Annotated in this window: 51 protein-coding genes (2 of these 51 only partly in view); 21 read left to right on the top strand and 30 right to left on the bottom strand. The window is 63.6% G+C overall.

What is annotated here, in order from left to right; genetic code table 11:
- Positions 1–1,118, top strand: partial view of a HAMP domain-containing sensor histidine kinase gene (locus AB5Y81_RS14865; RefSeq protein ID WP_124250484.1) — the 3' portion only. It extends 118 nt beyond the left edge of the window; 1,118 of the gene's 1,236 nt are visible here — the last part of the coding sequence; its start codon lies beyond the left edge, outside the window; it ends in the stop codon at positions 1,116–1,118.
- Between the two features lie 229 nt (positions 1,119–1,347).
- Here the strand turns inward: AB5Y81_RS14865 and rimK are convergent, their stop codons facing one another.
- Both rimK and metH read right to left on the bottom strand, forming a co-directional pair.
- Positions 1,348–2,244, bottom strand: a complete 897-nt coding sequence (rimK, locus tag AB5Y81_RS14860) for a 30S ribosomal protein S6--L-glutamate ligase (protein WP_005308166.1) — start codon at positions 2,242–2,244, stop codon at positions 1,348–1,350.
- A 225-nt stretch (positions 2,245–2,469) separates the two neighbouring features.
- A complete protein-coding gene (gene metH / locus AB5Y81_RS14855) occupies positions 2,470–6,153 on the bottom strand; it encodes a methionine synthase (protein ID WP_124250483.1) in 3,684 nt (1,227 codons plus the stop codon).
- A gap of 203 nt (positions 6,154–6,356) precedes the next feature.
- Between metH and AB5Y81_RS14850 the strand changes: the two genes are divergently transcribed.
- The 5 genes from AB5Y81_RS14850 (at position 6,357) to AB5Y81_RS14830 (ending at position 12,257) form a co-directional block, all read left to right on the top strand.
- The gene (locus tag AB5Y81_RS14850; protein ID WP_005308162.1) at positions 6,357–7,634 is read left to right on the top strand and encodes a sodium:proton antiporter; all 1,278 of its coding nucleotides are present in this window, start codon (positions 6,357–6,359) and stop codon (positions 7,632–7,634) included.
- A 476-nt stretch (positions 7,635–8,110) separates the two neighbouring features.
- Positions 8,111–8,284: a hypothetical protein gene (locus tag AB5Y81_RS14845; RefSeq protein ID WP_162518816.1), complete on the top strand. Its 174-nt coding sequence runs from the start codon at positions 8,111–8,113 to the stop codon at positions 8,282–8,284.
- Positions 8,285–8,465: 181 nt separating this feature from the next.
- Positions 8,466–9,500 carry a LacI family DNA-binding transcriptional regulator gene (locus AB5Y81_RS14840; RefSeq protein WP_279484970.1) on the top strand — a complete coding sequence of 345 codons (1,035 nt, stop codon included), beginning with the start codon at positions 8,466–8,468 and terminating at the stop codon, positions 9,498–9,500.
- Between the two features lie 101 nt (positions 9,501–9,601).
- Positions 9,602–11,065 carry a Na+/H+ antiporter NhaC gene (gene nhaC / locus AB5Y81_RS14835; RefSeq protein ID WP_213344092.1) on the top strand — a complete coding sequence of 488 codons (1,464 nt, stop codon included), beginning with the start codon at positions 9,602–9,604 and terminating at the stop codon, positions 11,063–11,065.
- 1 nt (position 11,066) lies between these two features.
- On the top strand, positions 11,067–12,257 hold the full coding sequence (locus tag AB5Y81_RS14830) for a MalY/PatB family protein (RefSeq protein WP_216973719.1): 1,191 nt from the start codon (positions 11,067–11,069) through the stop codon (positions 12,255–12,257).
- Between the two features lie 166 nt (positions 12,258–12,423).
- On the opposite strand, the gene AB5Y81_RS14825 is transcribed toward AB5Y81_RS14830, so the two are convergent.
- Together AB5Y81_RS14825 and AB5Y81_RS14820 are read right to left on the bottom strand one after the other, a co-directional pair.
- Positions 12,424–12,930, bottom strand: coding sequence for a GNAT family N-acetyltransferase (locus AB5Y81_RS14825; RefSeq protein WP_268027614.1), 507 nt, complete (start codon positions 12,928–12,930; stop codon positions 12,424–12,426).
- 117 nt (positions 12,931–13,047) lie between these two features.
- Positions 13,048–13,869: an HDOD domain-containing protein gene (locus AB5Y81_RS14820; RefSeq protein ID WP_162513074.1), complete on the bottom strand. Its 822-nt coding sequence runs from the start codon at positions 13,867–13,869 to the stop codon at positions 13,048–13,050.
- 173 nt (positions 13,870–14,042) lie between these two features.
- Between AB5Y81_RS14820 and AB5Y81_RS14815 the strand changes: the two genes are divergently transcribed.
- A complete protein-coding gene (locus AB5Y81_RS14815) occupies positions 14,043–14,306 on the top strand; it encodes a hypothetical protein (RefSeq protein WP_005308154.1) in 264 nt (87 codons plus the stop codon).
- A gap of 107 nt (positions 14,307–14,413) precedes the next feature.
- The gene (locus tag AB5Y81_RS14810; RefSeq protein WP_279484971.1) at positions 14,414–15,259 is read left to right on the top strand and encodes a zinc metallopeptidase; all 846 of its coding nucleotides are present in this window, start codon (positions 14,414–14,416) and stop codon (positions 15,257–15,259) included.
- Between the two features lie 63 nt (positions 15,260–15,322).
- On the opposite strand, the gene aphA is transcribed toward AB5Y81_RS14810, so the two are convergent.
- Positions 15,323–16,033 (bottom strand): acid phosphatase AphA, encoded by a 711-nt coding sequence (gene aphA / locus AB5Y81_RS14805; protein WP_024942699.1) that lies wholly within the window; start codon positions 16,031–16,033, stop codon positions 15,323–15,325.
- A gap of 215 nt (positions 16,034–16,248) precedes the next feature.
- Between aphA and AB5Y81_RS14800 the strand changes: the two genes are divergently transcribed.
- Entirely contained in the window at positions 16,249–16,668 is a 420-nt protein-coding gene (locus tag AB5Y81_RS14800; RefSeq protein WP_005308147.1) for a nuclear transport factor 2 family protein, read from the top strand.
- Here AB5Y81_RS14800 and AB5Y81_RS14795 read toward each other — a convergent pair.
- Entirely contained in the window at positions 16,634–17,326 is a 693-nt protein-coding gene (locus AB5Y81_RS14795; RefSeq protein WP_279484973.1) for an AraC family transcriptional regulator, read from the bottom strand. The genes AB5Y81_RS14800 and AB5Y81_RS14795 overlap by 35 nt on opposite strands.
- A gap of 139 nt (positions 17,327–17,465) precedes the next feature.
- Between AB5Y81_RS14795 and AB5Y81_RS14790 the strand changes: the two genes are divergently transcribed.
- From AB5Y81_RS14790 to AB5Y81_RS14770, 5 genes are read left to right on the top strand one after another with little or no spacing between them, the layout of a single operon-like run.
- A complete protein-coding gene (locus tag AB5Y81_RS14790) occupies positions 17,466–18,686 on the top strand; it encodes a PAS domain-containing protein (protein ID WP_126880974.1) in 1,221 nt (406 codons plus the stop codon).
- 11 nt (positions 18,687–18,697) lie between these two features.
- A complete protein-coding gene (locus tag AB5Y81_RS14785) occupies positions 18,698–19,069 on the top strand; it encodes an anti-anti-sigma factor (protein ID WP_206219312.1) in 372 nt (123 codons plus the stop codon).
- Between the two features lie 5 nt (positions 19,070–19,074).
- Entirely contained in the window at positions 19,075–20,145 is a 1,071-nt protein-coding gene (locus AB5Y81_RS14780; protein ID WP_279484974.1) for an ATP-binding protein/SpoIIE family protein phosphatase, read from the top strand.
- Complete coding sequence (locus AB5Y81_RS14775) at positions 20,146–22,806, top strand: response regulator (protein WP_279484975.1); 2,661 nt, start codon at positions 20,146–20,148, stop codon at positions 22,804–22,806. It abuts the gene before it with no gap.
- Positions 22,745–23,947: an HD-GYP domain-containing protein gene (locus AB5Y81_RS14770; RefSeq protein WP_017764660.1), complete on the top strand. Its 1,203-nt coding sequence runs from the start codon at positions 22,745–22,747 to the stop codon at positions 23,945–23,947. Before AB5Y81_RS14775 ends, AB5Y81_RS14770 begins: the two co-directional genes overlap by 62 nt.
- Here the strand turns inward: AB5Y81_RS14770 and AB5Y81_RS14765 are convergent.
- Positions 23,944–24,618, bottom strand: a complete 675-nt coding sequence (locus AB5Y81_RS14765) for an adenine nucleotide alpha hydrolase (protein WP_279484977.1) — start codon at positions 24,616–24,618, stop codon at positions 23,944–23,946. The two genes, AB5Y81_RS14770 and AB5Y81_RS14765, sit on opposite strands and share 4 nt — an antisense overlap.
- 232 nt (positions 24,619–24,850) lie before the next feature.
- Between AB5Y81_RS14765 and AB5Y81_RS14760 the strand changes: the two genes are divergently transcribed.
- The 7 genes from AB5Y81_RS14760 (at position 24,851) to AB5Y81_RS14730 (ending at position 31,929) form a co-directional block, all read left to right on the top strand.
- Positions 24,851–26,167: an MFS transporter gene (locus AB5Y81_RS14760; protein ID WP_010635359.1), complete on the top strand. Its 1,317-nt coding sequence runs from the start codon at positions 24,851–24,853 to the stop codon at positions 26,165–26,167.
- Between the two features lie 135 nt (positions 26,168–26,302).
- Positions 26,303–27,019: a MarC family NAAT transporter gene (locus AB5Y81_RS14755; RefSeq protein ID WP_043170668.1), complete on the top strand. Its 717-nt coding sequence runs from the start codon at positions 26,303–26,305 to the stop codon at positions 27,017–27,019.
- A 160-nt stretch (positions 27,020–27,179) separates the two neighbouring features.
- On the top strand, positions 27,180–27,383 hold the full coding sequence (locus AB5Y81_RS14750) for a hypothetical protein (protein ID WP_005308127.1): 204 nt from the start codon (positions 27,180–27,182) through the stop codon (positions 27,381–27,383).
- Positions 27,384–27,648: 265 nt separating this feature from the next.
- Entirely contained in the window at positions 27,649–28,545 is an 897-nt protein-coding gene (gene murQ / locus AB5Y81_RS14745; protein ID WP_011704387.1) for an N-acetylmuramic acid 6-phosphate etherase, read from the top strand.
- A 99-nt stretch (positions 28,546–28,644) separates the two neighbouring features.
- Entirely contained in the window at positions 28,645–30,099 is a 1,455-nt protein-coding gene (murP, locus tag AB5Y81_RS14740) for a PTS N-acetylmuramic acid transporter subunit IIBC (protein ID WP_279484978.1), read from the top strand.
- Between the two features lie 101 nt (positions 30,100–30,200).
- The gene (locus AB5Y81_RS14735; protein ID WP_011704385.1) at positions 30,201–31,274 is read left to right on the top strand and encodes a porin; all 1,074 of its coding nucleotides are present in this window, start codon (positions 30,201–30,203) and stop codon (positions 31,272–31,274) included.
- Between the two features lie 49 nt (positions 31,275–31,323).
- Positions 31,324–31,929, top strand: coding sequence for a DUF2057 domain-containing protein (locus AB5Y81_RS14730; RefSeq protein WP_279484979.1), 606 nt, complete (start codon positions 31,324–31,326; stop codon positions 31,927–31,929).
- 87 nt (positions 31,930–32,016) lie between these two features.
- Here the strand turns inward: AB5Y81_RS14730 and AB5Y81_RS14725 are convergent, their stop codons facing one another.
- The 23 genes from AB5Y81_RS14725 to mshM form a co-directional block, all read right to left on the bottom strand.
- Entirely contained in the window at positions 32,017–32,877 is an 861-nt protein-coding gene (locus tag AB5Y81_RS14725; RefSeq protein ID WP_011704383.1) for an SIS domain-containing protein, read from the bottom strand.
- 32 nt (positions 32,878–32,909) lie between these two features.
- Positions 32,910–34,358 carry a metalloprotease TldD gene (gene tldD / locus AB5Y81_RS14720; RefSeq protein WP_279484980.1) on the bottom strand — a complete coding sequence of 483 codons (1,449 nt, stop codon included), beginning with the start codon at positions 34,356–34,358 and terminating at the stop codon, positions 32,910–32,912.
- Between the two features lie 149 nt (positions 34,359–34,507).
- Positions 34,508–35,329: a carbon-nitrogen hydrolase family protein gene (locus AB5Y81_RS14715; RefSeq protein ID WP_279484981.1), complete on the bottom strand. Its 822-nt coding sequence runs from the start codon at positions 35,327–35,329 to the stop codon at positions 34,508–34,510.
- A gap of 19 nt (positions 35,330–35,348) precedes the next feature.
- Complete coding sequence (locus AB5Y81_RS14710; protein WP_279484982.1) at positions 35,349–35,936, bottom strand: nucleotidyltransferase domain-containing protein; 588 nt, start codon at positions 35,934–35,936, stop codon at positions 35,349–35,351.
- A complete protein-coding gene (locus tag AB5Y81_RS14705) occupies positions 35,933–36,265 on the bottom strand; it encodes a Dabb family protein (protein ID WP_279484983.1) in 333 nt (110 codons plus the stop codon). The genes AB5Y81_RS14710 and AB5Y81_RS14705 overlap by 4 nt, the downstream gene beginning before the upstream one ends.
- Positions 36,266–36,299: 34 nt before the next feature.
- Positions 36,300–40,202 (bottom strand): YhdP family protein, encoded by a 3,903-nt coding sequence (locus AB5Y81_RS14700; RefSeq protein ID WP_279484984.1) that lies wholly within the window; start codon positions 40,200–40,202, stop codon positions 36,300–36,302.
- Complete coding sequence (gene rng / locus AB5Y81_RS14695) at positions 40,203–41,672, bottom strand: ribonuclease G (RefSeq protein ID WP_139432798.1); 1,470 nt, start codon at positions 41,670–41,672, stop codon at positions 40,203–40,205.
- Positions 41,673–41,865: 193 nt separating this feature from the next.
- Complete coding sequence (locus tag AB5Y81_RS14690) at positions 41,866–42,453, bottom strand: nucleoside triphosphate pyrophosphatase (protein ID WP_010635366.1); 588 nt, start codon at positions 42,451–42,453, stop codon at positions 41,866–41,868.
- Positions 42,454–42,504: 51 nt separating this feature from the next.
- Entirely contained in the window at positions 42,505–42,990 is a 486-nt protein-coding gene (mreD, locus tag AB5Y81_RS14685; RefSeq protein WP_005308115.1) for a rod shape-determining protein MreD, read from the bottom strand.
- Entirely contained in the window at positions 42,990–43,883 is an 894-nt protein-coding gene (mreC, locus tag AB5Y81_RS14680; protein WP_005308113.1) for a rod shape-determining protein MreC, read from the bottom strand. The genes mreD and mreC overlap by 1 nt, the downstream gene beginning before the upstream one ends.
- A 42-nt stretch (positions 43,884–43,925) precedes the next feature.
- On the bottom strand, positions 43,926–44,966 hold the full coding sequence (locus tag AB5Y81_RS14675; protein WP_005308111.1) for a rod shape-determining protein: 1,041 nt from the start codon (positions 44,964–44,966) through the stop codon (positions 43,926–43,928).
- Between the two features lie 204 nt (positions 44,967–45,170).
- Complete coding sequence (locus AB5Y81_RS14670) at positions 45,171–48,812, bottom strand: DUF6701 domain-containing protein (protein ID WP_368146715.1); 3,642 nt, start codon at positions 48,810–48,812, stop codon at positions 45,171–45,173.
- Positions 48,812–49,282: a hypothetical protein gene (locus AB5Y81_RS14665; RefSeq protein ID WP_010635369.1), complete on the bottom strand. Its 471-nt coding sequence runs from the start codon at positions 49,280–49,282 to the stop codon at positions 48,812–48,814. The genes AB5Y81_RS14670 and AB5Y81_RS14665 overlap by 1 nt, the downstream gene beginning before the upstream one ends.
- Positions 49,272–50,102 (bottom strand): PilW family protein, encoded by an 831-nt coding sequence (locus tag AB5Y81_RS14660; RefSeq protein ID WP_017778499.1) that lies wholly within the window; start codon positions 50,100–50,102, stop codon positions 49,272–49,274. Before AB5Y81_RS14660 ends, AB5Y81_RS14665 begins: the two co-directional genes overlap by 11 nt.
- Positions 50,102–50,662, bottom strand: a complete 561-nt coding sequence (locus tag AB5Y81_RS14655; protein WP_017778498.1) for a prepilin-type N-terminal cleavage/methylation domain-containing protein — start codon at positions 50,660–50,662, stop codon at positions 50,102–50,104. The genes AB5Y81_RS14660 and AB5Y81_RS14655 overlap by 1 nt, the downstream gene beginning before the upstream one ends.
- On the bottom strand, positions 50,649–51,140 hold the full coding sequence (locus tag AB5Y81_RS14650; RefSeq protein ID WP_195877841.1) for a type II secretion system protein: 492 nt from the start codon (positions 51,138–51,140) through the stop codon (positions 50,649–50,651). Before AB5Y81_RS14650 ends, AB5Y81_RS14655 begins: the two co-directional genes overlap by 14 nt.
- A 66-nt stretch (positions 51,141–51,206) precedes the next feature.
- Entirely contained in the window at positions 51,207–51,638 is a 432-nt protein-coding gene (locus AB5Y81_RS14645) for a prepilin-type N-terminal cleavage/methylation domain-containing protein (protein ID WP_139398747.1), read from the bottom strand.
- Positions 51,639–51,652: 14 nt separating this feature from the next.
- The gene (gene mshB / locus AB5Y81_RS14640) at positions 51,653–52,324 is read right to left on the bottom strand and encodes an MSHA fimbrial major subunit MshB (RefSeq protein WP_043170659.1); all 672 of its coding nucleotides are present in this window, start codon (positions 52,322–52,324) and stop codon (positions 51,653–51,655) included.
- A 77-nt stretch (positions 52,325–52,401) separates the two neighbouring features.
- A complete protein-coding gene (locus AB5Y81_RS14635; protein WP_017778495.1) occupies positions 52,402–52,863 on the bottom strand; it encodes a hypothetical protein in 462 nt (153 codons plus the stop codon).
- Positions 52,864–52,982: 119 nt separating this feature from the next.
- Positions 52,983–54,203 (bottom strand): MSHA fimbrial biogenesis protein MshG, encoded by a 1,221-nt coding sequence (gene mshG, locus AB5Y81_RS14630; protein ID WP_368146713.1) that lies wholly within the window; start codon positions 54,201–54,203, stop codon positions 52,983–52,985.
- A 53-nt stretch (positions 54,204–54,256) separates the two neighbouring features.
- On the bottom strand, positions 54,257–55,966 hold the full coding sequence (gene mshE, locus AB5Y81_RS14625) for an MSHA fimbrial ATPase MshE (RefSeq protein ID WP_017764683.1): 1,710 nt from the start codon (positions 55,964–55,966) through the stop codon (positions 54,257–54,259).
- A 32-nt stretch (positions 55,967–55,998) separates the two neighbouring features.
- A complete protein-coding gene (locus tag AB5Y81_RS14620; RefSeq protein WP_279484986.1) occupies positions 55,999–57,108 on the bottom strand; it encodes a tetratricopeptide repeat protein in 1,110 nt (369 codons plus the stop codon).
- On the bottom strand, positions 57,105–57,348 hold the 3' portion of the coding sequence (mshM, locus tag AB5Y81_RS14615; RefSeq protein WP_279484987.1) for an MSHA fimbrial biogenesis protein MshM. The gene runs 647 nt beyond the window's last position; 244 of the gene's 891 nt are visible here — the last part of the coding sequence; its start codon lies beyond the right edge, outside the window — the gene reads right to left on this strand; the stop codon is at positions 57,105–57,107. The genes AB5Y81_RS14620 and mshM overlap by 4 nt, the downstream gene beginning before the upstream one ends.

Genomic DNA, 57,348 nt, shown 5'->3' with positions numbered 1-57,348 from the left:
GCCTGCGTCACTGGCTGGAGGCGGAGGTGACCCGCTACAGCGACGACTGGTTGCGGCTCGGCATGGCGGCCCCCGCCCCCAGTCCGCGCCAGTTCTCCAGCTACTGGACCGAGGCCGGCCGCCTGCCGGTCTGGCTCAAACCCTACCGGAGTCCTGGCTTCTACGAACACGTGCTGGGGGACGAGGACAAGCACTTCCTGGTGCGGCCCCACCCGTCCGGTGAGGGGCTGCTCTACCTGGTGTTCAACGACGACGCCGACGACTACCTGGATCCTTACGAGGATCAGCTGCACCTGGCGACCCGGCTGATCGGGCTGGCCCTGCTGCTCGGTTGCATCGGCTTCGGCATCTGGCTGGTACGCCACATCACCCGACCGCTGCAGCGGCTGCAGCAGCGGGTTGCCCACCTCACCCCGGATCAGGCGGACTTCGTGCCCGATGCCCCCTGGCAGGAGCTCAGGGACATTGAGCTGGCGCTGCTGGCCGGCAAACAGGAGGTGGCCGCGGTATTTGCCCGCGAGCAGGAGTTCAGCCGCTTCGCCAGCCACGAGCTGCGCACCCCCAACATGGTGATCCAGGGCTCGGCCGCCCTGCTCGGCAAGGTGAGCGATCTGCCCGCCCCCGCCGCCCGCGCCACCACCCGCATTCGCGCCGCCGCCGACGAGATGGCGCTGCTCACCGAAACCTTTCTGCTGCTGGGCCGCAAGGAAGAGGTGGAGCGCCCACCCCAGCAGGTGGCACCGCTCATACGCCGGGAGCTGGCCCGCCTCGCCCCGCTGCTGCAGCGGGAGGAGCTGGATATTCGGCTACAGCTGGACGATGAGAGCGAGGCACTGGCCCCCCTCTCCTTGCTCGCCATTGCGCTCGGCAACCTTTTGAAGAATGCCCTCAGCTACGCCGAGGGGCACATCGACATCGAGCTGACCGGCCCCCTGCTCACCATCAGCAACCCCACCGCTGCCGCGCCGGATCAGATCCTCGGCTACGGCTGCGGCCTCACCATCATCCAGCGCATCTGCGAGAAGCTGGGCTGGCAGATAGAGACCCGGCTGGAAGAGGGCATCTTCAGCGCCCGATTGGCGATGATCACCAACGACCCCGCGCAAGGTAAGGCATAGCGCTCCTCATCCCCAGCCCTTCTCCCCGTCTATTCAAAATGGTGGGAGAAGGGAGGCTCCCCCTGGCAAGCCATCGCAGCTCGCGGTGACAACCGCGGGCCAGCGACGATGACCCAGCACCACCGAACTGTTCCCTCTCCCTTAGGATGAGGGCGCTGTGGCACCCGCCAGATAACAACAGGGCGCCCGAAGGCGCCCTGTTTGCAATGCGTTGGCGGCAGGCTTGGCGTCACTCCGCCGGCTTGTGCTTGCGACTCGCCTTGAGCTCGAGAAACTCGATGATCTTGCCGGCCACGTCCTTGCCGGAGGCAGCCTCCACCCCTTGCAGGCCGGGGGAGGAATTGACCTCCAGCACCAGCGGGCCGCGGGCACTGCGCAGGATATCCACCCCGGCCACGTCCAGCCCCATGATCTTGGCGGCCTGCACCGCGGTGGCCCGCTCTTCCGGGCTTATCTTGATCGCCTCGGCGGTGCCGCCCCGATGCAGGTTGGAGCGAAACTCCCCCGGCTGGGCCTGGCGACGCATGGCCGCCACCACCTTGCCGTTGACCACCAGACAGCGGATGTCGGCGCCGTTGGCCTCGCGGATGTACTCCTGCACCAGGATGTTGTTGTTGGTCTGGATGAAGGCCTCGATCACGCTCTCGGCAGCCTTCTGGGTTTCGCACAGAACCACGCCGATCCCCTGGGTTCCCTCCAGCAGCTTCACCACCAGGGGCGCACCGCCCACCATGGTGATGAGGTCGGGCACGTCGTGGGTGCTGTGGGCATAGCCGGTCACCGGCAGGCCGATGCCGTGGCGGGAGAGCAGTTGCATGGCCCGCAGCTTGTCGCGGGAGCGGGAGATGGCCACCGAGCTGTTGAGCGCCATGGTGTTCATCATCTCGAACTGGCGCAGCACGGCGGTGCCGTAGAAGGTGATGCTGGCCCCGATGCGCGGGATCACCGCATCATAGCTCTCCAGCTCCCGTCCTTCGTAATGGATGGAGGGGTTGTGGGAGGCGATGTTCATGTAACAGCGCAGGGTGTCGAGCACCTCGACCTGATGACCGCGCGCCTGCGCCACCTCGACCAGACGGCGGGTGGAGTAGTTTTTCGGCTCACGGGATAAAATGGCGATCTTCATGACAATTCCGCTAGGAGGCAGTGCCTGGGCAGGATGGGGCGGGAGAGTATAAAGTGCCACAGCGCCAAGACAACGCCAATTGTTTCTCCTGACAACAAGACAAACCACACAGAAACGTGCGCTGCCATCCCGCTGTCACCCGCTTGTCAAACGACGGCACCAGACTGGTCTGTCTCCCGGGTCTGGATGCCACCTCCTTCAGCGAGGATCAATCGGGCCGACGCCTCAGTGCAGGTTCGGCCCCAGCCAGCGTTCGGCCTCTGCCAGGGTCATCCCTTTGCGTACGGCGTAGTCCTCCACCTGATCCCGCTGGATCTGGGCCACCGCGAAGTACTTGCTGTCGGGGTGGGAGAAGTACCAGCCGGACACCGCCGCCCCCGGCCACATGGCATAGGACTCGGTGAGCTGCATGCCGATGGCCTGCTCCACATCCAGCAACTCCCAGATGCTGCCCTTCTCCGTGTGCTCCGGGCAGGCCGGGTAGCCGGGTGCCGGGCGTATGCCGCGATAGTTCTCGCGGATCAGCTCCTCGTTGCTGAGCGCCTCGTCCGGGGCATAACCCCAGTGCACTTTGCGCACCTGCTCGTGCAGGTATTCGGCAAACGCCTCTGCCAGACGATCGCACACCGCCTGAATGAGGATGGCGTTGTAGTCGTCGTGATCCGCCTTGTAGGCCTTGGCGATGGCCTCCTCGCCGATGCCGCCGGTCACCGCGAAGGCGCCGATCCAGTCGGGCTTGCCGCTCTCCTTCGGCGCCACATAGTCCGCCAGACAGTAGTTGGGGAAACCCTGCTTCTCGCTCTGCTGGCGCAGGTGGTGCAGCACTTTTTTCACTTCAGTGCGCGACTCGTCGGTGTAGACCTCGATGCTGTCCCCCACGGCGTTGGCGGGGAACAGGCCAATGATGCCGGCGCAGCGCACACTCTGATCTTTCTCCAGCTGATCCAGCATGGCGTTGGCGTCGGCAAAGAGGCGCGTTGCCTCCTCCCCCACTACCTCGTCCTCCAGAATGCGGGGGAACTTGCCCGCCAGCTCCCAGCTGAGGAAAAACGGCGTCCAGTCGATGTAGGGGCGCAGCACCGAGATAGGCACGTTTTCGAACTTCTGCACACCCGGCTCCTGGGGCGCCGGCGGCTCATACCCCACCCAGTCCAGCTGATGGCGGTTGGCACGGGCCTCCGCCAGCGTGATGGGGCGCGAGCGCGGCTGTTTGCGGGCGTGCTGCTCGCGGGCAATCTCGTACTCCTTGTCGATGCGGGCGACGAAGGCAGGTTTGAGATCCTCGCTCAACAGGCTCTGGGCCACCCCCACGGCGCGGGAGGCGTTGGAGACATAGACCACGGGCTCGGAGTAGTTCTGCTCTATCTTCACCGCGGTGTGCGCCTTGGAGGTGGTGGCGCCGCCGATCAGCAGCGGCAGCTTGAAGCCCTGGCGCTCCATCTCTTTCGCCACATGCACCATCTCGTCCAGCGACGGGGTGATGAGGCCCGACAGGCCTATAATGTCAGCCCCCACCTCCCGCGCCGTCTTGAGGATGGTCTCGCAAGGCACCATGACCCCGAGGTCGATGATCTCGAAGTTGTTGCACTGCAGCACCACGCCGACGATGTTCTTGCCGATGTCGTGCACGTCGCCCTTGACGGTGGCCAGCACGATTTTGCCGTTGCTGGAGCCGCCGGACTTCTCCGCCTCGATGTAGGGTTGCAGGTAGGCCACCGCCCGCTTCATCACCCGGGCCGACTTCACCACCTGGGGCAGGAACATCTTGCCGGCGCCGAACAGATCGCCCACCACGTTCATGCCGTCCATCAGCGGCCCCTCGATGACGTGCAGCGGCCGCTCGGCCTGGGCGCGCGCCTCTTCGGTGTCCTCCTCGATGAAGTCGGTGATGCCCTTGACCAGGGCGTGTTCCAGCCGCTTGCCCACCGGCCAGCTGCGCCACTCCTGCTCCCGCGGATCTTCGGCCTGGGCGCCGGCACCGCGGTACTTCTCGGCGATGGCCAGCAGCTCCTCGGTGGCGTTGTCGTTGAGGTTGAGCACCACCGCCTCGACCTTCTCTTTCAGCTCGGCCGGGATGTCTTCATAGATGGCGAGCTGGCCGGCGTTGACGATCCCCATGTCCATCCCGTTCTTGATGGCGTGGTAGAGGAAGACGGCGTGGATCGCCTCGCGCACCGGCTCGTTGCCCCTAAACGAGAAGGAGACGTTGGAGACGCCGCCGGAGATCATGGCGTGGGGCAGGTTATCCTTGATGTCCTTCACCGCGTCGATGAAGTCCACCGCGTAGTTGTTGTGCTCGTCGATGCCGGTCGCCACCGCGAAGATGTTGGGGTCGAAGATGATGTCTTCCGGCGGGAAGCCCACCTGATCCACCAGGATGCGGTAGGCGCGCTGACAGATTTCGAACTTGCGGGCGCGGGTATCCGCCTGGCCCACCTCGTCGAACGCCATCACGATGACGGCGGCGCCATAACGACGCAGCAATTTCGCCTGCTCGATGAACTTGTCCACCCCCTCCTTCATGGAGATGGAGTTGACCACCGGCTTGCCCTGCACGCACTTGAGACCGGCCTCCAGCACTTCCCACTTGGAGGAGTCGATCATCACCGGCACCCGGGCGATGTCCGGCTCGCCGGCGATGAGGTTCAAGAAGCGCACCATGGCCGCCTCGGCATCCAGCATCCCCTCGTCCATGTTGATGTCGATGATCTGGGCGCCGTTTTCCACCTGCTGCTTGGCGACGTCCAGGGCCTCGTCGTAGAGCCCCTCCTTGATGAGCCGCTTGAACTTGGCCGAGCCGGTGACGTTGGTGCGCTCACCCACGTTCACGAACATGGATTCGGGGGTGATGATGAGGGGCTCCAGGCCCGACAGACGGCAAGCCACCGGCAGATCCGGCAGGGCGCGGGGCTTGATGCCCGCCACGGCGTCGCTCATGGCGCGGATGTGGGCCGGGGTGGTGCCACAGCAGCCGCCCACCAGGTTGAGAAAGCCGCTTTGGGCCCACTCGCGGATGTGCTCCGCCATCTCGGCGGCGTCGAGGTCGTACTCGCCGAAGGCGTTCGGCAGGCCGGCGTTCGGGTGGGCGCTGACGCAGGATTCGCTGATGCGGGAGAGCTCCTCCACGTATTGGCGCAGCTCGTCCGGGCCCAGCGCGCAGTTGAGACCGAAGGAGACGGGTTTGACGTGGCGCAGCGAATGGTAGAAGGCCTCGGTGGTCTGACCGGAGAGGGTGCGGCCGGAGGCGTCCGTGATGGTGCCGGAGATCATCACCGGCAGGCTATAGCCCAGCTCCTCGAACACCAGGTCCACCGCGAAGGCGGCCGCCTTGGCGTTGAGGGTATCGAAGATGGTCTCGATCAGGATGATGTCGGCGCCGCCCTCGATCAGGGCATGGGTCGATTCGGTGTAGGCGGCCACCAGCTGGTCATAGGTGACGTTGCGCTTGCCGGGGTCGTTCACGTCCGGCGAGATGGAGGCGGTGCGGTTGGTGGGCCCCAGCACCCCTGCCACGAAGCGCGGCTTGTGGGGCTCTTTCGCCGTCCACTCGTCAGCCACGGCGCGGGCCAGCCGGGCCGCCTCGCGGTTGATCTCGGCCGAGAGATCTTCCATCTCGTAGTCGGCCATGGCGATGCGGGTGGCGTTGAAGGTATTGGTCTCGAGGATGTCGGCGCCGGCGGCACAGTACTGATCGTGGATCTCGTGAATGACAGAGGGGCGACTCAGCACCAGCAGATCGTTGTTGCCCTTGATGTCGGTATGCCAGTCGGCAAACCGCTCCCCCCGGTAGTCCGCCTCACCGAGCTTGTAGCCCTGGATCATGGTGCCCATGGCCCCGTCGATGATCAGGATCCGCTCCTTGAGGCAGGCTTCCAGCTTGTTTGTCACATCCGACTTTTTGTTCGACACCGCTCGTTCCTCTTACATCCATGCAACTGCGTAACCAGCATCCTAACAGCAAACAAATCAAATGGAAATCTAGCCGTCTATCTGTCTATATTGGCGCTCTATATACTCACAAATGGGTAATGAGTAACATGTGACCCAAGAGTACCCTATGCCCGTCCTCAATAGGGATACGTGCTTGCTGTTTACTAAAGAGAAAAATAACTATGAGCGTCTACTACACACTCTGCTTCCTGGCAGCGTTGGCGATCTTTATCGCCTTTGCCAATCAGTATGTTGTGAAGATCCAGACCACCATCGCCATCACTGCGGGCTCCATGCTGATCTCCGCGCTGATGGTGCTGTTCGGTAAGCTGGGCTGGTTCAATCTGGAACCCCTGGCCGTCAAGACCATGGAGAGCATCGACTTCCAGAATTTCCTGCTGAAGGGGATCCTGGGCTTCCTGCTGTTCGCCGGTGGTCTCGGGATCAACCTGAAAGCCCTGCGCAGCCAGAAGTGGGAAATCACCATTCTGGCCATATTGGCGACCCTGCTCTCCACCTTCCTCATCGGCTATGGCTTCTGGTTCATCGCCAAGCTGCTGGGTTGGGACGTGCCGCTGGTCTACTGCATGTTGTTCGGTGCCCTGATCTCCCCCACCGACCCCATCGCCGTGCTGGCCATCGTCAAGAAGATGAAGGCACCACCCCAGATCGCCATCCAGATCGAGGGGGAGTCGCTGTTCAACGACGGTGTCGGTCTGGTGATCTTCGCCACCGTGTTTGCCGTGGCCTTTGGCGGCGTCGAGCCCACCTTCGGCAGCGTTGCCGGCCTGTTCCTGCATGAGGCCCTCGGCGGCATCCTGTTCGGTGCCGTGCTGGGTCTCATCGCTCACGTGATGATCAGCGCCACCGATGACGGCTCGCTGGAGCTGCTGCTGACCCTCTGCATCCCGACCGCCGGTTTCGCCTTCGCGAACATGATCGGCGTCTCCGGCGCCTTGGCCATGGTGGTGACCGGCATCATGATCGGCAACTGGACCCGTCACAGCGGCTTCTCCGAACAGAGCAGCCATCACCTGGATCACTTCTGGGAGTTGATGGACCAGTTCCTCAACGCCCTGCTGTTCCTGCTGATCGGTCTGGCGCTGGTGCTGCTGGATCTGGCCTGGCAAGACTGGATCCTGCTGGTCATCGCGGTGCCGCTCTGCCTGGCCGCCCGCTTCATCAGCGTGTCGCTGCCCTATGTGGCCTTCCGCAAGTTCCGCAGCTACAACAAGTTCTCGGTGCGGATCCTCACCTGGGGCGGTCTGCGCGGCGGTCTTGCCATGGCCATGGCGCTGGCACTGCCGTCCGGCGTCATGATGCTGCCGGAGCACGGCGTCGACCTGCGCCAGGTGATCCTGGTGATGACCTACTCGGTGGTGATGTTCTCCATCGTGGTACAGGGCATGACCATCACCCCCATGATCACCGCAGCCAAGAAGGCCTGCGGCGACTACTGAGCCATCGGCTGATGGTCACCTGATGATGAAAAAAGGGCTCCTTAAGGAGCCCTTTTTGTGGCCGACAGACGGCATTGAAGGAAAAACTGCAAATAATTGTTTGCTTTTTACCCATGTCGAGGAGAGAATGCGCGCCGGCTAGTTAATCAGCCCTGTTTATGTTTGCCCTGCAATGCTTCACCTCACGATGAATCCTGTCAGTACCCGCATAACCTTCTTCTGATTTACTCGCCCTGAGAACCGTTCAGGCTGTCCGCCTGCGTTGCCCGGCTCTCACGGTGCAGACCCGATCTGCCCACTCCCAAGTAGCATCATGCATCCGCGTGGTCCTTGGCGCATTCCTTGAAAGTGCAGACGCCCCTGAACCGGGCTGGGTATTCCTGCGCGCTCGTCCGCTATCTTGCTGACCGCGCCCATCGACCTGACATTTGCCAATACAAGGAGCAAAAACTTAATTTATATAGAGAAATACCATGATGAAAAGCGTACAAACTCGCAAACCCCTGCGTCGCAGCAAACCCATCAACCTGCCCGTGCAAGAGCACGACTATGATGCGTTTCTGATCCAGTTCAGCACCCGTTTCAGCGGCGGCTTCGCCGTCTCCTGTGACGGCATTGCCGGCGAGTTCTCCATCGAAGAGCTCAACTGATCCTGCCTGCCCACCGGCAGCGCCCGATGCAGACAGGCCGCAACTCACGGCGGCCTCTTTGCCTCATTCCCCGGCACTGCCAAGTCGATCACATATCTCCCCTTCTCTCTTCACTGTCGATAGCCGGCACCAAGAGATGCCGTTATAACTAGCCCCTCCTTCACGACCAGGAAGCGAGTGGATGGCCACGATCAAGCAGGTCGCAGCACTAGCCAACGTCTCGACAGCAACCGTATCACGGGTAATAAACAACTCGGCCTACGTTGAACCCGCGACCCGGGAGCGGGTCGACAAGGCGATGCGCACACTGGATTATCGACGGGACATGGCTGCCGTTGCGCTGGCCAAGCGAAGCGGCAATATGCTTGGCCTGTTGACCGGCAATCTCGCCGACCCCTTCTTTGCCAGACTGGCTCGCGGAGTGGAAGCCATCAGCCGCCACCACGGCTTTCGCTTGATGGTGTGCAGCGGTTCCCATCAGCACGAACAGGAACGATATGGGCTTGAGTTTCTGATCAACCAGGGCTGCGAAGCGATCGTTGCCCATACCACCCGCCTCTCCGACGAAGTGCTTCTGCGCTATGCGGCCCACATGCCGGCACTCATTCCTATCAATCGCTATCTGCCCGAGCTGGCTCACCGCAGCATCTGGCTGGACAACCGGGCGGGTACCAGAGCCGCCGTCGATCATCTGGTGGCACAAGGCCATCGCCATATCGGCTTCATAACCTGCGATCTGCCCATCGCCGATCGGCAGTTGCGCCTGGAGGGATATCAGCAAGGGATGGCCAGCTACCATCTGGCCATCAAGCCACACTGGATTATCAGCCAGCCTTTCACCGAAGAGGGCGGTGAGCAAGCAGCAGCACACCTGCTGGCTGAGTGCCCGGAAGTCACCGCCGTGCTCACCTTCAACGACGTGATGGCGGCAGGCATGATGGCGCACCTGAGAAAATGCGGGCACCGGCTCCCCGACGCTCTGTCGATTATCGGGTTTGATGACATCCTGCTGGCTCGCTATCTCTACCCGACTCTCACTACCCTTCACTACCCCATAGAGACGATGGCCAAACGGGCTGCCGAGCTGGCCATTGCCAGACTGCAACAAAAGGATACGGGACCTGGTTGTCATGAATTCAGCCCTTCACTGATCATTCGAGAGTCCGTTTCAACACTGATGCCAGCCCCGCGCTGCGACCATGATCACGTTTCATGACACCATGTAACCGGTTACATAGCCGGGAGCCAAGGCTCACACTTCCGCCAGACTGCTCGCCACACAATGGCGGCATGTTCTGAAACCATGGATCAACCGTGATGAAACAAGAGAGAAAACACCTGACCCTGGGGCTGGCCGCTCTGCCCCTGCTGGTGATGCTGGGACTCCTGATCGTTGGCTATGTCTTGATGGGGTTGCGCATCGAACCACTGCTGCTGCTGTCCGCCGTCTTCACCGCACTGCTTGCCTGCTGGCAAGGTTATAGCTGGGACGAGATCATTCACTCCATCGTCCAGAAGCTGGCCAAGGCGATGCCTGTCATCCTTATTCTGGTCTGTGTCGGCGGTCTGATTGGCAGCTGGATGTTCAGCGGTACCATCCCCTACATGGTCTATTGGGGACTCAAGCTGATCAGCCCGCAGTACATTCTTATCGCGGCTTTCTTCATCACCAGTCTGGTCTCGGTCTGTACCGGTACATCCTGGGGGTCGGCAGGCACTGTCGGGGTGGCACTGATGGGAGTGGCACACGGTCTGGATGTCTCGCTAGCCGCCGCAGCCGGGGCCGTGGTATCCGGCGCCTATTTCGGTGACAAGATCTCCCCTCTCTCCGACTCCACCAACTTTGCCGCCATTGTGGCCGATACCACGCTCTACGCTCATATCCAGCATCTGCTCTGGACTACGCTACCCAGCTTCGTGCTGGCTGCCGGCGTCTTCTTCTTCGCCGGTTTTTCTGCCATCGGGGCAGAGGTAGCCACACCGGAGAAGGTACTCACCATCCTGTCCACATTGGAGCAGCTTTACCAGTTCCATCCTCTGCTGTTGCTACCTCCGCTGATCGTGCTGTGGGGCGCGATCGTCAAGAAACCCACCATCCCCTTGATGCTGCTGGCCAGCGCCATCGCTATCGGCCTCGGGGTCACCATGCAGGGATTGCCACTCCAGTCCGGCTTCAATGCCCTGATCGACGGCTTCGACCTCACCATGTTTACTCCGCTGGGTCATGACGTCAGCCAGCTGATCCCCGATATTCCCCGTCTGCTCAATCGCGGTGGCATGTTCTCGATGATGAGCACCATTCTGCTGGTTTTCTGCGCTTTTTCCTTCGCGGGAGTACTCACTCTGACAGGAGCGCTTGACCTCATCATCAATCGCCTGCTAACCCTGATTCACTCAACTGGCCAATTGATCGCCTCGACCATCGCCACCACTCTGCTGGTCACCGGAGCCACCAGTGACGGCAAGCTTGCCCTGCTTATCCCGGGCGAGCTGTTTCAGGATGCCTACCGCCGAATGGGGCTGGACACCAAGAACCTCTCCCGCACCATTGAGGATGCGGGCACCGTGATTGAACCCCTGATCCCCTGGACTGCCGCTGGCGTCTATATGGCGGGTACTCTTGGTGTCTCTACACTCGATTATCTGCCCTGGGCCATTCAGTGCTACGCCGCCATCTTCTTCGCCCTTGCCTACGGCTTTACCGGCATCGGGATTGCGCGTACGGAGCAGCAAGCGGTGGCCATCGAGCCACAGACAATGACCACTGCTGAGGAGCGCTAAAATGGCAGACCATCACTTCGACGGCGTGATTGATCGCCGCAATACCAACTCCATCAAGTGGGACTGCATGCCCCAGTACCTCGGCATTGATGGCACCGACCTGCTGCCCATGTGGGTATCCGATTTCGACTTTGCCTGTCCGCCAGCAGTACAACAGACTTTGCAACAGCGGGTAGCCCACGGCGTTTTTGGTTACAGCGAACGGCGGGATGACTACTTCACGGCCATGCAACAGTGGTTTGACCGGCGCCATCGGCTAACCATCGAACGGGAGTGGATCCATTCCATCGAGGGGGTGATACCTGGCATCTCGTTGCTGCTGCAAATGCTGACCCGCCCCGGGAAAGGGGTGGTTATCCAGGGTCCCTGCTATGGATCCTTTGCCAAGATCATCGGTCTGAATGAGCGACGTCTGCTTGACAATCCACTGCAGCGCACAGGGAGCAGCTACCAGATGGACCTGCCACAGCTGGCGCGCCTCTTCATGGTGGAGCGCCCCGCCATGATGATCCTCTGCAATCCCCACAACCCGACTGGCAGAGGCTGGACGCTCACCGAGCTCCATGAGTTGGCAACGCTCTGTCAGCAACACGGCGTGACCCTGGTATCAGACGAGATCTGGGCAGACCTGCAACTGGATGGCCACAGGCACACCTCGGTTCTCTCCTTGCCTGCCCATCTGTTGCCAAACATGGTGGTGGCGACCTCCGCCAGCAAGAGCTTCGGTCTCTCCTCGCTGCGCATCTCCAACTTCATCATCCCGGACCCTGCGCTGCGCCAGCGCTTTAAACAGCGTCTCGACGCCCATGGTCTGGATGTGTTCAATGCACTCTCCATGGAGGCGGCGACCGCGGCCTATCTGCATGGCGAGAACTGGCTGAACAGCTTGCTTGCCTATTTGGCAGAGAATCGGCGCTGGTTTGCCCACCAGCTGGCAACCCGATTGCCAGAGCTGCAACTGATGGACGCCGATGCCACCTATCTGGCCTGGATCGATTGCAACCAGCTGGGGATAGCGGACGATGAGCTGAAACTGCGGCTCATCGAAGAAGCGAGGATCGTTCCCTCCATGGGGATCGGCTTCGGTGAAGGGGGACGGGGCTTTATTCGCCTCAATCTCGGCTGCCCGCGCAGTTATCTGGAGCAGGCACTCGATGGCCTGGAGGCGCTGATCGCCAAGACCAGAGGCTGAGTGATACTAGCCGGGAGCGACATAGCCCCGGCCTTTATCCCACGAACTATCGCTTACGGAGCAGAGACGCCCCAAAACGCATATTTGATGGGCTGGCGGGCAAGATCTCAGGAAACGGGGCACTTGCCCCCGAAAACGTGAGCCTCCTCCTGCTGTTTCATCAGTGTCATGCCGTTACTGCCTCCAGCAACAGACACTCATCCGCATCCTCGGCCAGTTTGACCAACCGGCTTTGCACCAGCCCCAGCTTGGCCAGCAGCGCCACCGAACGCGCGTTGCCCGGGGTGACGATGGCTACCACTCGCTCGATGCCAAGCCGCTCCCGACCATCCTGCAGCGCCGCCTGCGCCGCTTCGATGCCATAACCCTGACCGCGCCAGGCGGGCAGGAAGGCGTAGCCAATGTCTTCACAAGGCAGGGTATCACGCTTGATCAGGCCGCAGATGCCGAGCTTGGCGCCGTCGCTGCGCCTTGCCACCAGATAGAGACCGTGACCATGACGGGCATAGCTGACCGCCGGCCCTTGCTGGATGTAGTTTTCGGCATCCTGCAGGGTGCGGATGCCCCGATCGCCGATGTAGCGGTGAAAGTCGGGATCGTTGAGCAGTTCGAGAATGAAGGGGGCATCGGCAACCGTCAGTTCACGCAGTTCCAGGCGCTCGGAGAGGATCATGACAAGGGCTCGCTTAGAAGAGACAGGCCCCAAGACTGCCCCCGCAACCGCTCATTGGCAAGGCCGTCACCATGAAAAAGGGCCGCGGTGCGGCCCTGGTCGATGAAATGGGTGGCGTCAGGCCGCCAGCAAGCCGGCATAACCGTTGCCCTGCTCGCGCAGCGCCACGAACACGGCGGCGCAATCGGGCCAGGCGAGGCCGAGTCGCTCGGCCACCTGGGTTGGCCACTCGGGCGGCGGCGCTTCCCCCACATCCGACTGCGCCGCCAGTGCGATGGCCAGATGGATGAGCGCAGCCTCGGCAGAGAACTCCTTGGCCAGCAAGGGGTTGTAGTGGTACTCCACCGCATGGCAGATGCTCAGGGGGAATTGCCAGCGCCTGGCCATCTCGGCCCCGGTCTGGGCATAGTTGAAGCCGACCACCAGCTCCTCGGCCTTGGCGCGTCCCTTGCTGGGTTCCAGATCCTTGATGTGGTTCACCATGTTCTCCGGCAGCCCCACGTGCATGATGAGCCGCCCCATGTCGTAGAGCAGGGCGCAGGTGAACACCTCTTCCCCCTTCATGCCCTTCAGCTTGGCCAGCCGCCTGGCCAGTTCGGCCACGTCGAACACCTTGCCCCAGAAATGCTTGAGCTCGATGCCGGGCACGGCACCGATGGAGCCGGTCAGACCGCAGGCGAACACCATGTTGCGCACCACGTCGACCCCGAGCCGCACCACGGCCTCGTTGACGGTGGCGACCTGGCGACTGCCACCAAACTTGGCGGAGTTGGCCAGCCGCAGCAGCTTGGCGGAGATCACCGGATCCTTGTTGATCTTCTTGGCAATCAACAGGATATCCGGTTCTTTCTCATTGAAGGTCTGCACCAGTTCGCGCATGACTTCGGGCACGTTGGGCAGGTTCTGGGGCTTGGATAACAGCGAGTCTATGGTGGGCATATTGGTATCCGTCCATGCGATTTCATGATGGTTGTCGTTTGCAGACCGCAAACCCACATTAATTATGAGTAACAAAAACAGCCCATACCGAAATGTTTTTATCGAAATATTTCAATGTGTTAATAGCTATATCGCTATACTGGCATCCCTTATGACATGACGAGGCACAGCACATGAGCGAACCCACCGAGTTCTTCGACGAGCAAACCCTGCTGGAGATGGTCGACAACCAGCTGAGCGACGGCCACCCGCTGCAGGTCAAGGCGACCCTGATGCGGCTGGTGATGAAGGGCACCCCACGCGAGGAGGCGCTGCAGTATATCGCCTGCGCCCTGGGGGCCGAGCTGATGGCGATGGAAGCGGATCAGGGCCCCTTCAACCTCGAGCGCTACGGCCAGTTTCTGGACTCCCTGCCCGAGATGCCCTGGGCCGAATAAACCTTCTTGCCCGCCGGCGGCAACCCGACCGCCGGCCTGCTCCCGTTAGGCAAGCCGTCCCGCCAGCCATTATCATTACTGCCACCGGACAGCAGGGGAGCAAGCATATGCGCTGGCAAGATCGCCGCGAGAGCAACAATGTGGAAGACAGACGCCAGCAGGGGGGCGGTGGCGGGCTCCCCATCGGCGGCAAGGGGCGTCTGATCCTGCTGGTGGTGGTCATGGTGGCCGGCTATTACGGGGTGGATCTCTCCCCCCTGCTCAACGAGCCGGCATCCCAGACCCTGCCCCAGCGTCAGGAGATGTCTCAGCCGGCCAAGGATCCCCTCGCCAGGTTCACTTCGGTGATGCTCGCCTCCACCGAGGATGCCTGGGGCGAGATCTTCCAGCAGAGCGGCAACCGCTATCAGGCCCCCAAACTGGTGCTCTATCGCGGTGCAACCCGTACCGGCTGCGGCCAGGGTCAGTCGGTGATGGGGCCTTTCTACTGCCCGGCCGATCGCACCGTCTACATCGATCTCTCCTTCTATCAGGAGATGCGCGACAAGCTGGGAGCCGACGGCGACTTCGCCCAGGGCTACGTGGTGGCGCACGAGGTGGGCCACCACGTGCAGAACCTGCTCGGCATCGAGCGCAAGATGCGTGAACAGCAGCAGGGGCTGAGCCGGGCCGAGCAGAACAAGCTGTCGGTCAAACTCGAGTTGCAGGCCGACTGTTTTGCCGGTGTCTGGGGCCACTACATGGAGCGGGAACAGGTGCTGGAAACCGGTGATCTGGAGGAGGCGCTCAAGGCCGCCCAGGCCATCGGCGACGATCGTCTGCAGCAGCAGAGCCAGGGCCGGGTGATCCCGGACAGCTTCACCCACGGCAGCTCGGCCCAGCGCTACGCCTGGTTCAAGCGCGGCTTTGACAGCGGCAAGCCCGCCAGCTGCAACACCTTCGCCGCCCGCTAGACGCCCAAAAAAGGGGCCGGATCCTGACAGGATCCGGCCCCTTTTCTCATGCAGGGATGAACATCAGTACTGGGAGTTGACGATCACCTCCTCCCCTAACGCGCCAGCCAGCGGCAGCGGCCGGTAGGTGGAGTTGGCCGCGCGCAGCAGCCGGATGCCGCGAATACCGATCTCCTGCGCGGCCTTGATGTCGCCATCGGCATCGCCGTAGAAGACCTTCATCTGCTTCTCCTTGAGCCACTGCACTTTGGTGTTCTGGCCCGGCTGGTCACCGGCGAAGATCACCGGGTTGAGCTGGTCGGCCGGAATGTTCATGGTCTGCTGCAGGGTCTGGCTGACGGTCTCGGTCCTGGTGGCCGAACGGCCGGTAACGAAATAGATGTGATCGCCGCGCTGGAGGTGCATGGCGATGAGCGCCTTGCCCACCTCTTTCGGCACGCTGAAGGCGTCCCAACCGTTGTTCATCTTCTCCCAGAAGGCGGGGTTCTTCAGGTAGCTCTCGTCGTTGGGGGAGAACTCCTGCTTGCCGCGATAAAACCCCGGGCTGGAGAAGAGCAGGGTGTCGTCGATGTCAAAACCGACCGCCATCGGCGGCAACCCATCCAGGCTCCTGGCAATCTGCGCCACCGACACCCAGTGAATGGGCGCCTGCTGGGACAGGGTCACCGCAGTGACACCGACAGGGCTGGCCGGAGCTTCGACGGCCACGGCAGGCAGGGTCAGGCTGGCGGCAACCAGGGAGGCAAGCAGGGCAAAACGGGGCAATGCGGACATGATACGACTCGTCACATGAAGGAAACAGGGGGCCGATCCTGCCCCATGCCGCCACCGAAAACCGTGAAACCAGCCACAAAACAGGGCCAGGTGGCACGCATCACTACCGCAAGCCCCCATCTTGGCGCAATCGCCAAACAGGATGGCGTAGACGCCAAGGCCGAAGCAGACCACAGGCCCCATACTGGCCGCTCCCATCCACTCAGGAGCCCATCATGGATTACAAGCAACGGCTGCAAGCCTGCCTCAACCGGGTCATCTGCGACCCCGATTTCACCCCGGCCGAACTCGATCACTGGTTCTGCCCGGACTATGTCCAGCTGGTGGATGACCAGCGGCTGGATCGCGCCGCCTTCGAACAACACCTGCTGGCCCTGCGCCAGAGCCTGGCCCGCTGCGAGATCCGTTTTGTTTCGCTGCTGGCAGAGGGAAACCGGGTGCACTCCCTGCATCGGGTGCGGGCCTGGCGTCACGACGGCGCACGGATCGAGTGCAAGGTGAGCGCCCTGTTTACCTTTCAGGGCGAGCGCCTGAGTCACACCGATGAGCTGACCTGCCTGCTGGCGGGGGAGCCAGCCGACCGGGATCTCGGCTCCCGTCTCACGGCCCCGTCGATTCCCGCAAGCAGCGATTGAAGGCGTGAGAAAAGGCGCTGAAATCCCCGTACCCCAGTTCAAGGGCTATCCGCGACAGCGGCTGGCCCTGTTGCTGCAACTGGCGGGCTCGCCCCATCACCACCTGTTGCCGCCATTGTCGAAAGCTGCAGCCCAGTTGCTGGCTGAACAGCCGGTTGAGGGTGCGCACCGAGGCCCCTGAACCGGCAGCCAGTTCCGCCAGCCCGTATTCGATGGAAGGGTGCCTGCAGACCCGCTCCAGCACCCGCAGCAGACGCACATCCAGCCCCGCGCTCAACATGAATCCGGTCGCCGCCGGCGTCTGTCTCAGTTCGGCTGCCAGTACCGTCAGATAGGCATCCCTGAGGCCCGGCTCCGCCATGTCTGCCAGCCGATCGAACAGGCCGGCCAGCAGCGGGCTCACCTGGCGGGTCGTCAACTCGCCCCCTCCATCCAGGTCATCCAGATAGACCAGACTGAGTTGGGAGTGGCGCAGCACCCTGAACTCATGGGCCAGCCCGGCCGGGATCAGACAGAGCTGACCCGCCACCAGCAGCACGCCTGTCCCCTCACTGCTGATCACGCCGCCGCCCCGATGCAGATAGCAAAACTGCGGGCCGTCGTGACAGTGAAGGGACGTGAGTGCACCCTGGGGGTAGTCGCGATACAGGAGGTTCATGACGAAGCCCCCAGGCCCAGGGCCCGCCCGCAGACAGGTTCTTTCGGCACTTCTTGTCCCACGCTCTCGCCCCGGTGGGCTATAACTGCTGTACGCTTTCTAGTGACATTCAAGTCAATTGCGCCTTATTGGAGATGCCATGGACGTGCACACCGCCGTTGCCCACCCGAACACAGCGACTCCCTCTTCACCCCAGGCCAGGCTCGATGCCATCGACCAGCTGATGGCCAGACTCGAACTCTCTCCTGACGGGCAGATCCTGGACGCCAACCCGCGTTTTCTCGCCATCATGGGCTATCAGCTAAGCGAGCTCAAGGGCCAGCATTACGCCATGCTGTTGCCGCACGACGTGCTCGACTCGCCTGCTCATGCCGCCCACTGGGAGGCGTTGAAGGCGGGCAGGGAGCAGGAGGGAGAGTTTCACCGGCTGGATCGGCACGGCCGGGACATCTGGCTGCGGGGCAGTTGCAGCCCCCTGCTGGACGAGCAGGGCGCGCTGAGCCGGATCATCGAATACAGCATGGATCTGACCGAGCAGAAACAGCTCAACGCCAACTTCGAGGGGCAGCTCAACGCCCTGAGCCGGGTTATGGGCAAGGTGGAGTTCTCGCTGGATGGCATCATTCTCGATGCCAACCCGCGCTTTCTCGAGATCGTGGGTTATCAGCTGGAGGAGCTGAAAGGCAAGCACCACAGGCTGCTGGTTGACCCTGATTATGCCCAGTCGGCCGATTATGGCGCCTTCTGGGAGACCCTGCGCCGCGGCGAATACCTGGCAGGGGAGTTCTGCCGAATTGGCAAGCAGGGGCAGGAGGTCTGGATCCAGGGATCCTACAACCCGGTGCTGGATCTGACCGGCAAACCTAGCAAGATCGTCAAGTTTGCCACCGACATCACGGCTCAGGTGGAGCAGCATCACCAGCTCAAACGCGCCATGGAGGAGGCTGAAGAGGCCGCCAGGGTGCGCGAGGAGCTGCACAAGTCGCTGCAGGAGATGTCGACCCCGGTGACCCCCATCTGGGACGGGATCCTGCTGCTGCCGCTGGTGGGGATCATCGACTCCATGCGCACCGCCGACGTGATGAACAAGTCGCTGACCAAGATAGCCGAGACCCGGGCCCGGGTCTTCGTGCTGGACATCGCCGGGGTCGCCACCGTGGACACCGGGGTCGCCAATCAGCTGATCAAGATCACCAAGGCCACCCAGTTCATGGGGTGCGAGGCCATCATCTCCGGCGTCTCGCCAGCCATCGCCCGTACCATGGTGGAACTGGGGGTCTCGGTCGGTGACATCCGTACCACGGCGACCCTGCGGGATGCGTTCGAGATAGCCCTCAAGCGGGTCGGATCCACCCTCTAGGAGCGCCGCCCATGTTGCTCAACAACGATCTGGGCATCGCCGACGTGGCTGGCTGCATCGTCGTCAGCATGCGGCCAGACCTCGGTGACGAAGGCATGCAGCAACTGATGCAGGCACTCTCCCTGCGGCTGGTGCAGGGGCGCCAGCACGCGGTGCTGCTCGACTTCTCCGGGGTCATGCTGCTCGATCACCACGAGTTTCGGCAGGTTCGCAAACTGGCCCAGGTGTGCCGCCTGCTGGGTGCCGTCTGCCTGCTGGTGGGGCTGAATGCGGGGATCGCCGCCTTCCTGGCGCTGGCCGACGCCGAGCCGGGGCCGCTGCGCTGCTTTCTCGACATGGACGACGCCTTCGCCCATGCCCGTACCCTCAAGGGCGAGGAGTAGGCACCATGGAGCAGGAGCTGAGCACCCAGCAGGCCCGCTACCCATTGCGTCACGACATCGATCTGCACCTGACGGTGATGGCGGTGCGTCGCCTCCCCTTCATCGCCGACCTCTCCGAGGTAGATCGCACCATGCTCTCCACCGTGGTCTCCGAGCTTGGCAGCAACATCCTGAAGTATGCCGAACGGGGGGAGATCACCCTCACCCTCCACCATCCCAGAGGGCGCCCCTGCATCGACATCATCGCCCGCGATCAGGGCCCCGGCATCCCCGACATACATCAAGCCATGCAAGAGCACTACAGCACCTCGGGTACCCTGGGGCTGGGTCTGCCCGGCGTGCAGCGCATGATGTCTGAACTCACCATCAGCACCCCGCCGGAGGGGGGTACCCTGGTACAGGCCCGCAAGTGGCTGGGTGCGGCCCCCGTGGAGCCAAGGCCGGTTTCTCCCCTCTCGTGCACGGGGCAGCAGCATGCCGGCCTTGGCCTGGCATGGGCCAGCGAGAACCGCCCCTGCTACCCGGAGCGGGTCTCCGGCGATCTGGCGTTCATCCGGCCGGGGCCCGAGGGAGTGTCGCTGGTCCTGATCGACGTGAGCGGTCACGGCGCCTCTGCCAACCAGCTGGTACAGATATTGGAGGCGACGTTGCAGCAGACCCGTGAACAGGAACCCGCCCGTCTGCTGCAACTGCTGCACCAGCGCTGCATCGGTACCCGGGGCGCCGCCGCCGGCGTGGCGCTGGTCAACGGCGAGCGGGGTGAACTGAGCTATGCCGGCATCGGCAATACCCGCATCTGTCTGCGCGGTCACGCCCCCTGGCGCGGCATCTCCCGCGACGGGGTGCTGGGGGAGCGTTTCCCCACCCCCCTGCTGCAGCGCCAGCCCCTCGTCGCCGGGGACGTGGTGATGCTCTACTCGGACGGCATCAGCGAATCCCTCAATCTGCGCGACGGCGCACTGGATCTCGCCGCCGAACCCGCCACGCTGGCCCACCAGGTCATCGCCCACAGCGGCCGCAGCACCGACGATGCCAGCTGCATCGTGTTGCGCGTGCTGCCGGCAGAGGAGAAGTAGATGCGGCAACTGATCGGTGAAACCCTGTTGTCCGGCCCTGCGGCGGCCCTCACCGCCCGGCGCAAGGTGATCCAGGTGCTCACCTGCCTCGATAAATCGCCGACCTTCGTGGCCCCGCTGGCAGGGGCAACCTCAGAGCTGGTGCGCCAGCTGATGGCGACCTCGGATCCACTGCAACTGCAGCTGTGGCTGGAACCAGAGGCGCAGGAGCTGTGGCTCACCCTCACGGCCGATGTCCCGCTCTCCCCCGCCCCTGCCGACATGCATCCGGGCAGCATCCGGCTGGAGGTGCACGCCGACAATCTCCTCGCCCTGGTCTGCCGGTTGCCGCACTGGCCAGATGCCGGGCGACAGCAACAGATGCAGCAGCAATTCGCCGAACCGACCCGGGAAGAGCTGTTTGCAGTGATGCAGGCCAAGAACCAGGAGCTGGAGCAAGCCTATGAACTGGCGGAGAGCGCGACCCGGGCCAAAAGCGAATTTCTCGCCAACATGAGCCACGAGATCCGCACCCCCATGAACGCCATCCTCGGCATGTCCCACCTCGCCCTGCAGACCCGGCTCGATCCGCAGCAGCTCGACTATGTCAGCAAGATCCAGCGTGCCGCGCAGCACCTGCTCGGCATCATCAACGACATCCTGGATTTCTCGAAGATCGAGGCGGGCAAGCTGGATCTGGAACGGATCGAGTTCGATCTCGACCACGTGCTGGAAAACCTCGCCACCCTGGTGGGTGAAAAGGCGGAAGCCAAGGGCATAGAGCTGTTGTTCGAGGTCGACCACCAGCTCGACACCCTGCTCTATGGCGATCCCCTGCGTCTCGGCCAGATCCTCATCAACTACGCCAACAACGCGGTCAAGTTCACCGAGCAGGGAGAGATCCTGGTCAAGGTCCGCTGTCTGGAGAAGCTGCCGCAGGAGGTACTGCTGCACTGCTCGGTGCAGGATACCGGGATCGGCATGAGCCAGGAGCAGCAGCAGCGGCTGTTCCAGTCCTTCCAGCAGGCGGATAGCTCCACCACCCGCAAGTACGGCGGCACCGGGCTTGGCCTTGCCATTTGCCGCAAGCTGGCGGGCCTGATGGGGGGCGAGGTGGGCGTGCAGAGCGAGCCGGGCCAGGGCAGCACCTTCTGGTTCACCGCCAGGCTCGGCCGCGGCAGGCGCAGATCCCGCTATCTGCCGAGCCTGGATCTGCGCGGCCGCCGCATGCTGGTGGCCGACGACAGCGCCAGTGCCCGCACCATACTGGCCGCTCTGCTGCGCGGCATGAGCTTTGTGGTGGACACTGCAGAGTCCGGCCAACAGGCCCTGCAGATGATCGCGGATGCCGAGCAGCAGGGAACCCCCTATGAGGTGGTGCTGCTGGACTGGCGCATGCCGGGACTGGACGGCATCGAGACGGGGCGTCGTCTCATCGCCCGAGGTGCGGGCCGGCGCCCTTACCGGGTCATGGTGACCGGCTACGGACGCGAGGAGATCTTTCGCGAGGCCGATGCTGCCGGTTTTGATCGGGTACTGGTCAAGCCGGTCTGCGCCTCCGTGCTGTTCGATACCGTCATCGGCCTGTTCGGGCAACAGGCAGCGACCCTCTCCTTCAAGCATCAGGCGACCCATCACTATCGCTTCGACGGCCTGCAGATCCTGCTGGCGGAAGACAACGAGCTCAATCAACAGGTGGCGCTGGAGCTGCTGCAGGCGGTAGGCGCCAAAGTGAGCGTGGCCAGCAATGGCGCCATCGCACTGGATATGGCGACCAAGGCCCCCTACGACCTGATCCTGATGGACATGCAGATGCCGGTAATGGATGGGCTGGCCGCCACCCGGCAACTGCGCCAGCAAGAGGGAACCGGGCAACACATTCCGATCCTGGCGATGACCGCCAACGTCATGGCCGGCGATCGCGAGCGCTGCCTCGCCGCCGGCATGGACGATCACATCGCCAAGCCTATCGATCCCGACAAGCTCTATGACGCCCTGCAACGCTGGGCAACCTCCTTCAGCCGCGAGGTCGGGGCCAGATTCAAGACGTCGCAACCGCCCCCGGCATCGTCGTTGCTGCCACAGCTGTGCGAGCTCGGGCTCAATGCCGAGCGGGCCTTGCAGCGGCTGATGAACAACTGGGGCTGGTATCGGGATCTGCTGCTGCGCTTCGCCCAGCAGGGCACGCAACCCATGGCAAGCCTGCTGACCGCTTTGCAAGCAGACGAACGGGAAGAGGCACACCGGCATGCCCATACCCTCAAGGGAATAGCGGCCACCCTGGGCGCCGAATCATTGCAGGAGATCGCGGCCACACTGGAAAACGCCATCACCCGGGGCGACGAGGCTGCCGCTCTGCTGCCACTGGCCGAGCAGGGGCTGCAACTGCAAGCACAACTGGCGCAGGGGCTGCTGCAGTTGCTGCCAGACGAAGTACCCGAGCAGCCCGAACAGGAGAAGATCGATACCGCACCCCTGCTGAACCGGCTCACCGGGCTGCTGCTGGAGGATGATGCCGAAGCCTTCACCCTGTTTCAGCGCCATCAGGCCCGGCTCGCCCCCCTGCTGGGGGAGAGGGCGCCAGCCATCGGTGAGGCCATGAGCCGTTTTCGTTTCGACGATGCACTGGCTCATCTGCAACAAGTCCGGGCCCTCAGACCCGATCTGTTCAACCAAGAGTGAGGGCACCATCATGCTCAACTTGCTGGATCCAGATACCAAACCCACCCTGCTGGTGGTCGACGACACGCCGGAGAACCTCTCCCTGCTCAGCGCCCTGCTCAGCCCCCACTATCGGGTCAAGATAGCCATCAGCGGCCAGCGGGCGCTGGAGATCCTCTCGACCGGCCCCCGGGTGGACTTGATCCTGCTCGACGTGGTGATGCCCCAGATGGATGGCTACCAGGTGATGCAGGCGCTGCAGGAGATGCCGCAGGCGCGGGAGATCCCGGTGATCTTTCTGACCGCCCAGGTGGAGGAGAGCGCGGAGGCGCACGGGTTGGCACTGGGGGCCGTCGACTACATCCACAAGCCGATCTCCCCCGCCATCGTGCTGGCCAGGGTCAGAAATCACCTGGAGCTGAAGGCGGCGCGGGATCTGCTGCACGATCAGAACGCCTATCTGGAGCAGGAGGTGGAGCGGCGCACCCGGGAGAACGAGCTGATCCAGAACATCACCATCCACTCACTCGCCTCGCTGGCCGAAACCCGCGACAACGAGACCGGCAACCACATATTGCGTACCCAGCACTATGTGCGGCTGCTGGCGGAGACCCTCTGCGATCACCCCCGCTTCCATGCCGAGCTGACCCCCAAGACCATAGATCTGCTGTTCAAGTCGGCCCCCCTGCACGACATCGGCAAGGTCGGCGTACCGGACCGCATCCTGCTCAAACCCGGCAAGCTGGATGAAGAGGAGTTTGCCCAGATGAAACACCACTCCATCCTCGGCAAGGAGGCCATCGTCCATGCCGAGGAGGCGCTCGGGGTGGAGGTCGAGTTCCTGCGGCTGGCCAAGGAGATCGCCTGCTACCACCACGAGAAGTGGGACGGCACCGGTTATCCCTACGGCCTGATCGGCGACGAGATCCCCCTCTCGGCCCGGCTGATGGCGCTGGCCGACGTATACGACGCCCTCATCAGCAAGCGCTGCTACAAGGCCGCCATGTCCCACCAGGAGGTGGTGCCCATCATACTGGCGGGGCGGGGCAACCACTTCGACCCCGACATCACGGACGCCTTTGCCTCCATCCACCAGCAGTTCCACGAGATCGCCCTGCGCTACAACGACGACAAGGGCGAGCGGGAGGCCAACCGCGACTAGGAGGTGGCGGGCAGCAGATCGGTGAAGACGAAGCCGTCCCGCTCCACCGTCTCGCCGGTCCGGATGGCCAGCGGTTGGCGGAACATGGGGCCATCCCAGGCCAGGGTATGAAACTCGCCGTTCTCACCGCACGGGTCCACCCCGGCGGGCAGCGCTGCCAGCAAGGCCGCATCAAACTCATACCCGCCGAGGGTGGCAGGCAGCTTGCGCGGATCCAGGGTGCTGATCCTGGCCCTGAGCCCTGCCGCCATCATCTGGTGCGCCAGCTCGTCTGTCTTGCTGCCCCACAGCGGAAACAGCGGCGTGATCCCCGTCCCCGCCAGCTGCCGCTCCCGATAGGCGCGCACGTCCTCGAGAAAGAGATCGCCAAACGCCATGTGGCGGATCCCCTGTGTCACCACGTCGGCGATGAAGTCGGTCATGATGCGGGCGTAATCTTCATTGCTGCAGGGCCAGGGCAGGTCGATGGTGGTCAGCGGCAATCCCACGCATTCGGCCTGCGCCAGCAGCAACTGCTTGCGCACCCCGTGCATGGCCACCCGCTCGAACGCCTGGTTGAGGGTGGTGAACAGCCCCACCACCTCGATGGCCGGATCCTGCCGCAATGTGTGCAGCGCCCAGGCGCTGTCCTTGCCGCTGCTCCAGGAGAGCAGCACCTTGGTCTTCGTCATGATATCTCCAGCAATCCGGTGGCCGGGCACTGGCGGCCAGCCGGCGCACCTTGGTTGTCATTCGCCCCGGGCGCGGTGCCCGCCCTCGCCTTGCTGCACCAAAAAGCTGCAAGACAGTGTTGCGAATTGTGCGATTTACAGGTCGGGATGCAAAAGCATACCCTCGGTAGTGAGCGTGTCCCCTGCAAGGATGGGGAACAATAACTAAAAAGACGATGGGAAACATAAGGATATGACGACAGTCACGCAAGCTTACGACCACAGCCGTCCCCTCAACCGACAGGACTACAAGACCCTGAGCCTAGCGGCGCTGGGCGGTGCCCTCGAATTTTACGACTTCATCATCTTCGTCTTCTTCGCCGTGGTGATCGGCGAGCTCTTCTTCCCCGCCGACATTCCCGAGTGGCTGCGCCAGTTCCAGACCTTCGGCATCTTCGCCGCCGGCTATCTGGCCCGTCCGCTGGGTGGCATCATCATGGCTCACTTTGGCGATCTTATCGGCCGCAAGCGGATGTTCACCCTGAGCATCATCATGATGGCGCTGCCCACCCTGCTGATCGGCCTGCTGCCCACCTACGCCGTGCTCGGCATCGCCGCCCCCCTGCTGTTGCTGCTGCTGCGGATCCTGCAAGGGGCCGCCATCGGGGGTGAAGTGCCCGGCGCCTGGGTGTTCGTCGCGGAGCACGTACCCGCCCGCCGGATCGGGGTCGCCTGCGGCACCCTCACCGCGGGATTGACGGCCGGCATCCTGCTCGGCTCCCTGGTGGCCACCGCCATCAACCGCGGCATGAGCCCGAGCGAGGTGAGCGACTGGGGCTGGCGTCTGGCCTTCGTGCTCGGCGGGGTGTTCGGCATCGTCGCCATGTACCTGCGCCGCTGGCTGCACGAGACCCCGGTCTTTGCCGAGATGCAGGCCAACAAGGCGCTGGCGGAAGAGCTGCCGCTCAAGACGGTGCTGCGCAGCCACAAGGGCAGCGTAGTGATCTCCATGCTGCTCACCTGGCTGCTCTCTGCCGGCATAGTGGTGGTGATCCTGATGACCCCCACCTACCTGCAGAAGGTGCACGGCATCAGCCCGGCCGATGCACTGACCGCCAACTCGCTGGCCATTCTGGCCCTGACGCTGGGTTGCATCGTCTACGGCCGGCTCATCGATGCCCTCGGCAGCGGCCCCACCTTCATGCTGGGTTCATTGCTGCTGGCCGGCGCCAGCTACGCCTTCTATCACGGGCTGGCGAGTGACACCAGCCAGCTGGTGCCGCTCTATGTCCTGGCCGGTTTTGCAGTAGGGATCGTCGGCGCCGTGCCCTACGTCATGGTCAACGCCTTCCCGGCGGTGGTGCGCTTTTCCGGGCTGTCGTTCTCCTACAACGTGGCCTACGCCATCTTCGGCGGCCTCACCCCCATGCTGGTGACCCTGTGGATGAAGAGCGACATGCTAGCCCCCTCCCACTATGTGGTAAGCCTGTCGGTGCTGGGCTTTGCCATCGGCCTGTGGCTCTGGCTGCAGCAGCGCAGTCAGCGCCAGAGCGCGCCGCAGGCCGCCTGAACCCTCCCGAGCCCCGCCCAGAGCGGGGCTTTTTTCATACCGCCTGTGTTCAGGTCGGCCGACTTAAGATAGCCTCCCTCTCGGGCCCCTCGACGGCCCGGGACTACTCCGCCCCCCAGTCATTCGAGGTTCATGATGTTCTTTCAGGTCGTATTTCTCGCCTTGCTGGCGCTGCTGCCCATGGTCAACCCACCCACCACGGCCACCCTGCTGCTGGGGCTGAGCAAGGGGATGTCGCGCGAACACGTGCGCCGCCAGATCAACCTGGCCGCCATCTATCTGTTCTGCACCCTCTGCGTCAGCTTCTTCATCGGCTCCTCCATCCTGGATCTGTTCGGGATCTCCATTCCTGGCCTGCGCCTGGCCGGCGGTCTCATCATCGCCTTCATCGGCTTTCGCATGCTGTTCCCGGCCCCCAGCCAGGCGGACGGGGTCGACATCAACCAGAGCATCGCCTTCGTGCCGCTCACCATGCCCAGCATGTGCGGGCCGGGTACCATGGCGCTGGTGATCAGCGGCGCGGCCCAGATCGCCGAACTGCCGGACGAATACAACCGCTTCACCATCTATGCCGCCATGGTCACCGCCTTCGCCCTGATGAGCCTGCTCAGCTGGGGCGTGCTCAAGCTGGCGGATCCGGTCTGCAAGATCCTGGGCGCCACCGGCATCGACGCCATGACCCGGATCATGGGCTTCTTGCTGGTCTGCATGGGTATGCAGTTCTGCATCAACGGCATCAAGGAGGTGGCCCAGGATCCGGTGTTCCACAGTGCGCCGACGGTACAAATGGCACCCGCGTTGCCACACGTATCCGGCACCCTTGATCAACTGCAGGATCCGCGCCAGCCCTGACTGAAAACGGTGTCATAAATGCGCAAAAATCGGCGCTGATCTTGCGCCTGATCATGTTGCTGACACACAAATGAGTTAGTTTGTTTTTTATACAGATTCGATTCAGAGTGTGCTTGGTAGGTTTGTGGATGGACACCCACTCACTTCAGGAGATGTGCAAATGGAAAAGATGCTGACCGAGATTGGAAGCTACAGCCTGTTTCATGAATATCTGAACGTGGTCGGTGCCGCCAGCCCCGCTCTGACCCGGATCAAGAGCCGGTGGGAGTACAAACAGAGCGATCGTCTGGTTGCCCAGATCAGGGTCGACCAACAAGGCAATGCGCGCTTCTTCATCGACGCCCGCGCCATTTCAGTCAACTGACCGAGCCCCGTATCTGCAGCCCCGGCCCTTGCCGGGGCTTTTTATTGGCTGACGCTCACACCCTCCTCGGCGCAATCAGCACCACCTAGCTCCCCCCCATGGATGTCACCGTGCAGGAATTTTCATAACTTAAAAACAAAAATAAATGGAATAATTAATTATGCGACACTGATCTCATCATAGAAATCAAAAATCGATGATCATGCCTGTCATCAAGAGGGATGTTTTACGCCGGGAGTGGCGATGACCTTAAGCAGAGGAAACGATGACCATTGACCTATCAAGCATGATTACCGAGACCCGCAACCCGGCCAGCGTGGAGATCGACCAGTTGCCGACCCTGGAGATGCTGCGCGTCATCAATCAGGAGGATCAGCAGGTCGCACTGGCGGTCAGCCAGTTGCTGCCCGAGATCACCCGGGCGGTCGATGCCATCGCGGCAGCGTTCGGCAAGGGAGGCCGGCTGGTCTACATCGGCGCCGGCACCTCGGGCCGGCTCGGCATTCTGGATGCCAGCGAATGCCCGCCGACCTACGGCGTCTCTGCCGAGCAAGTGGTCGGCCTGATTGCCGGCGGCCACAAGGCCATCTTGCAGGCGGTCGAGAACGCCGAAGATGACGCCGAACTCGGCGCCCAGGATCTGAAAAACATCCAGTTCTGCGCCAACGACGTGCTGGTGGGCATCGCCGCCAGCGGCAGAACCCCCTACGTACTGGGCGCCATGGCCCACGCCAGAGCGGTGGGCGCCACGGTCTGCAGCATCAGCTGCAACCCGGGCAGCCCGCTGGCCCAGGCGGCCGACATCAGCATGGTGGCGGTGGTCGGCCCCGAGATCGTCACCGGCTCCTCCCGCATGAAGGCGGGCACGGCGCAGAAGCTGATCCTCAACATGCTCTCCACCGGTGCCATGATCCGCACCGGCAAGGTCTACGGCAACCTGATGGTGGACGTGGAAGCCACCAACGCCAAGCTGGTGGAGCGGCAAAAACGCATCGTGATGGAGGCCACCGACTGCGAGCGCGCCGTGGCGGAGCGGGCGCTGGCGCAGGCGGACAACCACTGCAAGACCGCCATCGTGATGATCCTGGCCGGACTCACGGCCGACGAAGCCCGCACCCGTCTGCAAAGCAGCAACGGCTTCATCAGCCAGTGCACCCACTGATCGGCCAACCGCACATTGGCCGGGTCAGGGACGGCAATACCACAACAAGAACGGGGTGCCCAGGCACCCTCATGACACAACAGACTGACTGGGTTCTTTATGGCAAAAATAACTGACACCATGGTTGGCCAGCTCATCCAGGCCATCGGTGGTCGCGACAACATCACCCACTGCGGCCACTGCATGACCCGGCTGCGGCTGAGCCTGGCCGACAGCCTGCATGCCGACCGGGATACCATCAAACGCATCGCCGGCGTGATGGGGGTCATCGAGAGCGACGACCAGTTCCAGATCGTGCTGGGGCCGGGCAAGGCCCAGACCGCCTGCGAGCTGATGAACGGCATGCTGAGCGCGGGGCTCGGCGCACTGGAGGCACCAGCCGTCCAATCCGCCGATCTGGGCGAGATCGCCGCCGCCAAGAAACAGGCGCTGAAGCAGAAACAGACCAGTGCGGCCCACCGCTTCCTGGCCAAGTTTGCCACCATCTTCACTCCGCTGATCCCCGGCTTCATCGCCGCCGGACTACTGCTCGGCTTCGCCACCCTGATCGAGCAGACCCTGCTGCTGGAAGGCCAGCAGGCGGGCGGCATGCTGGCCGAATTCGTCGGCTACATGAAGCTGTTCAGCAAGGGCTTGTTCAGCTTCCTCAGCATCCTCATCGGCTACAACGCCCAGAAGGCGTTCGGCGGCTCCGGGGTCAATGGCGCCATCCTCGCCTCGCTGTTCGTGATGGGCTATGACCCGCAGGCCACCAGCGGCATCTATGCCGGGGTCAGCGACTTCTTCGGCCACCGGATAGATCCGCGCGGCAACATCATCGGGGTGCTGATCGCCTGCATCATCGGCGCCTCGGTGGAGCGTCAGGTACGCCGCTTCATACCCGACAGCCTCGACATGATCCTCACCTCCGGCATCACCTTGCTGATCATGGGGGCCGTCACCTTCGTCCTGATCATGCCCCTCGGCGTGCAGCTCTACAACGGCATGTCCTGGCTCTTCATCCACCTCAACGGTAATCCGTTCGGCACAGCCATCCTGGCTGGCCTGTTCCTCATCTCGGTGATGTTCGGCATCCACCAGGGGTTCGTGCCCGTCTACTTCGCGCTGATGGATGCCCAGGGCTTCAACTCCCTGTTCCCCATCCTGGCGCTGGCGGGCGCCGGCCAGGTCGGCGCCGCCCTGGCGCTCTACAGCCGCGCCGGCAAGGACTCCCTGCTGCGCACCCAGGTCAAGGGCACCATCATTCCCGGTATCCTGGGGGTGGGCGAGCCGCTCATCTACGGCGTCACCCTGCCGCGGGTCAAACCCTTCATCACCGCCTGCTGCGGCGGCGCCCTCGGCGGCTTCCTGGTCGGCCTCATCTCCTGGCTGGGCCTGCCGGTCGGTCTCAATACCGTGTTCGGCCCTTCCGGCATCGTCGCGCTGCCGCTGATGACCTCGGCCCAGGGGATCTTCCCCGGCATGCTGGTCTACGCCGCCGGCCTCGCCGTCGCCTACCTCGGCGGCTACCTCATCACCCTGATGTTCGGCTGCAAGAACGTCGATCTGAGTTAATCCCCCCTCCGGATTCATCGCCAAGGTCTGGCCCCGAGCAATCGGGGTCACGGCCAAACTCACCCCGGCTCTGGCACAGAGCCCACACAGGAAAGACAACAATGAAACAGTCCATGCTTGCCCTGGCCATTCCTGCCCTGCTTGCCGTCGGTACGGCACAGGCCGCCGTCATCTATCAGGCCGATGACGGCTCCAACGTCGATCTCTACGGTCGCCTCGGCTTCAACATCTCGGACAAGAAGAGCGGCAACGATCAGGGCGACTTCGACGGCCGCATCGGCTTCACCGCTCGCCAGACCGTCAACGAGCAGGTGGCCGTGATCGGCATGGCCCAGTACCAGGTCAACGCCGCCGAATACGCCAACAACGTGCAGAAGAACAGCAGCGATCTCACCGCCCGTTACGTCTGGGCCGGGCTCGATGGCGGCCAGTGGGGCAAGCTGACCGGCGGTCGGGTCTCCTCCGGACTCATCATGTTCACCGACATCGGCGACGTGTTTGCCGCCTCCGATGTCTCCATGGCGCGCCAGGCCAGCAAGGTGGACTCCACCGCGGTACAGGTGTTCCGTCAGGACGGCACCCTGCAATACCAGAACACCCTCGGCAATCTGGACTTGTCGCTGGCCTACATCCTCGGCAACGGTACCTCGGATCTCGACTACGGCTACAACGGCGCCCTGCGCTACACCTTCGATCTCGGGGCGGCGGGCAAGCTGGCGCCGGTCATCGCCTACCAGCAGAGCAAGGCGGCCCAGACCGGTGCCAGCAAGGTCGACCCCAATGCCGACGAGTACCGCTTCAGCGGCATCGGCACCCGCTACACCCTGGGCCCGCTGATGCTGGGCGCCCTCTATGCCAAGGATCAGGTGAGCTATCGCAACGGCCAGGCGGACAGCGAAGACAAGGTGTGGGAACTGACTGCCGTCTACGACATCAACCAGAAGTGGGCCGCCCGCGCCGGCTACCGCCACCTCGACAACGACGGGGGGGACGGCATGAGCCTGCGCGACACCACCCTGGAGCTGCAGTACAAGCTAACTCCGCGCTCCTCCCTCTACAGCGCCTACGTGTTCCGGGGCGGTGAAGACGGGCTGGCCGGCAGCACGGTCACCAGTTTTGGCGGCAGCAGCAACAGCGAGGATTTTTACCACCTCGGCCTGCGCTACGAGTTCTGATCCCCTGCCGGCCAGTCGGCCGGCTTTTTGCTTTCTGCTGGAGCACCCCATGATCCGCCTCCCACTGCTCACCACCCTGCTGCTGTTGCTGGCCCTGCCGACCCAGGCAACCCGGCTGGAGCTGGCAGACAACCTCACCCTGCTGGCCTCATCCAGGGGCAAGGCCTCCCCCTTCGAGCGAGCCCTCACGCTGCCCGCCGGTGAAACCCGGCTGCTGGTACGCTTCGACAGCCCGCTCGATCCCGGCTCCACCAACGAGAGCCAGGGGCGCGTCCGCTCCGCCCCGCTGCTGCTGACCCTGACCCTGCCGGTCAGCGGCACCCTGCGGCTGGTCACCCCGCCGCTGCCCACGCCGCAGGCCATTCGCCGCTTTGCGGCCAGCCCGGCACTGCAGCTGGCGACCTCTGACGGCACCCGCCCTTTGCTGACCACTGCGCTGCCACGCAGCCAAGACAGCCTCCTGACCGACTATCAGGCACTGCTGGCCCGTTACGACGGGTCGGCCAGCGCTGCGACCGCCCTGCCAGCCGTCACGCCCGTGCTGCCCACAGCCACCCCGGGCGCCGTGCCCGTCGACCCTGAACTGCAACGGCGCTACCTCGCCGCCGACGAGGCCCAGCGCAAGGCCTTCCTGCGCTGGGCCCTCGCCCTCTGAGCCGGCACTGGCCCATAAAAAAACCACCCGCAGGCGGGTGGTTTTTTCTCTCGGCAGGTCTCGGCCTCTGTTGCAGCCGGGCCCGCCTCACTCCTTGTTGAGCCGGTCGATGGCACCACGGGTGCCGTCGATCAGCGCCCAGGCCTCGTCACGGCGCTGCACCAAGCCGAGGAACAGGATGTCGGTGATGGTGTTCTGGGCGGTACGCGACGAGATGGAGGAGATACGCAGCTCGTTCTCGTCGGCCACCGTGTCCAGCACCATGTCGGCCATCTGCCGCAGAGGGGTGTTGCGAAACGAGGTGACCGCGATCAGGGTAGCGCCGTTGCGCTTGGCCAACTCGGCCGCCGCCAGCACGTCCCGGCTGGCACCGGAATAGGAGACCACCAGCTGCACGTCCCCCGGACCCAGGGTCTGAGCGATGGAGATCTGCACGTGGCTGTCCTGGGCGAACAGGGTGGTGACCCCGATCTTGAGCAGCTTGTACCAGAGATCCTTGGCGGTCAGCGCCGAGCCGCCGATCCCCACCAGCTGGACCCGGCCAGCCTGGTTGATGACGTCAAGCACCCGCGCCAAAGTGGCATTGTCGAGCGCCTGGGTGGTCTCCACGATGGAGTTGATCTTCTCCTGGGCCAGCTTCTTGGCCATGGTCTCCAGATCGTCGTCACGGCCGATGCCGTTGTAGAGATCCCCTACGTTGTCGGTCTTGATGGCGTGCTTGCGCCCCAGATCCTCACTGACCGCCAGCTTGAAGGCGGTGAAGCCCTTGAACCCGATCTTCTGGGTGAACTTCACTATGCTCGACTGGCTGACGTCAGCCTGCTGGGCCAGCTCCTGGGAGGAGAAGTGGGTCACCTGCTCCGGGCACGCCAGGATGTAATCGGCGATCTTGAGCTCGCTGGGGGAGAGCTGACTGCGGATATTGGAAATTTTCGACAGGGTAAGCATGGGTTCTCTCTGTTGCTTGTTCTGCGGCGCCCTTACTGGGTGCCGCCCACGGTGAGCTGATCCAGCTTGAGGGTGGGCTGGCCGACACCGACCGGCACGCTCTGCCCCTCCTTGCCACAGACCCCGACCCCGCGATCCAGCGCGAGATCCTTGCCCACCATGGAAACCTGGCTCATCGCCTCGGGGCCGTTGCCGATCAGGGTCGCCCCCTTGATGGGCGCGGTGATCTTGCCATCCTCGATGAGGTAGGCCTCGGAGGCGGAGAAGACAAACTTGCCGGAGGTGATGTCCACCTGACCGCCGCCGAAGTTGGGGGCATAGATCCCCTTCTTCACCGAGGCGATGATCTCGGCCGGGTCGTACTGACCCGCCAGCATGTAGGTGTTGGTCATGCGCGGCATCGGCAGGGCGGCGTAGGATTCGCGGCGGCCGTTGCCGGTGAGCGGCACGCCCATCAGACGGGCGTTCTGCTTGTCCTGCAGGTAACCCTTGAGGATGCCGTTCTCGATCAGCACGTTGTAGCCGCCCGGCGTCCCCTCGTCGTCGATGGAGACGGAGCCGCGCCGACCCGGCAGGGTGCCGTCATCGACGATGGTGCAGTGTTTGGAGGCCACCTGCTCACCGATACGGCCGGCAAAGGCAGACGAGCCCTTGCGGTTGAAATCCCCCTCCAGACCATGGCCCACCGCCTCGTGCAGCAGCACACCGGGCCAGCCGGCACCGAGCACCACCGGCATGGTGCCGGCCGGCGCGTCGATGGCGTCGAGGTTGACCAGCGCCTGACGCACCGCTTCGCGCACATAGCCAAACGCCCGGCTCTCCAGTCCGTCCAGCTCGAGGAAGTAGTCGTAGCCGAAGCGGCCACCGCCACCGGCACTGCCGCGTTCGCGACGCTCGCCCTTTTCGGCGATGACGGTCACCGAGAGGCGCACCAGCGGACGCACGTCGGCGGCCAGGGTGCCGTCGGTGGCGGCCACCAGCACCTCTTCATAGACACCGCTGATGGAGGCCATCACCTGATTGATGGCGGGATCCAGGCTTCTGGCGAACTTGTCCATCTGCTCCAGCAGGGCGATCTTCTGCTGCTTGTAGAGGGTCTGCAGCGGATCCAGCGCCGGGTAGAGCAGGTTTGCTTCGGTGCGAGCCCACGCCTTCACCTTACCCTGCGCACCGGCGGCCGCGATGCCACGGGCAGCAGTCACCGACTGTTGCAGCGCCAGCAGGCTCAGCTCGTCCGAGTAGGCGAAGCCGGTCTTCTCGCCGCTGACGGCACGCACCCCGACCCCCTGATCGATGTTGTAGCTGCCATCCTTGACGATGCCGTCCTCCAGCATCCAGGACTCGTGCCAGCTGCGCTGGAAATAGAGGTCGCCGAACTCCACCTGATGGCTCATCAGGCTGCCGAGCAACTGCTGCAGCCGCCCTTCGTCGAGATCGTTCGGGGCCAACAGGGAGGCACTAACCTGGCTCAATAGACTCAATCTTTCTCTCCACTCTCGATGCGAGATGTCGTAACGGTTAAATCCCCGACCCTGGGTTCGATTGGCGAAACGTCATCGAACGTCCAACCCACCATCGGGTTTGCAAGCGTCCGATCCCCCGCCACAGGGCGAATCGAACCTGCACATGTTCATAGCAGACGGGCATGACCCAGCACCGGCATGGTGCGTTGCAGTTCGTCCATAAGACTTTGGTCCAGCGGTGCCAGCACGGTGCCGCGCCCGCTGTCCAGGCTGGCCAGCACCCGGCCCCAGGGGTCGATCACCATGCTGTGCCCCCAGGTCTGGCGCCCCGTCTCGTGGGTGCCGCCCTGATTGGCGGCCACCACGTAGCACTGGTTCTCGATGGCGCGGGCCCTCAGCAGCGGCTCCCAGTGCGCCTCGCCGGTCACGGCGGTGAAGGCGGCAGGCACCAGCAGCACGCGGGCGCCGGCGCGGGCCAGCCGGCGGTACAGCTCGGGAAAGCGCAGATCATAACAGATCGAGAGGCCGAGGGGACCAAACGGGGAGTCCACCAGCACAGGCTCCTCGCCGGGGCTGAAAGTCTCCGACTCCCGATAGCGGCCGTGAGTGTCCGCCACGTCCACGTCGAACAGGTGGATCTTGTGGTAGTGGCCCTTGAGATCGCCGCTGGGGTCAAACACCAGGGTACTGGTGTGGATATGGTCGGAACCGGCGATGCTGGTCGGCATGGCCCCCGCCACCAGCCAGATACCGTAATCACGGGCCCATTCGGCCAGTTGCTGCTGGATCGGCGCTGCTCCGCCCAGATCTGAACCTATGGTCTCGGCCCCGTCCAGATAGCCCTGCCGCTCGCCAAACAGGGCGAAATTCTCCGGCAGCAGCACCAGCAGCGGCCGCTCCTTGGGCAACAGGGCCAGCTCGGCGGCGATCTGCTCCCGGTTATCCTGCCAGTGACGGCCTGATACCAGCTGTATTGCGGCTAACCACATGGTTCTCTCCTTGTCCACGTTACTCGCGATCCACAATATTCGGGTCTTTATCCATCTCTGCCAACAGTTTACGCAGATGATGCCTGACTAATCCCCGTTCGCCCCGTTCCGCCCATTTGAGGCAGTCGAACAGCTCCCACACCAGACCATCACCGTCTCCCATGTAGGCAGGGAAATCCCAATGGCTGGGAGCAGGCCCCGCGACCTCCAGTGACGATAGCGAATGGGCTTTATCAAAAAGAGGCAAGTAAGGCTTGGCAAGCGGAAAACCGGCATCGCAATCAAGGATATGGATCTCGATGCTGGACATATCCAGGAAGATATAACGCCAGTAGGAACAGACATCTTCATGTCTTCCTTGCCAGCAGTGGAACACCGCACGTTCGCCCACGATGGAACGTACCAGTTCTTCCCCATGCTGATGAAAGCCCGGTTCGGCCAGCAGCAATACATCGACATCGGATACCCGGTCAGCCGTGCCCTTGGCAAGCGAGCCAACCACCACCCCGGCAGCAATGGCGGGATGGGCTTTGCCATGTTCCACCACTGCCTGCAGCAGTGCGAACTGCAGAGGTGGAATCTTGGCCCAACGAGCCTCGTCCATCATGACTGCGACCCTAGCATGACCGCATCGCCGGCCTGCAGGGTGTAATCCAGCACTATGATACGTTCCAGTACCGGGCGAAAGATGGCCTTGAGGGCATCGTGATCCGGGTGGGGCAGATAGCGCTGGCGGGCCGCCTCGTCGGCAAAGGTCATCAGCACGCTGTGGGTGAAGCCCTCGGCCCGCCCCTCCGGGCTGTCGTCCCGCCCCCACTCCACCGCCAGCACGCCGCTGACCTGATGGGGAATGGCGAGAAAGGCGGCGCGCACCGCGTCTGTCTGTTCAGGCTGGGTGCCCGGCTTGAAGGCGATCAGCAGGATATGTCGGATCATGGCTCACTCCTTGTGATGGTGCCGGGCCGCCCGCTCAGCGCTGGGCGGGGCCGGCGTGCTTGGGGCTGAGCAGGAAGGGGGTTACTTCCTGCGCCGGCAGGTTGGGGGCCACGGCGTCGACCGCCTCCTTCTGCTGCTGGTTGAGCTTGATGCGGGCCCGGTTGCGCCCCGCCTCGATCAGTTTGGGATCGTCGAGCGGGCCTGAGACCCGAAAATCGATGCGGGTGACCACGTCCACCACCGGCTCCAGCAGTTTGGAGAGGGCCAGCACGTAGAGCCCGGTGATGGGGGTCAGCGAGAAGGCCGCCACCACCGGCAGGGTGCCGCCCAGGTTCGGCGAGAAGCTCAGCTCGTAGTCGAGCCGCCAGCGTACCAGATCGGCGATGCCCTCACCGCGCAGGTTGCCGGCCGCCCCCTTCATGTAGAAGTCGTCGTTCTCCACCACCCCCTGCTTGATCCTGGCGGAGGCCGACATGGACTCGAAGTAGAAGCCCTTGTCGAACACGTCGCGAAAATCGAGGCGCAGCTTGCGCAGCAATGAGTCGAGGCTGAGCAGGGAGAGCAGTCGCGCCCCCTTGTCGTTGACCTCGCGCAGGGTGCCCCCTTCCAGCTGGTAGTCGACCTTGCCGGCCAGGGTCGGCAGGTTCGGCCGGTAGGGTACGTCGCGCCAGCTCAAGTCCAGCGCCATCTTGCCGGGTGCATCGCCGATGGGCGAGGTGTAGCCGAGCCGCTTGAGCAGCAGCTCGCTGTTGTTGCTGCTGATGTGGGCGCGGGCACGGGTCTGCATGCCGTCCGCCCCGGCCAGCCACTCGGCGCTGCCGCTCAGCTGGCTGCCCGCCAGCCGCATCTCCAGCCCCTTGAGGCTCAACTTGTCGGCCCCCGGGATCAGCTCCCCCTTCACCTCGCCCAGCGGCAATTCACCGAAGCGGCAATCCACGCAGCTGAAGGTGAGCCAGGGGATGGCATCCATGATGGCCTTGTCCTGTCTGGCATCGGGATCCGGGCTCAGATCCGAACTCTTGCCGGACCAGTAGATACGGGCGAACTTGGCATCGATGGGCTGGCGATCGGAGACCGGCAGGCGTACCACCCCCATCACGTCCGGGCTGTCGATCATCACCTCGGTGGCCTGATTGACCGGTCCCACGGTGAAGTGCACCGCCTTGAGGTTGGCGCTGCCGATGTCGGCGCGGGCCAGCTGGCCGTCCACCCACCACTCCTGCGGCAAGAAGGCGGGGCCCACCACCGCATTGCCGCTCGGCGCCGTACTGACCGGCAGCCACTGCTTGAGGCGGGCCAGCCAGCCGGCCACGTCGGCCTGCTGCTGGTTGATGGCGAGCAGCATGGGCCGGTCGCGCAGCACCCGGGCACCGGGCTGACCCACGTCCACCCGCACCCGGCTGAGGTAGGGCACGCCGTCGCCGTACACCAGCCGGCTCTGCATGTCGACGTCGGCCCCCAGCACGGCACGGATGTCGGCACTGCCGTCGCGGCCGCGGGCGGTCACCTTGAGCGGCAGCCGGCTGTCGGCCGCCTTGGCGAGCGGTGCAGGCAGATCCAGTCCCATGCCCTGCAGGTTGGAGTCCAGCGCCAGCTGGAAGCTGAACGGCTGATCGTTTGGCAGGGTCAGCCCCAGGCTGCCGGCCCAGTTGCTGCGCCCCTTGAGGATGGCCAGTGCCGGGATGTCCTGACGCTGGCGGCGGCTGTCCCACTGCCCCTTGAACTTGAGATCGACCTGATAGCGATTGGGCTGCTGGCGGCCCTGGTAGTCGAGGGTGAGCGGCTGGTTCCACAGGCTCGCCTTGAGGTTGCTGAAACGGGTCTGCTCGTTGTCATACTCGAGCCGCCCCTGCACCTGCTCCAGCGGCAGATCCAGGCTGGTGATCCGCACCTTGTTGTTGCTGAACAGGGCGTCGCCGCTGGCCTTGACCTCGCTCTCGCCATCCAGCGGAATATCCAGCTTGACCGAGCCCTTCATGGGGCCGCGGATCTCCACCTCCCGCAGCGCCTGACCGACCGAGCCACCGAGCGGCGAGTCCTGCAGGTAGTCGCTGATGGCCTTGCCCTCGCCCTCAACCTTGGCATCCACGTAGAGGTGGGCCCCCGGGTAGAGATCCGGGATCCAGGCGTGCACCGAGTCGGAGCTGGCTTTGCCGAGCCGGGTGGCGCGGCTGTTCATGTCGAGGCTGGCGTTCTGGAACAGCAGATCGATCTGCAGGTCGGTAAGCGGTTGCCAACCGGGGAAGAATTCATAGGAGGCCTGCTTGAGCGGCACCGCCACCTGGAAGATGCCCTCGCCCTTGCTATAGGGGAAGTCGCGGAACTCGCCATACCAGAGCAGGTCAGCCCCCTTGGCCTTGCCCCCCTTGATGGCGCCGCTCAGGTAATCCACCAGGCTCTTGTCCATCACCTGCAGCGGATAGTAGCGGTCGGCGTTGGCCGCATTCTTGACGTCGATGCGGCCGGTCAGGGCGAGGAAGGGGTGTTCGAACAGTTCGAGCCGAAAGCGGCTGGCGAGGCTCAAATCCGGGTTGTCCAGCACCAGATCCTGGCCATAGAGCACCCAGCCCTGCGGCGCCTGCCACCAGTCGAGCCGTGCCGAGAAGCGATCGACGGGGATCGGCTCCTTGAAGTGGCGGGCCGGGTCAATGGCATCGTTTGCCAGTTGCAATCGGGCGCTGCCGCCGGTCGGGGTGAGCCAGAACTCGCCGTTGAGGTCGCGCACGCCGGGCACGTCGCGCCAGGCGTTGACTCTGATGTGGGAGAGCTGGCCGCTGACGGAGAGCCCCTGCCAGCCGGCATCCGCCTGCAGGATCAGATCCTCTATCTTGCCGGTCGGACGGGTGCGTTTGAGGGTCTCGGTCAGTTCGGGATAGATCCCCGACACCAGCTGGCTCAGGTTGGCAATCTGGTCCAGATCGATGGCCGGCACATAGCCCTGGATGCGATCGCCGACTCGCTCGAGCTGCAACCGGCTGTGCAGCCAGGGCTTGCCGTCGAGCTTGAAGGTGACGTCGTGGCTGGCAAACTGCCACTCCTTGCCGTCCCGGCGCAGCTGGATCTTGCCCCCCTGCAGCCCGAGCCGGTGCAGGTCACCCTGTTTTTTTTCATCCTGCCAGATGAGGTAGTTGTCACCAAACGCCAGCAGCGAGTCCCCCAGCTGACCGGCCTTGAACTCGCTCCAGAGCTGGAAGTCGAGCTGGCCGCTCACCTTGGGCTCTCCTGAGTGGGTACGGGCCAGCATGGGGCTGATGTCGAGCTGACGGGCCCCCAGATAGAGCTGGCCCTTGAGCTGATCGAGCCGCACCTGGGGGGCATCCACGTCGACGATGAGATCGAGGGTGCTCTCGCCCACCCCGTTGATGAGGTAGGCCTTGCCGACCCCCTGGTGGCGCTTGCCGCGGTTCTGCCAGCGCAGCTGGGCGATGTCGAGGGCCCGCACCTCCCCCAGCGCCGTGGTGAGGCTGAGGCGGGTGTCGTGAATATCGAAGGTGGATAGCTGGGTCAGCAGAAAACGCAGCAGGGCCTGCTGCTGGTCGCTGCCGTCGCCGGTTTCCGGCTCCGCGGGCTGACTCAAATCCAGCGCTATGTCGCCATCGCTCAGGATCAGCTGACCAAATACCGGCTTGAGTTCGTTGAGGGAGCGCCAGAAGTCGAGGTGGGCCCACACCTTGCCAAGGCGCAGGGCGAAGCGACCCGAGTTCGGCGCGATCACCAGCTGCTGCAGCTCGAGGGCCGGGCCACGCTGGGTCCAGTCCAGCCCGATGCGATCGACGCTGGCCTCCAGCTTGCTGTCGGCCAGCAGGGTATCGAGCAGCGCCTGTCTGTGCTGATTGAGCAGGGGGCCGCCAACGCGCACCAGACTGACCAGGATGGCCAGCAGCACGAAGAAGACCCCGAGGGCCAACCAGCCCCGACTCAGCCAGCGATAGACCAATTACATCATCACCACGTCGAACTGCTCCTGCCCGCAGAGGGGCTCGCTCACCACCCTGACCTGCTTGCCGATGAACACTTCCAGCTCCGCCAGGCTGTGAGACTCCTCGCCCCGCAGATAGTCGGCCACCGCCGGGGCAGCATAGACGGTGAACTGATCCGCGTCGTAGGCCCGGTTGACCCGGATGATCTCCCGCAGGATCTCGAAGCAGACCGACTCCACCGTCTTGACCCGACCGCGCCCCTTGCATTCGGGACACTCGGAGCAGAGCACGTGCTCCAGGCTCTCGCGGGTGCGCTTGCGGGTCATCTCCACCAGGCCGAGCTGGGAGAAGCCGTTGACGTTGGTCTTGGCTCTGTCCTTCGACAGCGCCTGCTCCAGGCTGTGCAGCACCCGGCGGCGATGATCCTCGGACTGCATGTCGATGAAGTCGATGATGATGATGCCGCCGAGGTTGCGCAGGCGCAGGTGGCGGGCGATGGCCGCCGTCGCCTCGACGTTGGTGTTGAAGATGGTCTCTTCCAGATTGCGATGGCCGACGAAGGCCCCGGTGTTGATGTCCACCGTGGTCATGGCCTCGGTCTGGTCGATGATGAGGTAGCCGCCGGATTTGAGCTCCACCTTGCGCTCCAGTGCGCGCTGGATCTCGTTCTCCACGTCGTAGAGATCGAAGATGGGGGATTCGCCGGGGTAGTACTCCAGCTTGCCGGCCAGCTCAGGCACGTACTCCTCGGTGAAGCGCTTGAGCTGATCGAAGCTCTGGCGCGAGTCCACCCGGATCTTGTCGAGCTCGGCACCGACGAAGTCGCGCACCACCCGAAAGGCCAGGCTGGGATCCTCGTAGAGGATCTTGCAGGGGGGGTACTTCTGCTTGCGCTCCAGGATCTTGCGCCACAGGCGTTTGAGGAAGGCGGCATCCTGCTCCAGCTCCTGCTCGCCCACCCCTTCGGCGGCGGTGCGGATGATGTAGCCACCCAGCTCGTCCACATAGCCGGCCACGGTGCGCTTGAGGCGCTCGCGCTCCGCCTCGGATTCGATGCGCTGGGAAACGCCGACGTGGGCGCTGCCCGGCATGAACACCAGATAGCGGGACGGCAAGGTGATGTCGGTGGTGAGGCGGGCCCCCTTGGTGCCTAGCGGATCTTTCACCACCTGCACCATGATGTCCTGCCCCTGGCGCACCAGCTCGGCGATGTTGCCGGCCTGGAACTGCTCCTTCTCCTTCACCGCCACGCACTCGGTGTGGGGCACGATGTCGGAGGCGTGCAGGAAGGCGGCCTTGTCCATGCCGATGTCGACGAAGGCCGCCTGCATGCCGGGCAGCACCCGGCTGATCTTGCCCTTGTAGATGTTGCCGACGATACCGCGCTTGGCCTGACGCTCCACGTGCACTTCCTGCAGCAGACCGTTTTCGACCAGGGCGACCCGGGTTTCGGAGGGGGTGACGTTTACCAGCAGTTCTACCGACATAAGTTACCTTGCCTTTCTAGTTTTAAATTCTGGCAGCCAAACCGGCGCGCAACCGGTGAGTAACGCAGTAAGAAACAGCCGGCGGTTGTCACCGACCTATGCCTTGCCTGTGATGGCTTCAAATTCTGGCCGCCCTGTTCGAATGCCATGCCGGCCAGCGAGGCGGGCGGCGCTGACCACGGCGGCGACGGGATTAGCGAACCTGTTCCAGATGATGCTTGATCAGCAGATCCGTTTCCAGCAGGGGCAGGCCGACCACGGCGCTGTAGCTCCCCTCGATGCGGCTGACGAACTTGCCGGCGATGCCCTGGATCGCATAGGCGCCGGCCTTGTCGCACGGCTCGCCGGTACGCCAGTAAGCCTCGATCTCGGCCTCGTCCAGCTTGCGAAAGGCCACGTTGGTGGTGACCAGCCGCACGTCGCAGCGCTCCGGAGTGGCCAACGCCACCGCCGTCATCACCTGATGCACCTTGCCGGAGAGCGCCTCCAGCATGTCCTTGGCATCGAGCAGATCGGAGGGCTTCTCCAGCACCCGGTCACCCAGCACCACTATGGTGTCGGCCCCCAGTACCGGCAGCGCCGTGGGCGCGGCGGCCACGCCGGCCATCGCCTTGTCGCGGGCCAGCCGGCACACGTAATCCTGGGGCTTTTCACCCTCTTCCCGCTGTTCCGGCACATCCAGCTTGAGGACTTCGAAACGGTAACCCAGCTGGGTCAGCAGTTCGTGGCGGCGGGGTGAGCCCGAGGCGAGATAGAGTTGCAGTTCGTTGTGCTTGTTCATAATCGCTTGATGAGATGAGGTACGGTTACAATTAGTTGTTTTTACTCACATTCACTTGATATTGAAGCGCCGGCGCACCTTGCGCAAGACCAGGAAGACCCAGGGCCATATTAGCATGGTGCTCAGGGTCGACCAGAAGTAGGCGAAATTGAGGCTGGCCCGGCTGAACAGGTGCTCGGCCCAGAAGATGGTCACCTTGCCCACCAGCGAGAGGCAGCCGATGATCAGCGCCTGTTGCCAGAGGGAGAAGTTGCGGATCTTCTGGAACTGGAACGCCGCCAGGTAGGTGGTGATGGCCATCGCCATGGCCCGCACGCCGAGGGTACTGCCAAGCAGCACGTCCAACAGCAGGCCCGCCACCCAGGCGGTACCGACGTTGGTCCGGTGCGGCAACGCCAGTGCCCAGTAGATGAGCACCATGGCGAGCCAGTCAGGCCGGAAGGGTTCGAGTTGGAAAGGAAGCGGCAGGATCGACAGGCTCAAGGCCAGCAGGATCGAGATCCAGATCCAGATCCTGCCGCTGGCGGGTTGTAACATCAGCGTGTCGCTCCCGCAGCAGAAGGCGCCGGCGCGGTAGCCGGGGCCTCTTCATCGTCATGCACTTCCGGTTTCTTGTCGGTCCACAGCAGCAGCAGATAGCGCAGGCGGTCCAGCGCCACCAGCGGTTTGGCCTCGACCTGGGCGAAGGGCTTGCCCTCCACGTAGTCGGAGCGGGTCACGGTCGCCACCGGATACCCCTCCGGGAAACGGCCGCCGAGGCCCGAGGTGACCAGCAAATCGCCGACTTGCACGTCGGTGTTGCGCGGCAGGTTGCGCAGCTCCAGCTTGTCGAGCTCGCCGCTGCCGGAGGCAATGGCACGCAAGTCGTTGCGCAGCACCCGCACCGGGATGCCGTGGCTGGAGTCGGTGATGAGCAGGACGCGGCTGGTGGTGGAACCCACGTGCAGCACCTGACCGATCACCCCCTGATCGTTGATCACCGGCTGGCCGTTGTAGACACCGTCCAGCGCCCCCTTGTTGATCAGCACCTGATGGCTGAAGGGGTCGGAATCCACCGACAGCAGCTCGGCCACCATCTTGCGGGACTCCTTGTGCACCGGCGAACCGAGCAGCTCGCGCAGACGCTGGTTCTCGTGCTCCAGATGATCCATCTTGAGCAGGCGCGAGCGCAGGGTGAACAGCTGTTGTTCCTGCTGCTTGGTCTGCTCGATGAGGCCGGCCCGGGTCTGCACCTGGGTCGACATGGTGTCGAGCAGGGTGCCTGGCGCATTGGCCATGTATTGCAGCGGGCTGACGAGTGAGCTGAGGTAGACGCGGACGTGGCTGAACACACCGAAGCGAGAGTCCGCTACGATGGCAGCAATGGAGATGATGACGGCGAGAAACAACCGTAACTGAAGCGAAGGGCCTCTACCAAAAATGGGTTTCATGGGTCGTCAAAAAAGAGCCGGCACGCTGGCCGGCTTTGGGTCTTATTCGTAGTGGAACAGATCGCCACCGTGCATATCGATCAGCTCCAGCGCCTTGCCGCCGCCACGGGCCACGCAAGTCAGCGGATCTTCGGCCACCACCACAGGGATGCCGGTCTCTTCCATCAGCAGACGGTCGATATCTTTGAGCAGGGCACCACCACCGGTCAGCACCATGCCGCGCTCGGAGATGTCGGAAGCCAGCTCGGGCGGAGACTGCTCCAGCGCCACCATCACGGCGGAGACGATGCCGGACAGCGGCTCTTGCAGCGCTTCCAGGATCTCGTTGGAATTCAGGGTGAAGCTGCGCGGCACACCTTCGGCCAGGTTGCGACCACGGACTTCGATCTCGCGCACCTCTTCGCCCGGGTAGGCGGAGCCGATCTCGTGCTTGATGCGCTCGGCGGTGGCTTCCCCGATCAGGCTGCCGTAGTTGCGGCGCACGTAGCTGATGATGGCTTCGTCGAACTTGTCGCCGCCGATGCGGACGGACTGGGAGTAAACCACACCGTTCAGGGAGATGATGGCCACTTCGGTGGTACCACCACCGATGTCCACCACCATGGAGCCGGTCGCTTCGGAGACCGGCAGGCCGGCACCGATGGCGGCAGCCATGGGTTCATCGATCAGGTAAACCTCGCGGGCGCCGGCGCCCAGAGCAGATTCCTTGATGGCGCGACGTTCCACCTGGGTGGAGCCGCACGGTACGCACACCAGCACACGCGGGCTGGGGCGGAAATAGTTGTTGTCGTGAACCTGCTTGATGAAGTGCTGCAGCATCTTCTCGGTCACGTAGAAGTCGGCGATCACGCCGTCTTTCATCGGGCGAATGGCAGAGATGTTACCCGGGGTACGACCCAGCATCTGCTTGGCGGCATGACCGACAGCAGCGACCGATTTGGCGTTCCCGCGCTCTTGGCGAATGGCGACAACTGAGGGTTCGTTAAGGACGATCCCTTGATCTTTTACATAGATCAGGGTGTTGGCAGTTCCCAAGTCGATCGACAGATCGTTGGAAAAGACGCCTCTGAGCTTTTTGAACATGGCTACGGGAAATCCTAAGAATTTGGAGGTGCAGAAAACCGGCTAACTTTACCAATGCCCACCCCAATCGGCAAGCGCTCAAACTGTCGCCAGCCCATCGGGCGCGACAAAAATGCGAGTCATCACTCACCCGCACAAGCCGGCAAACGCTAATAAACAAGGGGATAGGGGGCCGGCGGCCAGCCAGCGCCCCCGCAGCCCCGCTCAATGCATCACTTCGCGCCGATAAATAATTCTGTCATTACCGCGACTTGAGCCGAAAATGGCCTCTCCCTGCAGGGTCTGGGGATCCGACAGCCAGAGTGGCTGTGTCGGCTGCTTCGAGAGCTCCACCCGGTACGGAATGCGCACCGCCATCTCGGGTTTGCCAAACTGCAGCAGGATCTCGCCATCTTTGGCCACCGCAGCCATGCCGCCCGGTGGCGAGCTGCCCAGCCCCAGTTTTATCTTGCGATTGCCCCCTATGTTGAGCTCGCTGTTGGCAGAATCGAGGCTCTGGCCTGCGCCCGAGAAGCTGAAGCCCTGATTGGCCAGCGACAGCAGGGTGCATTGATCCAGCCTGTTTTGCTGCCAGCCACCGGCCTCGTAATACTGCATCTGCTGCGCCACGGCCAAGGCGGCCGATGCCACCCCGGTCTCGGTCTTCGCCAGCAGCCGGCCGAAATAGACCTGCATCGGCACTGTGTCGATCAGGCGGGCGTTGCAACTGCCACCACTGCAGTCACCCACCACCCCGTCGTTGAAATTGGGCATGGCGATCAGGCTTCTGTCGCCATCGTTATCCCGCATGTAGAGGCCAAACAGCAGCGACTTGTAGGGGCCATCCGGCTGGACGTCAGACACGCGAACGAACTCGCTGCTGCCAGTAAAGGCGGCTCGTCCATCGAGCCATGGCAGCGGCTGCAGGCTGCGCAGGCGGCTCGACAGGGTCTTGCCATCCTTGTCGTTGGCCGCAGTGATAAACGCACTGCCCTTGGCGAAATCCCCCGTGTAATTCGCCGTCTGGGCACCGGCCAGGTTGCGGGCGCGCACATCCAGCGCAACCCCGAAGGGCTGCCCCATATATGTGAAGGGATGGCAGGCCGGTACTATGTCGCCGCTCACCAGCTCGAAGTCGGCCGGGATGAAGCGGCCCACCGGCTGGCTCTGGCTCGGCGGGACTGTGGTATTGAAGTAGCCGTTGGTCGGCGGGGTCGCCGTCAACCTGAACACCCCCACCTCGCTGACGCTCTGTTCCATGCTGGTCGTCCCGTTGGCCGCAGCGCCATGGTCATAACTGGTTTTACCCAGGCTGGCGGTTCTGCCCGGCGTCGGCGCCACCAGGGTATTGCTCAGGGCGATGCCGCTGAGCGAGAAATTGGGGGTCGCGAGATTGCCGGTGCAGATGTCGCCGTCGTTGGCTGACTCCCAGGCCACCGCCTTGATGTCGACCTGAAATGATTCCCCCGCCTTCTTGAAGATCGGGCAGCTGGCATAGTTGCCCGTACATGCTGCCGCTGCGGTCGTGATGCAGAGCCCCACCGGCCGCGCCACAAACGCATCCGAGCCCAGCATCACCAGCCCGGCTTCACTGCCGGTGCCGTCGTAGCGGACATCCAGCTGAACCTTGCCGGCATCCGGATAGGTGACCGTCATGCTCGACTGCCCCTGGGCATCGAAGCTGAGGGAGAGCGCAGTGGCATTGCCCTGGCTGGTGCCGATCACGCTGTTGTTGACGCTCATTCTGCTGTTGTAGATGTTGCTGGCGGGCGAGACATAGCTGCTCCAGAACTTGATGCTCTTGCTCTGGTTGGCAAAACCCGGCACACACTGCTTGGTCACGTCGCTCTTCTTGACCGCCTTGATGGCCACCGTCTGCGGCTGGTTCGAGTAGGTGTCGGGCACATCGAAGATGAAGCCGCTGTCGGCAAAGGTGAGGGTGCAGGCGGCGCTGCTCAGCGCCCCGCCACCCGAGCGGCAGAGGGTGGTGCTGAGCGGCTTGGTCGAGGGCGTGGAACCGCTGACCCCCACTGTGACCGCGCCTGCCGTCGTGTTTCTGAGCTGCAATGTTGTGCTGCCGCCGCTGAAGTTGACTACGTTGCCCCCGACCCAGCCGCCGCTGGTCGTCGTGGTGGGGAGCAGGGTCGCACTGACCGGGTCGGTGATCAGCACGCTGCAATCCGGGTTGGCACAGGCACGGATGGTGAGGGTTTCCGGGTTGCAGGTCAGCGCATTGCCGCTGTGATCGAACTCGAAGTGATCGATCTGGGTACCCACCGGGCTGGATCTCAGGGCGCAGATCCGCACGTTGTCTATCTCGTGGTAGTTGGTCACCGAGCCGGTTGAGCCGGTCAGCGACAGCAGGAAATTGGCCGGCACCGCCGCCTGACCGGCCTGGCTCGCCATGTTGAGGGGGCCGATCAGGGAGCTGTAGCCAGCCCCGGTGTCTCGCTCCACCGTGGCCAGCGAGCTGCCAGCCACCCGGGAGTCGACCGTGATGCGATAGCGGTGGGGCCGGTTGCCGTTGGTGCCGCTGTCGACGGTCGGGCTCAGGTAGCTGCCGGTACCGGCGAGATAGTTGTAGCCTGAGGTGCCCGACCCAGAGCCGCGGATGGAGACAGCCTGCGGCCGCGACCCCAGGTTGGTACTTCCCCCCTCGTTGGCATAGTTGCCGTACTCATCGAGCCCGACCCCGAGCCAGCCGCCGGCAAAGCCGCTGATCCCGGTCTTGTAGCCATAGCCCAGCGGGCCGCCGAAGGCCCCCGGCTGCGGCGTCAGGGTCGAATCGGAGAGCACCACCGCCATGCCGTCGGCCCCGCTCGTGCCAGAGGTCTTGTAGGCGTATTGATCGAATTCGATCGTCACCAGGTTGCCGGCCCCCGGAAAGAGGCGCTGGAAGGTCGCCGAGGTGGCCTGATCGGTGACGTTCTGGGTGAGTCGCAGGCGGCCATTCTGTACCGATGGCAGGGTACTGTTGTTGCGCTGAGCCACCACCCAGCTGTCCGGGTTGATCTGGCCGCTGTCGAAACCGTCGGTAAAGCAGGTCAACGGCGGCGGCACCGAGTAGTCGTTGATGCTGGACTGGGCATCCATGCTCAGGTAACCGGCCGTCACCCTGCCATAGACGGTGGCATTGTTGTTCATGGTCAAACGGCCGTCGGTGTAGAGATAGCCATAAAATGTGGTGGCGTTATCGAGCACCATGTTGCCGTAATTGACCCAGACAAGGCTCCCTTGGCCATTGCTGTTGACGCTGACCGTATTGAGCAAGGTGACGTCCTGATTGACAAAGATCCGGGTTGTGCCGCTACCGGAGAGGCGAATGGTCACGTTGTCGATATTCAACTTGTCGATGAAATAGTCACCGTCCCCCAGTATCAGAGTCGCCTTGTTAAGCAGAGTCAGGGTCTTGATCTGATACGAGCTGCGACTGGGAAAGGTCATGGTGCAGCCGTCCACTGTCATGGTGCGATAGGTAGCGTTGGAGGCAGTTTGAGCGCCTGATGAGCAAGTCAGGTCATTGCTGGCAGCTATGGTCGGGAACTTGTTGTTGCCTGTCAGCGCAAGGCCGCGGATATCGCTGCCGGTGACGGTGCAGACCTTGTAGCCACCCGCTCCGTTATCGCAACGGGGAGTATTGTTCTGATCCGGCCGGATGGAGCAGAAGTTGAGCGGCGACCCGCCGGTACCGTTGATCTTGGCGTTGTTGAGCTGGCTCAGCTGATAGCCGCTGATCTGGTGGCAAACATCGTTGTTGTCATCATGATGACCCTGCACCACGGCCGGAAAGAAGGTGCCGGTATCGATGGGATCGAAGGCCCAGACCTGGCTAGTGAAGAGGGCCAGCGCCCACAACCATTTCATCATCAGCCTCCGTCATACGCTTCGACCATCAGGGTGCGGCTCACCCTGAAGTCTGGACTGGCACTGGTCAGGTCATTGCGCAAACCGCAAGTGCCGACACTCTCGAGCCGATAGCCGGTGCTCGTCACGTTGTTGTAGCTGGTCGCCAGGGTGCGGCACTGCACCACCGCCTGACAGTCGACCAGCCCGGGGTTGCCGGCGAAACTGATCGTCCTGCTGGGCTCGCACTGTGCCGGTGGCTGGGGCTGGGCCGCCGTCCGGTTGGGGAACAGTCGATAGAGCGCCAGCTCCAGCCCGCTCTGGGCCGCCAGCAGGGCGCGCACGCTGCGCACCTCCACCGTGTTCTTCTCGCTGCTGTCGAGCAGAAAACGCCCCATGACCGCCGCCAGCATGGCCATCACCACGATCACGAACAGGGCGATCAGCAGGGCACTGCCCCCCATCTTCTTGCTCTGGCGCCGCTCAGGGAACATTGAACACCCCCAGCTTGTGGTTGAAGGTGACCGCTTCCCCCTTGCGCTCGAACACCAGCCGCACGCCGAACTCCCCTTCGCTGTTGAAGGCCGTGGCCTCCCGATAGAAAGAGCCGGCCCGCAGGGCATCGGCCATCAGGATCCCCAGCGGCATGGCCGCGCTTGTACCATTCAGCGCCATGCTGGCGCGGTACATGGACCCCGCCTGCACACAATAGCGTACCTGTTCGCGGGCAAAGTAGACCCGGCTGCCAGGGGAGAGACCGGCCAGACTCTCGGCCGCGGCGTAGCGCAGGGTCTGTGCCCCCGAAACCGGAGCCAGCACTTCGGTGACCCTGGCGACACAGCGCCCGTACTCGCAACCATTGCTGAGCGAAGGCTGGTTGGCATCGGGCAGCGGGAAGACGGCCAGCAGATCCCCCACCGCGACTGCACTGGCATCCGGGCTTAAGGGATCGACGGCCGAGGCAGGGGTGGCCATCACCAATTCGAGGGTGGTTGTGCTGCCGGACACATTCCGGTTGAGGGCAATGTAACGGCTGGAGGTGCTGATGGGCCAGAAGCGCAGGCAGGGACCGCTGTCGCTCCAGCTGCCGTCCAGGGTCTCGATGCGCTCGGAACCCGGCAGCGCATTGCGTACTTCGCGGTTGAGCCGCTCCATAGCGAAGCGGGCATCACTCATCAGCTGCTCGCGGCTGCTGGCATCTCCGTAGATCTGGCTGCCGATGCCGATGAACTGGCTGGCGAAGGTGGCCATGATCCCCAGCAGCAGGATCACCATCACCAGCTCGATCAGGGTAAAGCCGCCCGCCGTCCGCATCAGTAGTTGCCCCGATAGAAAGAGAAGTCGAGCACGCTCTCATCCGGCAGTTTGATCTGCAGATCGATGCGCTTGCCCACCGAACAGGGGGACGCACAGCTCTTGAAGGTGCCATCGCTGAAGTCGACCGGGCTCACCGCAATCCTGACCTGATAGTTGCGATACTCGTCGCTGGCGATGATGCCGCCGCTCTGGGTGTAGAAGCTGGCATCCTGCCAGCTGCCGGCGGTATCGAAATCGTCCACGTCGTTGAACGCATAGGGGGTGGGTTCGCCGTCCGGACCGTAGCGGGTCGAGCAGGCCGCAATGGTGACACCGACCACCACTTCCCCACAGCGATAACGGCCGCCGTTGTGATCCGACTGCTCGTCGAACGACTTTTGCTGGATCTCGCCGGCCAGCCGCTGGGCCAACTGAGCCGCCCGCACCTGCTGCACCGGATCCACTGCGCTGGGGGCCTGGTTGACGAGCAGACCCAGGATGCCGGTCAAGGCCACCGCCAGCAGCACTATGCCGACGATGAGCTCAATCAGGGTAAAACCGCGCTCAGGGGCTCTCATGAATGAAGCCCTCCGACTCGATCTTGATGCCGCCCGTTTCCCGGCCATCACTCACCAACAGGGTACAACCCGTGGCACAGCTGCCGAGCGGCCTGCCCATCTGATCAAAACGGATCACGAAACTGTTGGCGTTATTGAGGGAGACCGCCATACCGGTGGAAGGAGTGACCAGGCGGCCACGGGTGCGTTGATTGTCGCTCCAGCCGGCCATGAGGCCGGGAGCCGGACACGCCGCACCGGTCGCCGCCAGCGTGATATGGGCAAAACGGGAAGCCTCCACCACCAGCTGGGTACAGCGGTCGGCGGGTTCATGCATGTTGATGGTCTGCACCAACCGCAGCCGGGTCAGCAGCTCATCACGCAGGGTTTGGGTTTCAACGCCGCCTTTGCCCAGCCATTTGGGCACGGCAAAGGCGGCCAGAATCCCGAGCAACAGGACTACAATCACCAGTTCAATCAGGGTAAAGCCTCGTTGCATTCTCACTCCCTGTTCATAAACAAGGAGGCGAGGCATAAGCCTCGCCTCCTTGACACTAATGCTGAATCAGCATCCACCCAGAGTAGTGGTAGCACCAGCAGTGCTGCTTGCAGGAGCATAGGTCACTGTGCATTTGGAACCGCTGGTAGCAAATACGAAGTTTGCACCAGACGCAGCACCAGCCCAGGAACCGTCGATGGTGACGGCACGCTGGATGCCATTGGTAGTCGCAGCCGGATAACCATAAACCACATCAATGCTGGTACCGTCGCTGCTGCTTACAGCGCCGCTGACATCACGCTCAACACCTACCAGGGCCGCTTTGCTGTAGACCAGCTGGGCAGCGCTGCTGACAGCGGCCTGCACGCCCTGAGCGGCGGACTTCTTGGCATCATCCTGCAGATTCAGGAACTTGGGTGCTGCGGTCACTGCCAGGATACCCAGAATGATGATCACGATGACCAGTTCGATCAGGGTAAAACCCGCCTGTTTTTTCATCTTGTTTTCCTCTGTCAATTAATGTTGGTGGTCACCTGACCGGAAGCCGGACGGTAACTGAAACTCATGAATGCATCAGTACTGCCTTGCGGATCCTGATACTTGCCATCACTACCCTTACTCAAACTATTGACCAGATAGTAGCGGCAGACCGAGTCCAGGCCGTTATTGGTCACACTGACATAGTATTTCAGGTCATTGCCACTACCACGCACCTCGCTGAAGCTGGTGGTAGCCTTGGGCGGGTTCTGCAGCAGACCCTCCCAAATCTTGAGACAGCGCGGGGCCGTCAGGTTGGCCGGATCCACGTCGATGCCACCGCCCGCCGAAGTATCCATGGGATAGCCGGGCGACAGCTCGCCATTGCTGACCTGGGTATCGGTCGGCGTGGTCAGGTAGAAGCGGGAGCCGTCATAGATCACGGTATTGAGGCTGTCCTGCTTGGCACGCCCTTCGGCCTCCCACTGGGCCCGCACCAGCGATACGCCAGTAGCAAACCCGCCGGAGACCCCCTCCACGCTGGCCTTCTTGGCCTCGTCGGTCACATCGAGAAAACGGGGCAAGGCCGTCACCGCCAGGATCCCCAGGATGACGATGACGATCACCAGTTCGATCAACGAGAAACCCGCTGCCCGATGGGGGCTCGCCACACCGGCATATTTTGGAACCAGTCGCGTTGTTGTCATGAACCCTCCGTAATAACCCACATTATTTCATGTAGATACAAAAAAATCATTTAGCTGGCTCGCAAAAAAAGCCTCATTCAGGGCTTTTCCAGCACTCTGCCGTCAGAAAAGTGATAAATCAGCCAATTAGGTTCCAAGCCGAACTCACATCCGGTGCCATCCAGGCTCGCCAGGGCCTGCACCGGCGGCTGGGTCGAGGCCGTTGCGCCGATGAGCCGATCCCACAGCCAGCGGCAATGCTCGGAGGGAGTCAGCGGGTCACCGCTACCCAGCGGCCAGCCCCGCGCATCAAACTGCCAGGCCACCCCGTCGACGTGCAACAGGGCCGGTCGTCGCTGCTCGAGCCAGAGTCCGTGCAGGCGCTGGGCTCGCTCGGCAAACTGCTCCCCCAGCAGGGTCAGGCTGACTGCCAGCGCCTCCTCCCGATGGACAAGATAGCTCCGGGCCAGGGTCGCCACTATGATCAGCAACAGGATCACCGCGGCCAGCCGCCGATAGCCTCCCAGCCAGTGCTCATCCTGTTGTGACTGTCGACTCACCCGTCTCGCTCCACACTCTGCCGCCTATCCACACCGCCCGCATCATATCCCTCCTCGTTGACCGGCTATTTGCCGCGCACGGCGCACACCATGCCCCGCAGTGACGGTAAAGATACCGGCTATTTGCCGCGTACGGCCCGCATCATGTCCCACATAGGCGTAAAGATACCCAGCGCCAGGATCAACACCATGACCGCCACGATCCCGATCAGGATCGGCTCGATCCGGGCGGTGAGGCTCTTGAGGTCATAATCCACCTCCCGTTCGTAATACTCGGCCGCCTCGTGCAGCAGATCATCGACCTGGCCGGTCTCTTCCCCCACCGCGATCATCTGCATCACCAGCGGGGTAAACAGGCCGCTGGCCCCGGCGGTACGCAGCAGGCTCTCGCCCCGCTCGATGCCGGCCCGCATGTCGCGGATCCGCCCCGCCATGTGCGCGTTGTCCACCGCGTCGGCCACCAGGCTCAGCGCCGTGTTGAGCGGCACCCCGGCCTTGAGCATCATGGAGAAGCTGCGGGCGAAGCGGGCCAGCAGGGAGCGCTCGATAATGGTGCCGACGATCGGCAACTTGAGCTGCCATCTGTGCCAGGTCAGCTTGCCCTTGACCGTGCTGACCCAGTGCCGCCAGCCAAACACCATGGCCAGCAGCACGCCGAGCATCACCCACCAGTAGTGCACGAAGAAGTGGGAGGTGGCGAGCAGGATCCGGGTCGCCAGCGGCAGCTCGACACCAAATTTGGCGAACATGCCGGCAAAGACCGGGATCACCATGATGTTGAGGATCACCATGGCGATGCCGATGGCAATCAGCACGAAGCTGGGGTAGCGCATGGCGGTCTTGATCCGCTTGCGGGTTTCCAGCTCCAGCTCGAAATAGTTGGCCAGTTGCAAGAACGCCTCTTCCAGCTGACCCGTGTTCTCCCCCACGTGGATGATGGCCACGAACAGGCTGCTGAACACCCTGGGGTGAGCCTGCATCGAACTCGACAACGGTCGGCCGTTGCCCAGATCCTCCCCCAGCGCGTGCAGCGCCCGCTTGAGCGGCTTGCTGTGGGCACTCTCCTCCAGCCCGGCGATGGCACGCAGGATGGGGATGCCGGCCCGGGTCAGGGCATACATCTGGCGGCTGAACACCACCAGCTCGTCCAGCCGCACGCCCCGCTCCAGCAACAGCGACCAGTCGAGGGCGGCCGCCTTCGCCTTGCCGGGTTTCAACTCGGTCGGCATCACGCCGCGGCGCATCAACTGCTCGGCCGCGGCCATCTCGTTGGCCGCGTCCACCGACCCGCTGACGGCATTGCCCTGGCTGTCACGCCCCTTGTAGGCAAAGCTGCTCATGGTGTGCCTCGCGCCAGCCGGCCCCGTTCATGGCCGATGAAGTTGGTCATCACTTACCCCAGATCCTCGGCCAGTCTCAGCACCTCGTCCACCGAGGTGATCCCCTGGCGGGCATAATCGAGCGCCGTCAGGGCCAGGGGTCGGTAGTGCTCGTGCTCCCGCGCCGCCCTGGCAAACCCTTCGGCGTCGTTGCGGCGCAGGGCATCCATCATGGGCTGATCCAGCTCCAGCAGCTCGTACACCCCGATCCGGCCGGCGTAGCCGGTGAAGTTGCAGCTCTGGCAGCCGCGTCCCTTGTGGTAGACATGCTGGCCCGGCGCCTCGCCGGAGAGCACGGTCAGCCAGGTGGCCTGGCCTTCATCCGGCGCCTTCTCCTCGACGCAGTGCTCGCACACCCGCCGCACCAGTCGCTGGGCCACCACGGCCCGCAGCGCGCTCGCCACCAGATAGCCGGGGGCCCCCATGTCGATGAGGCGCAGGGCGCTGGTGACCGCATCGTTGGTGTGCAGCGTGGTCAGCACCAGGTGGCCGGTGATGGCGCCGCGCAGGCCGATCTCCACCGTTTCGTTGTCCCGCATCTCCCCCACCAGAAGGATGTCGGGGTCCTGGCGCAGGGTGGAGCGCAGCACGTGGGAGAAGGTGAGCCCGATCTTGGGATTGACCTGTACCTGATTGACCCTGGGCAGCCGGTATTCCACCGGATCTTCCACCGTGATGATCTTCTGGCTGGCCTGGTTGAGCTCAGAGAGGGCGCCGTAGAGGGTGGTAGTCTTGCCGCTGCCGGTGGGGCCCGTCACCAGGATCATGCCGTGGGGCCGTTTGAGCTGGCGCCGGAAGCGGGTCAGGATCTCCGGCGGCATGCCGGTCTCGGTCAGCGACAGGATGCCGGAGGATTGATCCAGCAGCCGCATCACCACGGACTCGCCGTACTGCACCGGCATGGTCGACATCCGCACATCCACGTCGCGGCCACGCACCTTCATGTTGAAGCGGCCATCCTGCGGCAACCGCTTCTCGGAGATGTCGAGGCCAGCCACCAGCTTGAGGCGCAGCACCAGCGCCTGGGCGATGCGCACCTCGCTCAATATGTTCTCGTGCAGGATACCGTCGATGCGCTGGCGAATGCGCAGCACCTTCTCGTCCGGCTCGATGTGAATGTCGGAGGCCCCCACCTGCACCGCGTCCTCGAACAGGGAGCGCAGCAGCTTGGCCACTGTCGCCTCCCCCTCGTCGCCGGCCCCCAGGTTGCTGGAGCCGAGCTCGAAGCCGGCGTCCTGATACTCTTCGTGCAGCTGCTCGGCGAAGCTCTCTATTTCGCGGGTGCGGCGATAGAGGCGGTCGAAATACTCCAGTAGTTGCCCTTCCCGGGCCACCGCCAGCACCATCTCGCGGGGACTGAGCAGGGCGGCGATGGCGTCGAGGGCGCTCAGGTCCGCCGGATCCGACATGGCCACCGTCACCCTGTTGTCGGTGAGGTTGACCGCCAGCGCCCGGTAGCGGCGCGCCTGCACTTCCGGCAGCAGCGGCACCGCCGACGCATCTATGGTGAGGTTGTTGAGATCGAAGAAGGGCACGTCCAGCTGGCGGGCGAGGAACTGCAGCAGCTGCACCTCGCTGATGAAGCCGAGATCGATCAGGGTGGTGCCCAGCTTGCGGCCGGTCTGACGCTGCTGCTGCAGGGCGAGCTGCAGCTGATCATCCGAGATGATCTGTTCCTGTACCAGCAGGTCGCCGAGGCGCATTTTCAGTCTGGGTTGTGCCATGCAAACTCCAAAAAAGTGATCCCGGCCGCCCGTCAGGGGGCGAGCTGGGCAATCCGCTGTTCGAGCCAGCTGGTCGAAGCCTCGCCCAGGTTGCCGTGCAACTGGGCATTGCGATAGGCGTCCAGCGCCCGCTGGCTGTGGCCCTGGCCATCTTCGGCCACGCCGAGCCCGAGCCACCAGCGGCCCTGATCCGGCTGCTGACGCAACAATTTCACGTAGAGATCCGCCGCCTCGGTGTGCTGGCCCAGCTCCTGGCTGAGCCCGGCCCAGGTGGCGTAATAGTCCAGATTGCTGGCGAGATCGGGTCGGTAGCCGGTCAGCCAATCCAGCGCCTTGCGCTGATCACCGCCACTGATGGCGAGCCGCGCCAGCAACAGCCGAAAATCCGCCTGCCCCGGATCGAGCCTGAGCCCCTCCTCCAGCAACTGGCTCGCCTCGCTCAGCCGCCCCTCACCGTAGAGCAGACCTGCCAACTGCTCGCGCGCCCCCTGATTGCGGGGATCGTGGGCCAGCACCTGATAGTAGTTGTCCTGGGCATCGCGCAGCTGGCCCTTGGCCATGGCGGTGGTGGCCTTGCGCTCGGCCAGGGTGGCCAGCTCGGCCTCGGAGAGGTTGACCGTCTCTATCTTGAGCACACCGGGCTTGCGCGGCGCGGCCACGGGGGCCTCCTGCTCCGCCGCCAGTTCGGCATAGAGGTCGGGTTGCAGCTCCTCGTCGCTCGGCCCCTCCTCGTCGATGGCAGCTACGTCTGCCTCATCGGCGACAGCCTCTTCCTGCGCAGCCGGCGCCTGTCTCGGCTCGGCGGCCGGCGATGGAGCAAGCTGGCGCGGGGTCGGCAGCGCCACCACCTGATCCACCGGCTCCTGTTCTGCACTGGCCGGCACAGGGGCGGGCACGGCGTGGGCAACAGCGTCCGGTGTGGGCTCGCCGATCGTCTGCAACTGGCGGGCCTCGACAACCCGCTGGCTCTGCTGCCAGTAAATCCAGGTGCGCCAGCCCAGAATGCCGAGGGCCAGCCCGCAGATCAGGGTCAGCAGCAACATCCACCAGCCCTGCTGGCGGACGGGAGGCACATAGACGGCCCCCTCGCCCACCTGCTGGCGCTGTTCCAGATCCTTGAGCATCTGATTGATCACGCTCATTGCCAGACTCCATAGGCGAGGGCGCAGCCCAGCAGCAGCACGAATGGCCACCAGCGCCGCGGCACGAAGCGGCGGGCGTCATCGGTGTCGCGCACGGCCAGCCGCACCAGCCGGCCGTCGATCTGGCGCACCCCCTGGCCGTAGGCCAGCATCAGGCACTTCTGCGCCAGTATGTTGATGAGCCGCGGGATGCCGCGCGAGGCGCGCCACAGCTGGCGCAGGGCCGCCCCGCCAAACAGC

Origin of the sequence: Aeromonas sp. s2 (assembly GCF_040907935.1) — a bacterium.
Lineage (GTDB): Bacteria > Pseudomonadota > Gammaproteobacteria > Enterobacterales > Aeromonadaceae > Aeromonas > Aeromonas dhakensis.
The sequence above is the reverse complement of the archived record's forward strand: the minus strand, read 5'-3'. Positions and strand labels throughout refer to the sequence as shown.

Bases quoted from the DNA above. Each gene is read 5' to 3' on its own strand.
- AB5Y81_RS14825 (WP_268027614.1), bottom strand. From the start codon at position 12,930: ATGATCCTCTCCGAGCGCCTGGAACTGCGTGAACTGACGGTTGCCGAT.
- AB5Y81_RS14725 (WP_011704383.1), bottom strand. From the start codon at position 32,877: ATGCTTACCCTGTCGAAAATTTCCAATATCCGCAGTCAGCTCTCCCCC.
- AB5Y81_RS14705 (WP_279484983.1), bottom strand. From the start codon at position 36,265: ATGATCCGACATATCCTGCTGATCGCCTTCAAGCCGGGCACCCAGCCT.
- AB5Y81_RS14690 (WP_010635366.1), bottom strand. From the start codon at position 42,453: ATGAACAAGCACAACGAACTGCAACTCTATCTCGCCTCGGGCTCACCC.
- AB5Y81_RS14675 (WP_005308111.1), bottom strand. From the start codon at position 44,966: ATGTTCAAAAAGCTCAGAGGCGTCTTTTCCAACGATCTGTCGATCGAC.
- AB5Y81_RS14815 (WP_005308154.1), top strand. From the start codon at position 14,043: ATGAGCGAACCCACCGAGTTCTTCGACGAGCAAACCCTGCTGGAGATG.
- AB5Y81_RS14780 (WP_279484974.1), top strand. From the start codon at position 19,075: ATGGAGCAGGAGCTGAGCACCCAGCAGGCCCGCTACCCATTGCGTCAC.
- mshE (WP_017764683.1), bottom strand. From the start codon at position 55,966: ATGGCACAACCCAGACTGAAAATGCGCCTCGGCGACCTGCTGGTACAG.
- AB5Y81_RS14760 (WP_010635359.1), top strand. From the start codon at position 24,851: ATGACGACAGTCACGCAAGCTTACGACCACAGCCGTCCCCTCAACCGA.
- AB5Y81_RS14850 (WP_005308162.1), top strand. From the start codon at position 6,357: ATGAGCGTCTACTACACACTCTGCTTCCTGGCAGCGTTGGCGATCTTT.
- AB5Y81_RS14670 (WP_368146715.1), bottom strand. From the start codon at position 48,812: ATGATGAAATGGTTGTGGGCGCTGGCCCTCTTCACTAGCCAGGTCTGG.
- AB5Y81_RS14845 (WP_162518816.1), top strand. From the start codon at position 8,111: ATGAAAAGCGTACAAACTCGCAAACCCCTGCGTCGCAGCAAACCCATC.
- AB5Y81_RS14795 (WP_279484973.1), bottom strand. From the start codon at position 17,326: ATGAACCTCCTGTATCGCGACTACCCCCAGGGTGCACTCACGTCCCTT.
- AB5Y81_RS14660 (WP_017778499.1), bottom strand. From the start codon at position 50,102: ATGCGGACGGCGGGCGGCTTTACCCTGATCGAGCTGGTGATGGTGATC.
- AB5Y81_RS14830 (WP_216973719.1), top strand. From the start codon at position 11,067: ATGGCAGACCATCACTTCGACGGCGTGATTGATCGCCGCAATACCAAC.
- mreC (WP_005308113.1), bottom strand. From the start codon at position 43,883: ATGAAACCCATTTTTGGTAGAGGCCCTTCGCTTCAGTTACGGTTGTTT.
- AB5Y81_RS14650 (WP_195877841.1), bottom strand. From the start codon at position 51,140: ATGCAACGAGGCTTTACCCTGATTGAACTGGTGATTGTAGTCCTGTTG.
- AB5Y81_RS14710 (WP_279484982.1), bottom strand. From the start codon at position 35,936: ATGATGGACGAGGCTCGTTGGGCCAAGATTCCACCTCTGCAGTTCGCA.
- AB5Y81_RS14730 (WP_279484979.1), top strand. From the start codon at position 31,324: ATGATCCGCCTCCCACTGCTCACCACCCTGCTGCTGTTGCTGGCCCTG.
- AB5Y81_RS14750 (WP_005308127.1), top strand. From the start codon at position 27,180: ATGGAAAAGATGCTGACCGAGATTGGAAGCTACAGCCTGTTTCATGAA.
- AB5Y81_RS14785 (WP_206219312.1), top strand. From the start codon at position 18,698: ATGTTGCTCAACAACGATCTGGGCATCGCCGACGTGGCTGGCTGCATC.
- murP (WP_279484978.1), top strand. From the start codon at position 28,645: ATGGCAAAAATAACTGACACCATGGTTGGCCAGCTCATCCAGGCCATC.
- AB5Y81_RS14775 (WP_279484975.1), top strand. From the start codon at position 20,146: ATGCGGCAACTGATCGGTGAAACCCTGTTGTCCGGCCCTGCGGCGGCC.
- AB5Y81_RS14810 (WP_279484971.1), top strand. From the start codon at position 14,414: ATGCGCTGGCAAGATCGCCGCGAGAGCAACAATGTGGAAGACAGACGC.
- AB5Y81_RS14665 (WP_010635369.1), bottom strand. From the start codon at position 49,282: ATGTTCCCTGAGCGGCGCCAGAGCAAGAAGATGGGGGGCAGTGCCCTG.
- AB5Y81_RS14770 (WP_017764660.1), top strand. From the start codon at position 22,745: ATGCACTGGCTCATCTGCAACAAGTCCGGGCCCTCAGACCCGATCTGT.
- AB5Y81_RS14620 (WP_279484986.1), bottom strand. From the start codon at position 57,108: ATGAGCGTGATCAATCAGATGCTCAAGGATCTGGAACAGCGCCAGCAG.
- AB5Y81_RS14735 (WP_011704385.1), top strand. From the start codon at position 30,201: ATGAAACAGTCCATGCTTGCCCTGGCCATTCCTGCCCTGCTTGCCGTC.
- mshG (WP_368146713.1), bottom strand. From the start codon at position 54,203: ATGAGCAGCTTTGCCTACAAGGGGCGTGACAGCCAGGGCAATGCCGTC.
- rimK (WP_005308166.1), bottom strand. From the start codon at position 2,244: ATGAAGATCGCCATTTTATCCCGTGAGCCGAAAAACTACTCCACCCGC.
- AB5Y81_RS14645 (WP_139398747.1), bottom strand. From the start codon at position 51,638: ATGAAAAAACAGGCGGGTTTTACCCTGATCGAACTGGTCATCGTGATC.
- rng (WP_139432798.1), bottom strand. From the start codon at position 41,672: ATGTCGGTAGAACTGCTGGTAAACGTCACCCCCTCCGAAACCCGGGTC.
- AB5Y81_RS14820 (WP_162513074.1), bottom strand. From the start codon at position 13,869: ATGCCCACCATAGACTCGCTGTTATCCAAGCCCCAGAACCTGCCCAAC.
- AB5Y81_RS14800 (WP_005308147.1), top strand. From the start codon at position 16,249: ATGGATTACAAGCAACGGCTGCAAGCCTGCCTCAACCGGGTCATCTGC.
- mreD (WP_005308115.1), bottom strand. From the start codon at position 42,990: ATGTTACAACCCGCCAGCGGCAGGATCTGGATCTGGATCTCGATCCTG.
- murQ (WP_011704387.1), top strand. From the start codon at position 27,649: ATGACCATTGACCTATCAAGCATGATTACCGAGACCCGCAACCCGGCC.
- AB5Y81_RS14790 (WP_126880974.1), top strand. From the start codon at position 17,466: ATGGACGTGCACACCGCCGTTGCCCACCCGAACACAGCGACTCCCTCT.
- aphA (WP_024942699.1), bottom strand. From the start codon at position 16,033: ATGTCCGCATTGCCCCGTTTTGCCCTGCTTGCCTCCCTGGTTGCCGCC.
- AB5Y81_RS14655 (WP_017778498.1), bottom strand. From the start codon at position 50,662: ATGAGAGCCCCTGAGCGCGGTTTTACCCTGATTGAGCTCATCGTCGGC.
- AB5Y81_RS14840 (WP_279484970.1), top strand. From the start codon at position 8,466: ATGGCCACGATCAAGCAGGTCGCAGCACTAGCCAACGTCTCGACAGCA.
- nhaC (WP_213344092.1), top strand. From the start codon at position 9,602: ATGAAACAAGAGAGAAAACACCTGACCCTGGGGCTGGCCGCTCTGCCC.
- AB5Y81_RS14755 (WP_043170668.1), top strand. From the start codon at position 26,303: ATGTTCTTTCAGGTCGTATTTCTCGCCTTGCTGGCGCTGCTGCCCATG.
- AB5Y81_RS14715 (WP_279484981.1), bottom strand. From the start codon at position 35,329: ATGTGGTTAGCCGCAATACAGCTGGTATCAGGCCGTCACTGGCAGGAT.
- AB5Y81_RS14765 (WP_279484977.1), bottom strand. From the start codon at position 24,618: ATGACGAAGACCAAGGTGCTGCTCTCCTGGAGCAGCGGCAAGGACAGC.
- mshB (WP_043170659.1), bottom strand. From the start codon at position 52,324: ATGACAACAACGCGACTGGTTCCAAAATATGCCGGTGTGGCGAGCCCC.